Origin of the sequence: Brevibacillus borstelensis (assembly GCF_037834415.1) — a bacterium.
Classification (GTDB): Bacteria; Bacillota; Bacilli; order Brevibacillales; family Brevibacillaceae; genus Brevibacillus; species Brevibacillus borstelensis_A.
Genome location: NZ_JAUMSJ010000034.1, coordinates 1 through 57,170 on the forward strand (window position 1 = coordinate 1; position 57,170 = coordinate 57,170).

At 54.2% G+C, this 57,170-nt stretch carries 49 protein-coding genes and 1 other annotated feature; of the genes, 37 read left to right on the forward strand and 12 right to left on the reverse strand.

Features of this window, described 5'->3' with window-relative positions; translation table 11 throughout:
* The first annotated feature begins 135 nt into the window (after nucleotides 1-135).
* The 6 genes from ytxC (at nucleotide 136) to rplT (ending at nucleotide 6,273) form a co-directional block, all read left to right on the forward strand.
* Nucleotides 136-1,053 carry a sporulation protein YtxC gene (gene ytxC / locus Q3F21_RS21025; RefSeq protein ID WP_340257448.1) on the forward strand — a complete coding sequence of 306 codons (918 nt, stop codon included), beginning with the start codon at nucleotides 136-138 and terminating at the stop codon, nucleotides 1,051-1,053.
* Nucleotides 1,054-1,405: 352 nt separating this feature from the next.
* Nucleotides 1,406-3,325, forward strand: a complete 1,920-nt coding sequence (thrS, locus tag Q3F21_RS21030) for a threonine--tRNA ligase (RefSeq protein WP_340257450.1) — start codon at nucleotides 1,406-1,408, stop codon at nucleotides 3,323-3,325.
* Between the two features lie 400 nt (nucleotides 3,326-3,725).
* Nucleotides 3,726-4,745 (forward strand): GTP 3',8-cyclase MoaA, encoded by a 1,020-nt coding sequence (gene moaA, locus Q3F21_RS21035; RefSeq protein WP_340257451.1) that lies wholly within the window; start codon nucleotides 3,726-3,728, stop codon nucleotides 4,743-4,745.
* Nucleotides 4,746-4,972: 227 nt separating this feature from the next.
* Nucleotides 4,973-5,509, forward strand: a complete 537-nt coding sequence (infC, locus tag Q3F21_RS21040) for a translation initiation factor IF-3 (protein ID WP_340257452.1) — start codon at nucleotides 4,973-4,975, stop codon at nucleotides 5,507-5,509.
* A gap of 54 nt (nucleotides 5,510-5,563) precedes the next feature.
* Nucleotides 5,564-5,761, forward strand: coding sequence for a 50S ribosomal protein L35 (rpmI, locus tag Q3F21_RS21045; protein WP_340257453.1), 198 nt, complete (start codon nucleotides 5,564-5,566; stop codon nucleotides 5,759-5,761).
* A 152-nt stretch (nucleotides 5,762-5,913) separates the two neighbouring features.
* Nucleotides 5,914-6,273 (forward strand): 50S ribosomal protein L20, encoded by a 360-nt coding sequence (gene rplT / locus Q3F21_RS21050; RefSeq protein WP_340257454.1) that lies wholly within the window; start codon nucleotides 5,914-5,916, stop codon nucleotides 6,271-6,273.
* A gap of 182 nt (nucleotides 6,274-6,455) precedes the next feature.
* On the opposite strand, the gene Q3F21_RS21055 is transcribed toward rplT, so the two are convergent.
* A complete protein-coding gene (locus Q3F21_RS21055; RefSeq protein ID WP_340257456.1) occupies nucleotides 6,456-7,502 on the reverse strand; it encodes a hypothetical protein in 1,047 nt (348 codons plus the stop codon).
* A gap of 320 nt (nucleotides 7,503-7,822) precedes the next feature.
* Between Q3F21_RS21055 and Q3F21_RS21060 the strand changes: the two genes are divergently transcribed.
* From Q3F21_RS21060 to Q3F21_RS21100, 9 genes are all read left to right on the forward strand, one after another.
* Nucleotides 7,823-8,074 carry a hypothetical protein gene (locus Q3F21_RS21060; protein WP_340257458.1) on the forward strand — a complete coding sequence of 84 codons (252 nt, stop codon included), beginning with the start codon at nucleotides 7,823-7,825 and terminating at the stop codon, nucleotides 8,072-8,074.
* Between the two features lie 159 nt (nucleotides 8,075-8,233).
* Nucleotides 8,234-8,935: a phosphoadenylyl-sulfate reductase gene (locus tag Q3F21_RS21065; RefSeq protein WP_340257460.1), complete on the forward strand. Its 702-nt coding sequence runs from the start codon at nucleotides 8,234-8,236 to the stop codon at nucleotides 8,933-8,935.
* 19 nt (nucleotides 8,936-8,954) lie between these two features.
* Complete coding sequence (gene sat / locus Q3F21_RS21070) at nucleotides 8,955-10,121, forward strand: sulfate adenylyltransferase (RefSeq protein ID WP_340257462.1); 1,167 nt, start codon at nucleotides 8,955-8,957, stop codon at nucleotides 10,119-10,121.
* Nucleotides 10,122-10,818: 697 nt separating this feature from the next.
* Entirely contained in the window at nucleotides 10,819-12,555 is a 1,737-nt protein-coding gene (ilvB, locus tag Q3F21_RS21075) for a biosynthetic-type acetolactate synthase large subunit (RefSeq protein WP_340257464.1), read from the forward strand.
* On the forward strand, nucleotides 12,556-13,056 hold the full coding sequence (gene ilvN / locus Q3F21_RS21080) for an acetolactate synthase small subunit (protein WP_340257467.1): 501 nt from the start codon (nucleotides 12,556-12,558) through the stop codon (nucleotides 13,054-13,056).
* Nucleotides 13,057-13,111: 55 nt separating this feature from the next.
* Entirely contained in the window at nucleotides 13,112-14,101 is a 990-nt protein-coding gene (ilvC, locus tag Q3F21_RS21085) for a ketol-acid reductoisomerase (protein ID WP_003387810.1), read from the forward strand.
* 38 nt (nucleotides 14,102-14,139) lie between these two features.
* Nucleotides 14,140-15,675: a 2-isopropylmalate synthase gene (locus Q3F21_RS21090; protein ID WP_340257469.1), complete on the forward strand. Its 1,536-nt coding sequence runs from the start codon at nucleotides 14,140-14,142 to the stop codon at nucleotides 15,673-15,675.
* Nucleotides 15,676-15,870: 195 nt separating this feature from the next.
* Complete coding sequence (gene leuB, locus Q3F21_RS21095) at nucleotides 15,871-16,965, forward strand: 3-isopropylmalate dehydrogenase (protein WP_340257471.1); 1,095 nt, start codon at nucleotides 15,871-15,873, stop codon at nucleotides 16,963-16,965.
* Nucleotides 16,966-17,240: 275 nt separating this feature from the next.
* Entirely contained in the window at nucleotides 17,241-18,641 is a 1,401-nt protein-coding gene (locus Q3F21_RS21100) for a sodium:solute symporter family protein (protein WP_340257473.1), read from the forward strand.
* Nucleotides 18,642-18,662: 21 nt separating this feature from the next.
* Here the strand turns inward: Q3F21_RS21100 and Q3F21_RS21105 are convergent, their stop codons facing one another.
* On the reverse strand, nucleotides 18,663-20,009 hold the full coding sequence (locus Q3F21_RS21105) for a TrkH family potassium uptake protein (RefSeq protein WP_340257475.1): 1,347 nt from the start codon (nucleotides 20,007-20,009) through the stop codon (nucleotides 18,663-18,665).
* Nucleotides 20,010-20,122: 113 nt separating this feature from the next.
* Nucleotides 20,123-21,562 (reverse strand): PLP-dependent aminotransferase family protein, encoded by a 1,440-nt coding sequence (locus Q3F21_RS21110; RefSeq protein ID WP_340257477.1) that lies wholly within the window; start codon nucleotides 21,560-21,562, stop codon nucleotides 20,123-20,125.
* 212 nt (nucleotides 21,563-21,774) lie between these two features.
* Between Q3F21_RS21110 and Q3F21_RS21115 the strand changes: the two genes are divergently transcribed.
* The 7 genes from Q3F21_RS21115 to Q3F21_RS21145 all read left to right on the forward strand — a co-directional run bounded on the left by Q3F21_RS21115 (nucleotide 21,775) and on the right by Q3F21_RS21145 (nucleotide 29,339).
* Nucleotides 21,775-22,287: a molybdenum cofactor synthesis domain-containing protein gene (locus Q3F21_RS21115; protein WP_340257479.1), complete on the forward strand. Its 513-nt coding sequence runs from the start codon at nucleotides 21,775-21,777 to the stop codon at nucleotides 22,285-22,287.
* Nucleotides 22,288-22,405: 118 nt separating this feature from the next.
* The gene (locus tag Q3F21_RS21120; RefSeq protein ID WP_340257481.1) at nucleotides 22,406-24,187 is read left to right on the forward strand and encodes a B12-binding domain-containing radical SAM protein; all 1,782 of its coding nucleotides are present in this window, start codon (nucleotides 22,406-22,408) and stop codon (nucleotides 24,185-24,187) included.
* 179 nt (nucleotides 24,188-24,366) lie between these two features.
* Nucleotides 24,367-24,984, forward strand: a complete 618-nt coding sequence (locus Q3F21_RS21125) for a DedA family protein (RefSeq protein WP_340257483.1) — start codon at nucleotides 24,367-24,369, stop codon at nucleotides 24,982-24,984.
* Nucleotides 24,985-24,986: 2 nt separating this feature from the next.
* Entirely contained in the window at nucleotides 24,987-25,346 is a 360-nt protein-coding gene (locus Q3F21_RS21130) for a DUF1294 domain-containing protein (protein WP_340257484.1), read from the forward strand.
* A gap of 141 nt (nucleotides 25,347-25,487) precedes the next feature.
* The gene (locus tag Q3F21_RS21135) at nucleotides 25,488-27,017 is read left to right on the forward strand and encodes a spore germination protein (protein ID WP_340257488.1); all 1,530 of its coding nucleotides are present in this window, start codon (nucleotides 25,488-25,490) and stop codon (nucleotides 27,015-27,017) included.
* Complete coding sequence (locus Q3F21_RS21140; RefSeq protein ID WP_340257490.1) at nucleotides 27,017-28,180, forward strand: endospore germination permease; 1,164 nt, start codon at nucleotides 27,017-27,019, stop codon at nucleotides 28,178-28,180. Before Q3F21_RS21135 ends, Q3F21_RS21140 begins: the two co-directional genes overlap by 1 nt.
* A complete protein-coding gene (locus Q3F21_RS21145) occupies nucleotides 28,173-29,339 on the forward strand; it encodes a Ger(x)C family spore germination protein (protein ID WP_340257492.1) in 1,167 nt (388 codons plus the stop codon). Before Q3F21_RS21140 ends, Q3F21_RS21145 begins: the two co-directional genes overlap by 8 nt.
* Nucleotides 29,340-29,379: 40 nt before the next feature.
* Here the strand turns inward: Q3F21_RS21145 and sspI are convergent, their stop codons facing one another.
* Nucleotides 29,380-29,616, reverse strand: a complete 237-nt coding sequence (sspI, locus tag Q3F21_RS21150; protein ID WP_340257494.1) for a small acid-soluble spore protein SspI — start codon at nucleotides 29,614-29,616, stop codon at nucleotides 29,380-29,382.
* A 195-nt stretch (nucleotides 29,617-29,811) separates the two neighbouring features.
* Here sspI and Q3F21_RS21155 point away from each other — a divergent pair, with 195 nt between their 5' ends.
* Nucleotides 29,812-30,465 (forward strand): potassium channel family protein, encoded by a 654-nt coding sequence (locus Q3F21_RS21155; protein ID WP_003387794.1) that lies wholly within the window; start codon nucleotides 29,812-29,814, stop codon nucleotides 30,463-30,465.
* A complete protein-coding gene (gene rlmB, locus Q3F21_RS21160) occupies nucleotides 30,465-31,289 on the forward strand; it encodes a 23S rRNA (guanosine(2251)-2'-O)-methyltransferase RlmB (protein ID WP_340257497.1) in 825 nt (274 codons plus the stop codon). The genes Q3F21_RS21155 and rlmB overlap by 1 nt, the downstream gene beginning before the upstream one ends.
* Here the strand turns inward: rlmB and Q3F21_RS21165 are convergent.
* Complete coding sequence (locus tag Q3F21_RS21165; RefSeq protein ID WP_340257499.1) at nucleotides 31,282-32,004, reverse strand: DUF2225 domain-containing protein; 723 nt, start codon at nucleotides 32,002-32,004, stop codon at nucleotides 31,282-31,284. The two genes, rlmB and Q3F21_RS21165, sit on opposite strands and share 8 nt — an antisense overlap.
* Nucleotides 32,005-32,124: 120 nt before the next feature.
* Nucleotides 32,125-32,399: a binding site (T-box leader), on the forward strand.
* A 52-nt stretch (nucleotides 32,400-32,451) separates the two neighbouring features.
* Between Q3F21_RS21165 and pheS the strand changes: the two genes are divergently transcribed.
* The 5 genes from pheS (at nucleotide 32,452) to larB (ending at nucleotide 37,982) form a co-directional block, all read left to right on the forward strand.
* A complete protein-coding gene (gene pheS, locus Q3F21_RS21170) occupies nucleotides 32,452-33,486 on the forward strand; it encodes a phenylalanine--tRNA ligase subunit alpha (protein ID WP_340257501.1) in 1,035 nt (344 codons plus the stop codon).
* Nucleotides 33,487-33,506: 20 nt separating this feature from the next.
* Nucleotides 33,507-35,930: a phenylalanine--tRNA ligase subunit beta gene (gene pheT / locus Q3F21_RS21175; protein ID WP_340257503.1), complete on the forward strand. Its 2,424-nt coding sequence runs from the start codon at nucleotides 33,507-33,509 to the stop codon at nucleotides 35,928-35,930.
* 92 nt (nucleotides 35,931-36,022) lie between these two features.
* Nucleotides 36,023-36,292, forward strand: coding sequence for a cell division protein ZapA (zapA, locus tag Q3F21_RS21180; RefSeq protein WP_340257505.1), 270 nt, complete (start codon nucleotides 36,023-36,025; stop codon nucleotides 36,290-36,292).
* An 84-nt stretch (nucleotides 36,293-36,376) separates the two neighbouring features.
* Nucleotides 36,377-37,240, forward strand: coding sequence for an ATP-dependent sacrificial sulfur transferase LarE (gene larE, locus Q3F21_RS21185; RefSeq protein WP_340257508.1), 864 nt, complete (start codon nucleotides 36,377-36,379; stop codon nucleotides 37,238-37,240).
* Nucleotides 37,233-37,982 carry a nickel pincer cofactor biosynthesis protein LarB gene (gene larB, locus Q3F21_RS21190; protein ID WP_340257510.1) on the forward strand — a complete coding sequence of 250 codons (750 nt, stop codon included), beginning with the start codon at nucleotides 37,233-37,235 and terminating at the stop codon, nucleotides 37,980-37,982. Before larE ends, larB begins: the two co-directional genes overlap by 8 nt.
* A 49-nt stretch (nucleotides 37,983-38,031) precedes the next feature.
* On the opposite strand, the gene Q3F21_RS21195 is transcribed toward larB, so the two are convergent.
* Nucleotides 38,032-38,403 (reverse strand): phage holin family protein, encoded by a 372-nt coding sequence (locus Q3F21_RS21195; RefSeq protein WP_340257512.1) that lies wholly within the window; start codon nucleotides 38,401-38,403, stop codon nucleotides 38,032-38,034.
* 157 nt (nucleotides 38,404-38,560) lie between these two features.
* Between Q3F21_RS21195 and Q3F21_RS21200 the strand changes: the two genes are divergently transcribed.
* The 4 genes from Q3F21_RS21200 to Q3F21_RS21215 all read left to right on the forward strand — a co-directional run bounded on the left by Q3F21_RS21200 (nucleotide 38,561) and on the right by Q3F21_RS21215 (nucleotide 43,235).
* Nucleotides 38,561-40,918, forward strand: coding sequence for an endonuclease MutS2 (locus tag Q3F21_RS21200; RefSeq protein ID WP_340257514.1), 2,358 nt, complete (start codon nucleotides 38,561-38,563; stop codon nucleotides 40,916-40,918).
* 73 nt (nucleotides 40,919-40,991) lie between these two features.
* Nucleotides 40,992-41,402 (forward strand): DUF350 domain-containing protein, encoded by a 411-nt coding sequence (locus Q3F21_RS21205; RefSeq protein ID WP_340257517.1) that lies wholly within the window; start codon nucleotides 40,992-40,994, stop codon nucleotides 41,400-41,402.
* 15 nt (nucleotides 41,403-41,417) lie between these two features.
* Nucleotides 41,418-41,738, forward strand: coding sequence for a 2Fe-2S iron-sulfur cluster-binding protein (locus tag Q3F21_RS21210; RefSeq protein ID WP_340257519.1), 321 nt, complete (start codon nucleotides 41,418-41,420; stop codon nucleotides 41,736-41,738).
* Nucleotides 41,739-41,936: 198 nt separating this feature from the next.
* Nucleotides 41,937-43,235 (forward strand): nucleotide sugar dehydrogenase, encoded by a 1,299-nt coding sequence (locus Q3F21_RS21215; RefSeq protein ID WP_340257521.1) that lies wholly within the window; start codon nucleotides 41,937-41,939, stop codon nucleotides 43,233-43,235.
* A gap of 105 nt (nucleotides 43,236-43,340) precedes the next feature.
* Here the strand turns inward: Q3F21_RS21215 and Q3F21_RS21220 are convergent, their stop codons facing one another.
* Complete coding sequence (locus Q3F21_RS21220; RefSeq protein WP_340257523.1) at nucleotides 43,341-44,168, reverse strand: M55 family metallopeptidase; 828 nt, start codon at nucleotides 44,166-44,168, stop codon at nucleotides 43,341-43,343.
* Nucleotides 44,169-44,376: 208 nt separating this feature from the next.
* Entirely contained in the window at nucleotides 44,377-45,516 is a 1,140-nt protein-coding gene (locus Q3F21_RS21225) for a glycosyltransferase (RefSeq protein WP_340257525.1), read from the reverse strand.
* A gap of 196 nt (nucleotides 45,517-45,712) precedes the next feature.
* Between Q3F21_RS21225 and Q3F21_RS21230 the strand changes: the two genes are divergently transcribed.
* A complete protein-coding gene (locus Q3F21_RS21230) occupies nucleotides 45,713-47,086 on the forward strand; it encodes a glycosyltransferase family 4 protein (RefSeq protein ID WP_340257527.1) in 1,374 nt (457 codons plus the stop codon).
* 204 nt (nucleotides 47,087-47,290) lie between these two features.
* Nucleotides 47,291-48,439: an MFS transporter gene (locus tag Q3F21_RS21235; protein ID WP_340257529.1), complete on the forward strand. Its 1,149-nt coding sequence runs from the start codon at nucleotides 47,291-47,293 to the stop codon at nucleotides 48,437-48,439.
* A gap of 148 nt (nucleotides 48,440-48,587) precedes the next feature.
* Here Q3F21_RS21235 and Q3F21_RS21240 read toward each other — a convergent pair whose 3' ends face one another.
* The 3 genes from Q3F21_RS21240 to Q3F21_RS21250 are packed head-to-tail and all read right to left on the reverse strand — an operon-like array spanning nucleotide 48,588 to nucleotide 52,297.
* A complete protein-coding gene (locus tag Q3F21_RS21240) occupies nucleotides 48,588-49,397 on the reverse strand; it encodes a hypothetical protein (protein WP_340257531.1) in 810 nt (269 codons plus the stop codon).
* Nucleotides 49,390-51,021 carry a hypothetical protein gene (locus tag Q3F21_RS21245; protein WP_340257533.1) on the reverse strand — a complete coding sequence of 544 codons (1,632 nt, stop codon included), beginning with the start codon at nucleotides 51,019-51,021 and terminating at the stop codon, nucleotides 49,390-49,392. The genes Q3F21_RS21240 and Q3F21_RS21245 overlap by 8 nt, the downstream gene beginning before the upstream one ends.
* 10 nt (nucleotides 51,022-51,031) lie before the next feature.
* On the reverse strand, nucleotides 51,032-52,297 hold the full coding sequence (locus Q3F21_RS21250) for an O-antigen ligase family protein (RefSeq protein WP_340257535.1): 1,266 nt from the start codon (nucleotides 52,295-52,297) through the stop codon (nucleotides 51,032-51,034).
* A 173-nt stretch (nucleotides 52,298-52,470) separates the two neighbouring features.
* Between Q3F21_RS21250 and murJ the strand changes: the two genes are divergently transcribed.
* Complete coding sequence (gene murJ / locus Q3F21_RS21255; protein ID WP_340257537.1) at nucleotides 52,471-54,000, forward strand: murein biosynthesis integral membrane protein MurJ; 1,530 nt, start codon at nucleotides 52,471-52,473, stop codon at nucleotides 53,998-54,000.
* Here the strand turns inward: murJ and Q3F21_RS21260 are convergent.
* Nucleotides 53,984-55,357, reverse strand: coding sequence for a phenylacetate--CoA ligase family protein (locus Q3F21_RS21260; RefSeq protein WP_340257539.1), 1,374 nt, complete (start codon nucleotides 55,355-55,357; stop codon nucleotides 53,984-53,986). The genes murJ and Q3F21_RS21260 overlap by 17 nt on opposite strands.
* 172 nt (nucleotides 55,358-55,529) lie before the next feature.
* On the opposite strand from Q3F21_RS21260, the gene Q3F21_RS21265 reads away from it, so the two are divergent.
* Nucleotides 55,530-57,161, forward strand: coding sequence for a putative polysaccharide biosynthesis protein (locus Q3F21_RS21265; protein WP_425341291.1), 1,632 nt, complete (start codon nucleotides 55,530-55,532; stop codon nucleotides 57,159-57,161).
* Nucleotides 57,162-57,170: the final 9 nt, after the last annotated feature.

The following is a 57,170-nucleotide window of genomic DNA, read 5'->3' on the forward strand; positions in this document are numbered from 1 at the left end:
TTCTTGCTGTCCTTGCTGTCAGGCTCCAATCTTGCTTGCGATGTGCAACCTTCCCTCTGTTTCCATCCGTTTAAAAGTATATCGCCCCATGCGGGACATATACTGTAACTACATTGCGGATTGGGGAGATGGACAATGCAAACGTACGCCTTATATTTTGAAAACGTCCCGGCGCATTGTGATGCTTTTCGCTCGATCGTCGACGAGATGAAAGAACGGGTCAACACCGATCCGGTGCGCATTACATATGAGGAACGCGACCAGGGCGATTTCAGGATGTTTCGCTTTCAGAGCTGGTGCATGGAAGAATACGATGCGGAGACTATAGAATGGGCACGTGCATTTATCTCGCTGGCCGTAGCGGAGTGGGTGATTCGAGTCAAGGAACCGGAGGTTATGGAAGAAATAGCCGGCGACCTGATCGAATCCGAGCAGCTGGAAGAAGAGTGGCCTTACGTCATTCCGTTCGTCCAGCGGCTTTTTGCAGAATCGGAAGAAGAGGCGGATCTGCTTCAGGCGACGACCCGGAAAGCGAGGATATACCGGAAAGTGCGGGACTATCTTGAGGACGAGCGCGAAATAAATGTACTCGGCTTTGTCCGGTTCCGCCTTCAGGAGCATTGGAATGAGCTGTTTGAGCTGGTTGAGACAGGTCTCGACGACTATCTCGAAGACAGACAGTATCAAGAGTTCGTGGACCTGCTGCGTTATTTCATCGCCGATCAGGAAGCCAAACAGGAAGTGGTTCACGTTGTTCCTAGTGTGGACAAACCCTTTCATCTCTATGACAAACACGGGGATCGAATTTGGCTGGACCAGCTGGACGCGGTCATGTTTGCGGATGGGCAAAAGTGCCGCGATGAAGATTATTTGGTCAGCGCTCTGGTGACGATTGCGCCGGAACGCATCGTGTTTCACATGGCGCAGGACAGGCCGGCACTGACCCAAACGGTTCGCAGCATCTTCGAAAACCGGCTGATCACCTGCCATTCCTGCTCATTATGCTTGTCCGGAAGACGCGTACTTGACGTAAACAAACCAACTCCTTTATAATACGAAAAACAACCATACACGGAAAATACAATGAGAAGGACATGGACGATACCCATGTTGCTCCAGAGAGGCGGGACAAGGCTGGAAGCCCGCTGCGTACACGTATCGATCTACCCCCTTCGAGTAGCCGCCGGGAAAGAGCGCTTCGCTCACAGTATCGGCGAGCCGGTTCAAACCGTTACGTTTTCGAGAGGTCTGTATTCCGACCTGTTTCGGCCAGTCGTTTGGCTGAGCATGTCTTGCAGGCCAGTAGGGTGGTACCGCGGGTTACAAGCACTCGTCCCTTCAGGGATGGGTGTTTTTTTATTTTCCCCAAAAGCAAAAAAACGGATGGAGAAAGGAAGTATGGATCGTGGCACAAATCAACATTACATTCCCTGACGGCGCTGTTCGTCCGTACCCAGCAGGTGTCACTGTCGAAGACATCGCTGGTTCGATCAGCTCCAGCTTGAAGAAAAAGGCGGTTGCCGGCAAAGTGAACGGCAAAGTAGTCGATCTCTATACGCCGATCGAGGAAGACGCGGCAGTCGAAATCGTTACGCTCGATTCTGCAGACGGCGTGGAAGTGTATCGCCACAGTACCGCCCACTTGCTCGCTCAGGCGATTAAACGCCTGTACGGCAAAGATGTAAAGCTGGGCATCGGTCCGGTTATCGAAGACGGTTTTTATTACGATATGGATATTCCGGTCGCGCTCACCCCGGATGACCTGCCCAAAATCGAAGCGGAAATGGAAAAAATCATCAAGGAAGACCTGCCGATCCGCCGCAAAGAGGTCAGCCGCGACGAAGCGGTCGCGATTTTCCAAAAAATCAACGATCATTTGAAGCTGGAGCTGATCCGCGACCTCCCGGAGGACGCTGCGATCACGATCTACGAGCAAGGCGAATTCTTCGACCTGTGCCGAGGGCCGCACTTGCCGTCCACCGGTTTCATCAAAGCGTTCAAGCTGATGAGCGTGGCAGGGGCGTACTGGCGAGGAAATTCGGATAACCAGGTTCTCCAGCGCGTATACGGCACCGCTTGGCCGAAAAAGGCGGAGCTGGATGAGTACCTGCACTTTATCGAAGAGGCGAAAAAACGCGACCACCGCAAGCTGGGCAAGGAATTAGAGCTATTCATGTTCTCCGAGGAAGCGCCGGGCATGCCGTTTTATTTGCCAAACGGCTTCACTGTCCGCAACGAGCTGGAGCAATTCTCCCGCCGTATGCAGCAGCTGGCCCACTACACAGAAGTGCGCTCTCCGTTTATTATGAACCAGCGCCTCTGGCTGCAGTCGGGCCACTGGGATCACTACCATGAGAATATGTACTTCTCCGAGGTGGACAACACGACCTACGCATTGAAGCCGATGAACTGTCCCGGCCACATGCTGATCTATAAAAACAAGATGCACTCCTACCGCGATCTGCCGATTCGCTATTCCGAATTCGGCCAGGTACACCGCCACGAGTATTCCGGCGCCCTGAACGGGATGCTGCGGGTGAGGACCTTCTGTCAGGACGATGCCCACGTGTTTGTGCGGCCGGACCAGATCGAGGGCGAAATCAAGAGCATGATCCGGTTGATCGACTCGATCTACAAAGTGTTTGGCTTTGAGTACAGCGTGGCGCTTTCCACTCGTCCGGAGGACTCGATGGGTTCCGACGAGCTGTGGGAGCTTGCCGAAACATCCTTGAAAAACGTGCTGGAAGAAGCGGGAATGCCATATGAAATCAAGGAAGGAGACGGCGCTTTCTACGGACCGAAGATCGACTTCCAGATTACGGACGCGCTGAAGCGCCGCCATCAGTGCGGTACAATCCAGCTCGACTTCCAGATGCCGGAGAAGTTTGACCTGTCGTACGTAGGCCAAGACAACGAGAAGCATCGCCCCGTTGTTCTGCACCGTGCCATGTACGGATCGATGGAGCGTTTCATCGGCATCCTGATCGAGCACTATGCCGGTGCATTCCCGGTCTGGCTCGCTCCGGTTCAGGTGCGCCTGATGACGATCAACGAAGTGCATGTCGAATACGCGCAAAAGGTCAAGGAAAAAATGGAGCAAGCCGGCATTCGCGTCGAGCTAGATTCGCGCAACGAAAAAATCGGCTACAAGATCCGCGAGGCACAGGTGCAAAAAGTGCCGTACATGCTGGTCATCGGTGAAAACGAAGTGGCCCAGGGGACACTTTCCGTCCGCAAACGCGGCGTAGGCGATGAGGGCGGCATGAGCGTGGATGCCTTCCTTGACAAGATTAAAGAAGAGATTGCCGAGATGAAGCAGGCGTAACGGATCGAGAAGCGACCGGTACAGGTAGGGCACCAAAGAAATACAGCCAAAATCACGATGCAAAAAGGGTGTTGTCCGTGATAACGGGACAGCACCCTTTCTTTTGCAGCAAATGCCGGAGGTCATCTGAGCTGCTTTTTTGGTCAGCGGATTTGGATGATTCACACTTCGCCAATCGGGAATGGTTTGCCCGTTTGCGCATTCGCCAGTATGATGGAATGACAGAGACCAGGCGTCAAAAGAGGAAAAGGGACTCTGGCTGCGTTTTCCTCTGCTATTTTACTGAAGTTGCGCGTTTGGGGGCTACAATTGCCGCACTGGAGGCGGTATCATACATTATATCGTCCCATCTGTCCCCCAAAAAGAAGGGGTAACGATGGCGAAGGGGGAGTGGTCAGCGATGGAACAGCAAGTCTTTGATTCACGTAAACGTCCTCTCCGTGACTTGCGCATATCTGTGACAGACAAATGTAATTTTCGCTGCCAATATTGCATGCCTGCTGAAATTTTTGGCCCGGATTACCCGTTCTTGCCGCAGCACAAGCTGCTTACGTTTGAGGAATTGACACGGTTGACCTCCATTTTCACTTCGCTTGGCGTGGAGAAAATCCGCATTACCGGCGGAGAGCCGCTGATGCGCAGGGACCTGCCGAAGCTGATCAGGATGATTCGCGGAGTAGACGGAGTGAAGGATATTGCGATGACCACCAACGGCTCGCTTTTGGCCAAGCACGCCCAGGAACTGAAGCGGGCTGGACTGGACAGGGTGACGGTGAGTCTGGACAGTCTCGATGATGAGCGTTTTGCAAAGTTAAACGGCCGGGGCTACTGTGTGGAACAGATTCTCGAAGGGATCGAAGCTGCGGCTGAGGCGGGGCTTGGCGTGAAGATCAATATGGTCGTGCAGCGCGGAGTCAACGACCAGGACATTCTGCCGATGGCCCGGTATTTTCGCGAAAAAAACCTCATCCTGCGCTTTATCGAGTTTATGGACGTCGGCAACAGCAACGGCTGGAGATTGGATCAGGTCGTTCCCTCCAGCGAGATTGTCAGCATGATTCACAGAGAAATGCCGCTGGAGGCGGCTGATCCCAACTACTACGGAGAAGTCGCATCGAGATACAGGCATGTGGGCGGGGAAGGGGAGATCGGTTTGATCTCTTCTGTCACCCAGGCGTTTTGCTCGACCTGCACGAGAGCCCGCCTGTCCGCGGAGGGGAAAATGTACAACTGTCTGTTCGCTTCCTCCGGCGAGGATTTGCGCGAGCCGCTGCGAGAAGGGAAGAGCGACGAGGAAATCCGGGAAATGATCAGCTCGATCTGGCTCCGCCGGGACGACCGCTATTCCGAAGAGCGGCTCAAAAATACGCCGGGCATCGCCAAACGGTCAAAGGTAGAGATGTCGCACATCGGCGGATAGCGAAAACGAAGTGCCCCTTGACAAGGGGAGCTTCACCCAGTATGATTATAGGAGTATAAACACTTATACCTTCGAGAAAAAGCAGGGGCGCCCAGCTTCTCACCTGGTTCGACGTCGCCTTGACTGTTGACAGGTCACTCGCAAAGCAATCTGTGAATCTGTTGTATTTGCTAGGTGAGATATGTGCGGGCGCGTTAGCGTTCGCACATTTTTGTTCCTTCTCGAAAATGACGGAGGTGGCAAGTATTAGCAAGGATCAACTGTTAGTGAACGAAGCGATTCGCGCCCGTGAAGTCCGTTTGATTGGATCGGACGGGAGCCAGTTGGGAGTCGTGCCCATCAGAGAAGCGCTGCGTATCGCGCAGGAAGCTGATCTCGATCTGGTGAACGTAGCTCCGACAGCCAAGCCGCCGGTATGCCGTATCATGGACTACGGCAAGTTCAAGTACGAACAGGCAAAGAAGGAAAAGGAAGCCCGTCGCAACCAGAAGATCATCGAGTTGAAAGAAGTGCGTTTCTCTTCCAACATCGAGGAACACGATTTTCAAACGAAGCTTCGCAACGTCCGCAAGTTTTTGGAAGAACAGCACAAGGTTAAGTGCTCGATTCGCTTCCGTGGACGTGAAATCACTCACTCCGAGATCGGACAGCAAGTCCTGGAACGTGTCGCCACCCTTTGTGAAGACCTTGCAGCTCCAGAGCGCAAGCCTAAAATTGAAGGGCGCAGCATGATCATGATTTTGGCGCCGAAAGCGGAAAAGTAAAAGCGGAGGCCACGCCGCCTCGAAACAGCAGTTTAGGACAGGAGGATTACCACCATGCCGAAAATGAAAACTCATAAAGGCGCTTCCAAGCGTTTCAAAAAGACTGGTTCCGGCCAACTGAAGCGCGATCACGCTTACACCAGCCACTTGTTTGCCAACAAATCCACCAAAGCGAAGCGCCACCTGCGCAAAGGCGCTCTGGTGTCCAAAGGCGACCAAAAACGCATCGAACAGCTGATTACTTACCTGTAAGCCGTATTATTGAACAACAAACACTACGATCAGCATGTGCTCCCTAAGCGCCTTGCAGAGGCTGGGTAAAAGCCAGTCAGTTGTCGTGACTGGACCTGCTCCGGCCACTCGTCATTAAGGCCGCCGTGCTGGAAGATCAGGAGGAATTTAGTATGCCAAGAGTAAAAGGTGGCATTGTATCACGCCGTCGTCATAAGAAAATCCTGAAGCTGGCGAAAGGATACTTCGGTTCCAAGCATCGCCTGTTTAAATCCGCGAACGCACAAGTAATGAAATCTCTGATGTACGCGTATCGCGACCGCCGTCAGAAAAAACGTGATTTCCGCAAACTGTGGATCACTCGTATCAACGCGCAAGCTCGCATGAACGGACTGTCCTACAGCCGTCTGATGCATGGCTTGAAAGTGGCTGGCGTTGAAGTAAACCGCAAAATGCTTGCCGACCTGGCTGTGAATGACAAGCTGGCATTCAACGAGTTGGCAACAGTTGCAAAAAGCAAACTGAACGCGTAAGAAACGAGCAAGACGAAAACCGGTCGTCCCTTCGGGGAATGACCGGTTTTTTATTTCGCTCCTGTCAACAAATAAGTCCTCTGCGCATCGATTCCGCTACCGCCTGGGAGCGGTTATGCGCCTTGAGCTTCCGCACGGCGGATTTGATGGAATCCTGGACCGACTGGAGGCCTGCATAACGGCTATTGGGTAATTTTGATTTTCATCTCCAGGATATTGATCGTCTTATCCCCCTTGTCTTTTACCTTGACCAGCTCACCTTTCAGCTCTTCGCCTCTTGTCCCATAGGCTTCTTTCAGAGTCGGCCACATCAACTCTTCAGGCTCATATTGTATCAGAAAATAATACTCTTTCACCTTTTTGGGATGAGGGATCTGCAGAGTAAACGATCCATCGGGCTTGACTTGCGCAGAATCCGTGTAACCGTAATGCGTGTGCCCGGGAATATCGACATTGGCCTTGACTGCTGCGCCTTCCAACAGGTTGCTTTTAACTGAGACATAGAGATATTTTTCGTCTTTGGTCACAGTCGGTTTGAACCAAACTGTCGGGTCGCCGTAATCGGAAGGTTTATCCCACTTCGGAGTCTCAAAAGCGACGGTCGTTTTGAGCGGAGCATCAGGGGCTACATGGGCATAAGCAGCTGCGAAGTATGCGATCTCGGCAGAATTGCTGTACTGATAGACATAGGAGCCAGTCAGTTTCTGACCGTTTTTTCCGTAGACCTCCTGAAGACGTTCGCTTTGATCGTACGGGTCAAATGAAAGCTTCACATCCATCGTATTCTTGACATCCGGCTTTTTTACGGTCAGCTCAAAGCTGCCATCCCCGTTTATCTCTGTCGTAGCCTTGTACCCCCACATGTTATACCCCTTTGAGGTAACCTCCGACTCCAGGATGGCCCCTGGCATCAGATTGCTGGTCCCCTTGATGACGAGATCCTTCTCTTCGACCGTAACATTCCCCTCCAGACGCACTTCCGTCTCGCTCTGATCGGCAGGCGCGTCTTCAGACGGTTGTCCAACCACTTCAAATGGGACGGCTTCCCCGGGAGTTTTATTTGCTTCAGATGAGGGCGTATCGGACGAATTCTGGGCAGACGTATCCGATGGAGCCTCCTCGGTTTTTTGAGCGGCCTTATCGTCAACCGGCTTGGCGCTTTGCGAACAAGCGGCGAGAGCGGCAATCAAGAGAAGGGCCGAGAGCCATAGGCCGATACCTTTTTTCATGAATGATCCTCCTGCATAAAAAGTCAGAACAACAGCATCGTACCATTTTTTTCTTCCTTGTAAACAAAATTGGCAAAAAATGAGAAGTTGGACTGGTGCTATGGTCTTGGAAAGGATTGTCTGCGCGATTCTCCTCTGATCTCGTGTTTCTGCTGTTCGAAACACGGAGCAGAGCGAGGCAAGCCGATCAGTCTCGAAACCTGCCGACGCATCCGTCTCCGGGAGGAAATAAAACCCATCCTCCGTCCGTTTCTTGCCTCCTTGCAGGTGCGTTACGATAAGAGCGTGAAAGAAAATCTTGGATAGGAGTGTTACAACAGATGAAAAAAACGAAATGGATGATGATGGGTCTTCTAGCTGTAGCGAGCTCGGCGATGCTGACGACGGGAGCCTTTGCCAAGGAGAGCGAAAATGACGGAGTCTATGTGGCACCGCCCGCTCCGTTCCTGGGGAAAAGCTCGGCAACTGTCGACAGCCAGCCGGCTTCGCAATGGACAACGCCAGCCGCAACGCCAGCCACAATGCCTGTGTACAGCTTCTTTGCTCCCTATGAAAAGGAAGACTCCAAGTGAAAGAAAAAGCGGCGCCTGGATAAAGAAAATCCGGCGTCGCTTTTTGCTGTCCGGGGGAAATCGCTGACACCGGGCAATTGTTAAGCGGGACGAATATCCACCTGCCGGCTTCCCTCATATGATGGGAGGGTAAGCCTAGCAGGAAGGGAGAGCAACCGCATGACCCATTACCGCAGGTTTTCGGATGAGGAGCTGAATGGGACGGCGTACCGTCTGGAAACCAAGCAACCCCAGGATGTGATCGCATGGGGTATCGAGCATTTTGGGACAAAAATTGCCCTGGCATCTAGCTTCGGTGCTGAAGACGTCGTTTTGATCGACATGCTCAGCAAGCTGGCGCCGCGCACGCCAGTTTTTTACCTCGACACAGGCAAACACTTTCCGGAAACGCTGGCGACGAAAGACCGCTTGCAAGAACGTTACGGCATCACGTTCATTCGAGTGCTTCCGGCACTCACCCTGGAGGAACAAGCGGAAAAATACGGCGACAAACTGTGGGAAGCGGAACCGAATCTCTGCTGCAAGCTGAGAAAGGTAGAGCCGCTCGGCGAAATTCTTTCCACATATAACGCATGGATGACCGGAATTCGACGGGAACAGGCCCCCACACGGGCAAACACGAAAAAAGTGGAGTGGGATGAAAAATTTCAGTTGGTCAAGCTGAACCCGTTGGCAGACTGGACGCAGGAAGACGTCTGGGCGTACATTCGATCCCACGACGTCGTCTACAACCCGCTGCACGATCGCAACTATCCAAGCATTGGATGCAGCGTGTGCACCCGTCCTGTCAAGCCGGGAGAGGACCCCCGTGCGGGAAGGTGGAGCGGATTTTCCAAAACAGAATGCGGTCTGCATAAATAAGCGACAGGAGATGAGGATGATGACACAGGGCAATCTGCCCCACGGTGGTCTCTTGATCAATCGACTCGTATCGCCAGAGGACAGGGTAAAGGAGAGCAGAAGCCGCAAAGTCATAACGGTAGATCGTTGGTCCCTGTCCGATATCGATTGCATGGCCATCGGTGCGTTTTCGCCGCTCACCGGATTTCTTGAAGAAGCCGATTACGAGTCGGTCGTCGAATCGATGCGTCTGCAGAACGGCACGGTCTGGTCGATTCCCATTACGCTTGCCGTGGATGAGTGGGCGGCGGGCGATATCCGGATAGGAGACGAGGTGCTGCTCGCAGGGGAGGACGGTACGGTTTACGCGGTACTTACTGTAAAGAGCAAATACAAGCCCGATAAAAAGCGGGAAGCGCTGCATGTGTTTCGCACCAGCGACCTGGAGCATCCCGGGGTGAAAAAGCTGTTTGAAAAGCCTGATCTGTATATCGGCGGCCCGATCGACGTCCTGAAAAGACCGGTTCCCGTTCTGTTTGCCGATACGTACTACACGCCGGCGGAGACGAGGGAAGCATTCAGGGAAAAGGGCTGGAAGACCGTCGTCGGGTTTCAGACGCGAAATCCGGTACACCGGGCGCATGAATACATCCAAAAGATCGCTTTGGAAATCGTGGATGGCTTGTTTCTGAATCCGCTGATGGGCGAAACGAAGGCTGACGATGTTCCGGCTGTCGTCCGGATGGAAAGCTACAAGGTCCTGCTGCAGCATTACTATCCGCAAGACAGGGTGCTATTGGCCTCTTTTCCGGCGGCGATGAGGTATGCAGGCCCGAGAGAGGCGGTGTTCCATGCGCTGGTCCGAAAAAATTACGGCTGCACCCATTTTATCGTTGGGCGGGACCATGCCGGCGTAGGAGATTATTACGGGACCTACGATGCGCAGCACATTTTCTCGGAGTTTTTGCCGGAAGAGCTGGGGATCCAACTGCTGTTTTTTGAACACAGCTTCTACTGCAAGGCCTGCCAGGGCATGGCGACGGCCAAGACCTGCCCGCACGGCAGTGACCAGCATGTGACGCTGTCCGGCACGAAGGTAAGGGAGCTGCTACGCAACGGGGTGATGCCTCCGTCCGAATTTTCCAGGCCCGAGGTAGCGACTGTGCTCATCAGGGGAATGGCGGAGAAAAACGGATTGAAAGCGTAACCCAAGCGCGTGTTGAAAGTCCGGGAAAAAGCCCGGGCTTTTTTGCATGGTCGCGTTTCTTGTGTGCGATTCTCCATTATTTGTCAGGGAGTGCAACGAAAGAATCGGACTTTTAGGGAGGGAGTTGGGCAATCGGGACCACCTCACGAGCAAAAATTTTTAAACAGCCCGTGAATCCGCTTACATGAAAAAACCGCACGGTGAAGCCATTTTTGACTGAACATTCGTTCGGACAAAAGTCCGGCAAAATGTTTTTTATCTCGTTGACACCCCCTGGGCACGTGGCTATAATCAGACATAACACTTTATTTTCAGACAACAATGAAATATTGAAAATATTGATTGAAACCGGCTATGACAAGGATGGTGCCTGCCACTTCTTTTACAGAGAGCCCAGGATGATGAGAACTGGGCAAAGAACGCAGCGCATTGCTCGCCTTCGAGCCGCCTTACTGAAAGTTGCTTCCGCCAAAGCTGCTAGTAGGTAGGGCCGTTTGACACCCGTTACCGTGTCGCAGTCTTCAATCGACTGGCTGAGATCGGCTGACCGTGAGGCGCCGATGAAGTTGGGTGGTACCGCGAACCCTTTCGCCCCAAACAGACATGGCATGCAAAACCGTGTCGGGGCGAAAGGGTTTTTCTATTAGCCAATAGGTTTTTTCAATACATGAAGAGACCGTGGGAGGAGGAGAGAAACATGAGTGTACAAACCGCCGAATTACAAGGGAAGAACGGCATGCCGCCGGTCAAGTTTGGCGAGGAGGTGACAGGGGCGGAGACGCTTCTGCGCAGCCTGATCCTGGAGCAAGTGGAGTACATTTTCGGCTATCCGGGCGGTGCGGTCTTGCCGATTTACGATTCTTTGTACGGCAGCTATTTCAAGCACATCCTGACCCGCCACGAGCAAGGCGCGATTCACGCAGCCGACGGTTATGCGCGGGCGACCGGGAAGCCGGGCGTGGTGATCGCCACATCCGGGCCTGGGGCTACCAACCTCGTTACCGGAATTGCCACGGCCCAGATGGACTCCGTTCCGCTCGTTTGCATCACAGGCAACGTCGCCCAGCAGCTGATCGGCACGGATGCGTTCCAGGAAGCCAACATTACGGGCATTACCATCCCGATCACCAAGCACAGCTACTTTGTGCGTGACGTCCGCGACATTCCGCGAGTCGTCAAAGAAGCGTTCCATATCGCAACGACAGGGCGCCCGGGGCCAGTCCTGATCGACATTCCGAAAGACGTCAGCAATGCCAAGGCGCCGTTCTTCTATCCGGAAAAGGTAGAAATTCGCGGTTACCAAGCCGAGGTCGTGCCAAGCGACGAGGATGTCGAGGCTTTCGTTCAGGCGGTTTCAAAATCGAAGCGGCCCGTAATCATGGCGGGTGGCGGGATCATTTCCGCCGGAGCCGATCAGGAGCTGCTCGCTTTCGCCGAAGCGGCGCGGATACCGGTCATCAACACCTTTATGGGGTTGGGCGGCTTTCCCGGGGTTCACGAGCTGTCGCTGGGAATGCCGGGTATGCACGGCTCCTACACAGCCAACCAGGCGCTGCTCAACGCTGACTGTGTCATCGGCCTGGGGGCCCGCTTTGACGACCGGATCACGATGGGGCGGACGAAGGAATTTGCTCCGAAAGCCCGCATCGTCCACGTGGACATCGATCCGGCGGAGCTGGGCAAAAACGTCTCCACAGCCGTCAAGGTGACCGGAGATGTGAAGAGCACGCTGCAAAAGGCGCTGCCGCTCATCTCCCGGTGCGACTCCGAAGAGTGGATCGCGCAGCTGCACAAATGGCAGGAAGAAAAGCCGTACAGCTACAAAAAGGATGGGCAGGTCTTGAAGCCGCAAGCGGTGATTGAGCTGTTGTACCGCTCCACGAATGGAGAGGCGATCGTCACGACAGACGTCGGTCAGCACCAGATGTGGACAGCGCAGTACTACAAGTTCAAGCATACACGCTCCTTTATTTCCTCGGGCGGCCTCGGCACGATGGGCTTTGGCTTCCCGGCAGCGGTCGGCGCGCAGATCGCACATCCTGAGCGCACGGTAATCGCAGTAGTAGGGGATGGCGGATTCCAGATGACCAACCAGGAGCTGGCGATTCTCGTTCAGTATCGCGTACCGGTCAAGGTAGCCATCATCAACAACCAGTGCCTCGGCATGGTGCGCCAGTGGCAGGAGCTGTTCTACGACAACCGCTACAGCCAGATCGACCTGACCTGCAGCCCGGACTTTGTCAAATTGGCAGAGGCTTACGGAGTAAAGGGCTTGCGGGCATCGACACCGGAAGAGGCGGAAGCTGTCTGGGCCGAAGCTCTCCAGCATGACGGTCCGGTCGTTGTGGATTTCCGCGTCGCACAGGAAGAAAACGTCTATCCGATGGTTGCCGCCGGAAACACATTAGATCAAATGGTATTGGGGGACGACTAGATGCAGCGACATACGATTGCCGTACTCGTCAACGACCAACCGGGCGTGCTGACGCGTGTCGCCAATCTGTTTGGCCAGCGCGGCTTCAATATCGACAGCATCACTGTCGGTGGAAGCGAAGAGGCGGGGCTGTCCCGGATGATCATCACCACCGGGGGAGACGAACAAAAAATCGATCAATTAATGAAACAGCTCTATAAATTGATTGATGTGATCCATGTTACGAACCTCAGCGAAAACAGTTTTGTATCAAGGGAACTGGCACTGATCAAGGTAAGTGCCAACCCGAGCCAACTGGCCGAATTGAACGGAATTGTCGAGCCGTTCCGGGCCGCAATCGTCGATGTGGGTCCAAATTCGCTGATCGTCCAGGTAACAGGCGATACAGAAAAAATCGACGCCTTGCTCGTTCTTTTGCAAACCTACGGTATCATTGAGCTGACGCGTACCGGTTCCATGGCGATGGCACGCAGTGTTGTGCCTGCACCGGCCAACGTATAAACCAGCATATTCAGAATAATGATAACAACTAAACTTTTTCAGGGAGGCTATACACATGGTAACTATGTATTATGAAGCAGACGTAAACAAAGAGGCACTGAGAGGAAAAACGGTCGCAATCATCGGATACGGCAGCCAAGGCCATGCGCAAGCACAAAACCTGCGCGACAGCGGTTATAAAGTCATTGTCGGTCTTCGTGAAGGAAAATCCTGGGATCAGGCGGCAAAAGACGGCTTTGAGGTCGTATCGGTAGCGGAAGCGGCCAGCCGTGCAGATGTCGTGCAAATTCTCATGCCGGATGAGCGTCAGGCGCAAGTATACCGCGACGAGATCGCAGGCAATCTGAAAGCGGGCGCGACGCTTTGCTTCTCCCACGGGTTTAACATCCACTTTGGACAAATCGTGCCGCCGGCAGACGTTGACGTGATCATGGTTGCTCCAAAGAGCCCGGGCCATCTCGTGCGCCGCGTGTATCAAGAAGGCTTCGGCGTTCCAGGTCTGATCGCGGTATACCAGGATGCTTCCGGCAAAGCGAAGGAAACGGCTCTGGCGTATGCAAGCGGCATCGGCTGCACCCGGGCGGGCGTCATCGAAACGTCCTTCCGAGAAGAGACCGAAACCGACCTGTTCGGTGAGCAGGCTGTTCTGTGCGGTGGCGTGAGCGAGCTGGTAAAAGCGGGCTTCGACACGCTGGTAGAGGCTGGATACGAGCCGGAAATCGCCTACTTCGAATGTCTGCACGAGCTGAAGCTGATCGTTGACCTGATGTACGAAGGCGGTCTCGCCCGCATGCGCTACTCCATCAGTGATACAGCTGAGTATGGTGACTACAGCACGGGCCGTCGCATCATCACGGACGAAACTCGCAAAGAGATGAAAAAAGTGCTTGCTGAAATTCAAGACGGCACATTCGCCCGCAACTGGATCTTGGAAAACCAGGCGAACCGCCCAGGCTTCAACGCTCGCCGCCGTCTGGAAGCAGAACACGGCATCGAGCAAGTGGGAGCGAAGCTGCGCGGCATGATGTCCTGGCTGAACAAATAAGAAAGGCAACAGAACAACTTTGTGGAGGTGGAAAGTTCATGCGGACCATTGAGATTTTTGATACAACACTGCGCGACGGGGAGCAGTCTCCGGGCGTCAACATCAGCACGAACGAGAAGGTGGAGATCGCCCTACAACTGGAGAAGCTGGGCGTTACGAGAATGGAAGCGGGTTTTGCCGCTGCCTCCCCGGGCGACCAAAAGTCCGTGGCCGAAGTGGCAAAGCGCGTGAAAAATTCCACGATCGTCAGCCTGGCCCGCGCGGTCAAGGGCGACATGGATAAGGCATACGAAGCGCTGCGCCATGCGCAAAACGCCTGCCTCCACGTCTTTTTGGCGACATCGCCGATTCACCGCGAGCACAAGCTGCGCATGTCCAAGGAGCAGGTGCTTCAGAAAGCGGTGGAAGCTGTCACATACGCCAAGAATTACTTTACGGAAGTGCAGTTCTCCGCCGAGGATGCTGCCCGCACCGAGATCGATTTTCTGGCCGAAGTGGTAGAAGCCGTGATCAAAGCAGGGGCGACTACAGTCAACATCCCGGATACAGTCGGTTACATGACACCGTACCAGTACGGAAACATATTCCGCGAGTTGCACCAGCGCGTTCCCGGAATCGAGGGAATCCGCCTCAGCTGTCACTGCCATGACGATTTGGGCATGGCGGTGGCAAACAGCCTCGCCGCGGTAGAAGCGGGCGCCACACAGGTGGAAGGAACCATCAACGGAATCGGCGAGCGCGCCGGCAACGCAGCGTTGGAGGAAGTGGCTCTGGCCCTTGAGACACGCAAGGATTTCTACGAGGCGACGACAAGGCTGAATCTGAAGGAGATTGCCCGCACCAGCCAGCTGGTCAGCCGGTTGACAGGCATGATCGTCCCCGGCAACAAGGCGGTCGTGGGAGCGAATGCGTTTGCCCATGAATCGGGTATTCACCAGGACGGCGTGCTGAAAGAGGCGACCACCTACGAGATTATTCGTCCCGAGTCCGTCGGCTTCAAATCCAACAAGCTGGTGCTGGGCAAACACTCCGGCCGCCACGCTTTCAAGGAAAAGCTGGTGGAGCTTGGATACCATCTGGAGCAGGAAGAAATCGACGCGGCTTTTTCCTCCTTCAAGGAATTGTGCGACAAGAAAAAAGAGATCAGCGACGATGACATCCTCGCGCTGGTGGACGCAAAAATGGTTCGGGGAACGGAAATGTACCGCCTCGAGTCCGTTCAGCTCTCCTACGGCAACCTTTCTGTACCGACAGCCAGCGTAAGGCTCGTGCGGGCAGATGGGTCGACAAGCGAGGAAGCTGCGTGCGGCAACGGTTCCGTCGATTCCATTTACAAGGCGATCGACCGGGCGACGGGAGAAGAGGTCAGCCTGGTTGATTACAAAATTCTCTCGGTCACACAAGGTCAGGATGCGCTCGGCGAGGTGTATGTCCGCTTGCAGCAAGGCGATCTCACGGTAACCGGCCGCGGTGTGAGCACCGACGTCCTGGAAGCGAGCGCCATCGCTTACGTGCGGGCAATCAACAAGATTTTGGAGCGTCGCGGAGAGGTCCTGGTGGCGGCAACCAGCTAAACGTATTGATGGATGGGCAAGAAGGATAGAGTGGAAGAAACCGAAGCGTACGGCAAAGTGGCAATCCTTGATGGAGCCGGATCGAGGCCGGAAACCCGATCGGCTCCATGAAACCGTATATAATAGAAGAGAAAAAACGTGGAAGAGATCAACCATACTTGCATGAGACGATACTGAAAGAAAAGCGGGATGAAGATGAAAAAAAACTATCGCATCGCAGTCCTGCCCGGAGATGGAATCGGACCGGAAATCATGGAGGAAGCGGTTAAGGTTCTCTCTTTGGTGGCAGAACGTGAAGGAGTTACCTTTGAATACAAATACGGACGAATCGGCGGTATCGCTATCGACACAGACGGGACGCCGCTGCCTGCAGAAACCATCGCCATCGCGAAAGAAGCGGATGCGGTAATGCTGGGTGCCGTGGGCGGTCCGAAATGGGATCAAAATCCCGGCCATCTTCGTCCGGAAGCGGGGCTTCTCGGCATTCGCAAAGAACTGGGCTTGTTCGCCAACATCCGTCCGGCGACCATGCATTCCTCGATGGTAGAAGCGTCCTCGCTGAAACCGGAGGTCGTATCCGGCGTCGATCTGATCGTCGTGCGAGAGCTGACAGGCGGTATTTACTTCGGAGAGAAAAAGCGCTACGACGGACCGAATGGCGAGGTCGCGGAAGATCAATGCATCTATCACGAGGCAGAGGTCGAGCGGATTGTCCGCGTCGCGTTTGACGTGGCCCGCAAGCGCCAAAAACGACTGGTCTCGGTCGACAAGGCAAATGTTCTCGAAAGCTCCCGCCTCTGGCGGAAGGTGACGGAACGCGTAGCGGCCGATTATCCAGACGTCGAGCTTTCCCATATGCTGGTCGACGCGTGCGCGATGCAGCTGGTTCGCGCTCCCAAACAATTCGATGTCATTGTGACGGAGAACATGTTCGGGGATATTTTGAGCGATCAGGCGGCAATGCTGACTGGCTCAATCGGGATGCTGGCCTCGGCAAGCCTGGCAGAGGGAAGCTTTGGCCTGTACGAACCGGTTCACGGCTCGGCGCCTGACATCGCTGGACAGGGAATCGCCAATCCGCTGGCAACGATCTTGTCTGCTGCGATGATGCTCCGCCTCTCTCTTGGAATGGACGAAGCGGCAGATGCAGTGGAGCGTGCAGTCTGGTCCGTACTGGAAGCGGGACACCGTACTGGTGACATTGCGGCAGACAAAAGCAAGGCGATCGGAACAAAAGAAATGGGCCGACTGGTGTGCGAAGCGCTTTCCGGCACCGCCATATCCCAATAAAAAAACAAATGTGACCCTGTTTGCAAAGGCCCTTGTGCCGATAGCAGACAGGGTCATATTCTTATCCCCGGACTTGAAATTCAAAGTTAATCTTCCCTGTTCCTTGTCTATTTTTCATTGTTCCTTCCTCCTATGCCTGTACCCAGACAATCAAACAACATTGTAACTATACTTATTCTTGTAATATACTAAAGTCATTAACGTAATGTTTCGACAGTTAATCGCCGCTTGTACAAACAGCGAGCAAATAAGCAGCATGGGAAAGGAAGAACATCGTGTCCTCGATCGGTTTTCTGCTCAGTTTTCTTGCAGTATTGATGTGTACAGTCGCAGCAGGTGTCGTGGCGAAGCGGTCTGTACGCCGCAGCAGCGATTTTAGCAATGCGGGGAGCTCATTGTCAGCCGGAATGGTGGCTGGCGCTCTTGTAGGGGGATTCGTGGGCGGCACTTCCATCGTCGGGACGGGAGAGCTTGCCTTCCAGTATGGCCTGGCCTCTGTCTGGTTCACGCTGGGAGGCGGGTTTGCCGTCATGCTGCTGGGGATTTGCGCCAACCGCTTTATCCGGATGAGAGTGGAGACGCTGCCGGAGCTGGTCGGTGGGCTATACGGTTCCCGCTCGCAGCTGGGAGCCAGCTTGTTTTTATCCTTGGGCATGTTTATTCAGGTGATTGCACAATTGCTGGCTGCGCTTCCGTTCGTCTCTGTTTTTTGGCGAGGGCCACTGGCTGTCATGGCGTTGATACCGGCCTTTTTAATCTTCGCTTATGTGCTGGCTGGCGGCTTTATGGGGGCCAGTATTGTCGGAACGTTAAAAACGGCGATGCTGATTGTGCTGCTCGTCGGCACAGGTGTCTGGCTGTGGGGGCACGTGGACCCAGACAGCTACATTCGCTGGTGGGACGAAGGACGCTTTACCCTGACTGTGCCGGAAGCGGGAATCGGCTGGGCGCAGGGGGCAGCCATGATCGTCGGCATCTTTTCAACGCAGGCCTATATTCAGCCGATTTTTGCCAGCCGCAGTGCCGCAGAGGCGCGGACAGGCGCTTTGACAGCCGGAGCTGTCATTATGTTGATCGGTCTGGTGAGCGCCTGGATCGGGATGTATATGCATGACGTCCATCCGCAGCTCGCCCCTCGGGAGGCTGTCCCTCAGTTTTTCCTGATCCACTCCCCTGCATGGCTAGCGGGTACGGCATATGCGGTGATCCTGCTTTCGGTGGTGATGACGGGCGCAGCCTTGACTCTCAGCATTGCGACGATTCTCAATCGCGACGTGATCCAGAAATATTCAGCACGCTTTCGCTCAGACGATAAAAATCTCGCCCTATCGCGAGTATTGATCATCGCCGTCATTTTGGTTGCCTATGCATTTGTCTGTCTGGACGAGCAAGCGCTCATCCTTCACTGGGCCTTCCTGGCGATGACGCTCAGAGGCGTGACTGTATTTTTTCCCGTGCTCTTCTTCTTGCTCCAACTAAAGCCGGTGCATGAGCGCTGGGGAGTGGCCGCGATCTGGGGAGCGCCAATATTCGCTCTGCTCTGGAGCTGGCTGCTGATGCCTGCGACCGGCATCGATCCGCTCTATGTGAGCGGTGCTTGGAGTCTTGCTTTGCTGCTTGCCGGCTATTTTTGGGCTCGAAAAACGACAACCCCGTCCATTCGGCCATTGAGCTGAAAGACGGGGCTGTTCTGTTATTTATCCGATCATGATTTTTCCTTTTGGATAGCGATAGTATTCCTTTTGCTTGCGTTGGGCGAGCGCAAAGGCGATGGTGAGTGGTCCCAACCTGCCCGCAAACATTGTCAAGATGATCAGGAGCTTGCCGATCGGGGTCAGCATCGGGGTGAGTCCCATCGAGAGCCCCGTTGTGGCAAAAGCAGAGGTTACTTCAAACAAGATCATCTGAAATTCGGCTCCCGGCTCGGTAATGGACAGGACCATCGTCACGACCACCACGACAAGCATTCCGATGACGGTTACGGTCAGCGATTTGTAGATGACATGGGGAAGCAGTCTCTGGCGGAAGAAAATGACGTCTTCCTTCCCTTTGATCTGGGCGATGACGGCGCCGATCAGCGTGGCGAAGGTCGTGGTCTTGATTCCGCCCCCGGTGGAGCCGGGAGAAGCCCCGATAAACATCAGCAGGATGATGAGAAGCAGCGAGGACTGCCTCATGTCGCCAATGCTCAGTGTGTTGGAGCCTGCTGTACGAGCGGTGACGGACTGGTACAGGGAGCCGAACACTTTTCCCAATGGAGAAAGCGGCTGAAGCGTCTTCGAATTGGTGTATTCCAGCATAAAAATCAGACCGGTTCCGATCAGGATCAGGGCGGCTGTCGTATACAAAACCACTTTTGTGTGAAGCGACAAGCGCCTCGTCCGGCGGTATTCGAACACTTCACTGACGACGATAAAGCCGATCCCGCCCAGAATGATCAGCGAACAGATGACCAGGTTCACCACTGGGTCTGCCACATAGCGCGTCATGCTGGAAAACTCGCCCATAAGGTCGAAGCCGGCATTGTTAAAATTGGAGATGGCATGAAAAAATCCGTAGTAAAAAGCCTTTCCGACAGGCATCTCAAAAGAAAAGCGCAGGGCGAGCAGCAGTCCGCCGATAACCTCGGCCACTGCCGTAAAGATAATGATCAGCTTTGCCAGCCGGACGATTCCTTCAATCGAGACCTGATTCAAGGATTCTTGCAGCAGCAGGCGTTCCCGCAACGAAATGCGCTTGCGCATGAGCAGAGCAAAAAAAGTGGCGATCGTCATGAAGCCAAGTCCGCCAACCTGGATCAAGGTCAAGATCACGAGCTGCCCAAACAGAGTGAATGTCGTGCCGGTATCCACGACGACCAATCCGGTGACACATGTCGCGGACGTAGCCGTGAACAAGGCATCCAGCCAGGAAAGCCCCAACCCGTCAACCGTTGCGACAGGCAGCGTCAGCAGGAAGGCACCCAGCATGATGATAAGGGCGAAACCCAGGACGAGGGTCTTTGGCGGATCAAGGTGCAGCTTCTCTACAATTTTTCGTATCATTCGCGATCATCCTCGGTTCTCTCCGTTTGATTGGGCAGAAGGCTTTTGCTTAGTATGTCATGAGCCACTGTAAGTATAATGGACGGAAAGCGAATGGTGAAGACTGATTTTTACTAACGAAGGAGCACCGCTCCCAGGCGGTGCAGCCAATAAGACAGCTCCCGCTTGTCCAGAGGAGACAACGGAAAGCGAACGGCTGGACGGCGGATCAGCCCTTCCGGTTCATCGGGCAGGCGAAACGATTGTCCTCCCGTCAGTTCAAGCCCCTCTTCGCGCAGGAGAGTGATCACCCGATTTTCCTGTTCGGCGGCGCGGGTACCGGGGGAGCCCCACTCTATCCATGTATTGAGCCCGCCCTTTATCGGCAGCAGACGGGCATGTGCGGGAAGGGCCTGCTGCTGCTCCTGAAGCAGGCATTGCCATCTGGCGAAAAAAAGCGAGCGTCTTTCAGCCAGATAGACCTCGGAAAACCACGGATCATTCAATAAGGAAACGACTGCTTCCAAAATAAGCAAGGACGGTTCGGCTCCTGTCAGAGAAACGAGCTGACGCAGGCGTTCCCGCTCTTTTTCCGGGAGCTGTTTGGGCAGGAGCAGAGCCCCCAGTTGAAGGTCGCGGCCGAGTGTTTTGGAAAAGGAGTGAAACGTATAGACCGGGACCGCATGCCCTGTTTCCAGCCCAAGCTGGCAAAGGGTGCGGCTTGGCTTGCGAAACCACAGGTCGCCGTGGTGGTCGTTTTCAAGCAGCTTCACGCCGTTTCTTTCCGCCCACTCCAGCACGTACTGTTTTCGCTTGCGAGAATAGCTGATTCCGGTAGGAAAATGGTGATGCGGATTGATCAGCAGCCATCCGGGAGCTCCCAAGCTCGTTGCCGCTTCCAAAGCCTCCGGATCAATCCCTTCACGGTCAAGTGGCATGGCTTTCACAGTGATGCCGCTATGTTTCAGCATGGCAGAAAATACGGGGTAATGGTATTCTTCGACAAAGACGATTTCCGCTTTCTTTATAAGCTGCTGTGCCATAAAGGTGAAAGCGCTGGTGCTGCGGTTAAACAACAGCAGCCGTTCGGGTGAGGCAGGTACCCCCCGTCTGTTCAAATGAGCGCTATAGGCGTCTGCAGCTTCCATTCTGCGGTTTTTCTTCCGGCCCGCCTGCTCAGTCAAGACATGTACACTATCCGCAAAGGCCGAGCGGAGGCGGCGCAACAGGTCGTCACCGGGCGGGGGCGTAGAATCAGCCAGTGAGTAGAGCGGAATGTCGGACAGGGGAAGATAGTCGCTGCGGCGCAGCTGTCTGGCTTTTGCGGTGAGGAAATACCCTTTTCCGTGCCGGGCTTCCACCCATTCGTGCCGGGCCAGCAGATCGTACGCTTTTTTCACGGTTTCCAAGGAACAGCCGGTGATCGCCTTCATCTCGCGAAGCGAAACAAGCTGGTCCCCCTGGAGCAAGGCACCGTGCAAAATGGCTGTTTGCAGCTGTTCAAACAGTTGGACATTGAGCGGCGTTTTCGAATGCTTGTGAAAGTGAAAGGAAAAGAAAGGATGATTCGGCATTTGGGGACCCACCTCGATGCAGGACAAATTCGAACTGCTATCGCTTCATTATAAAACAATCCGGAGTAAGCAGGGGGATGAAACATTTCATCGGATCGGTGGAGCAAGTGACTGGATAGGCTTGCCGTGAAAATGGTATCATGGCTTCATAGAAAAGTCAGGAGAGAAACGGTCCAGGCTGAATGGACTGTTTTCAGAGAGGATGAAAACAGTTGAGCACGAAGGAACACAAGGAACATGCTCCGAAACAGGTTGCATGCATGGTCATCACCGTTTCGGATACGAGGACGGAGGAGACTGACAAGAGCGGCCAACTGATGATGGAACTGTTGCGGGAAGGCGGTCATGTGACCCTGCGCTATCGCATCGTCAAAGACGAGCCTGCAGAGGTGATCGCAGCTATCGAAGAAGGAGTGGCCGATCCCAAGGTACAAGCGCTTTTGCTGAACGGAGGAACGGGCATTTCCCCTCGCGACAATACATTCGAAGCCGTTGCGGGTCTTTTGGACAAGGAGCTTCCGGGATTCGGCGAGCTGTTTCGCATGTTGAGCTACACGGAGGACATCGGTTCGGCAGCCATGCTCAGCAGAGCGGTCGCGGGTGTCAAACAGGGGAAGGCCATTTTTTCCACGCCTGGCTCTACAGGGGCTGTGCGTTTGGCGATGAACCGATTGATCGTGCCGGAGCTTGGACATGTCATACGGGAGTTGACCAAAAAAGGGTGAGACCAGTATCTGCATTTGCTGCCGGGCATGGCTTGTGATACTGTTACAGAAGGCAAAACGTGCCTGTCCCCTGTGTGAAAGACAGGGCGAGATTTGTCCAAGAGGAGTACACGTACAGATGAAAATTTTGTTAAGCACACTAAATGCGAAGTTCATACACTCTTCACTGGCCTTGCGTTATCTTCGCAGCTATACAAAGCCGGTGTTTCCCGATATTGAATTGGCCGAATTCACGATTAACGATGTAACGCTGAATGTCGTCGGAGACATCTACAAGCGGCAGCCGGACATTGCCGCTTTTTCCTGTTACATCTGGAATATACGCGAGACGATCGATGTGATCGCCAACCTGAAAAAAATCCGTCCCGACCTGCCTATTATCGTTGGAGGCCCGGAGGTAAGCTATGATGCGGACCAGTGGCTCAAGCAGCATCCGGAGTTCGACGTGATTGTGCTGGGAGAAGGAGAACAGACCTTTCTTGAATTGATGCAAGCCTATGATGAGTCGTTTCGGACAGGAGAGCCTCCTCGCCTGAAGGAAGTCGCGGGCATCGCCTATCGCGAGGGTGAGCATGTGAGATTCAGCGCGCCGCGGGCACAGATCGAGAACCTGGATACGATTCCGTCTCCCTATGAAGAGGATCTGGACGAGTTGAACAACCGGGTTGTCTATTTCGAGGCGTCGCGCGGCTGCCCGTTCAAGTGCCAGTACTGTCTGTCCTCCATCGAAGACGGCGTGCGTTATTTCGGGCTTGAACGAGTGAAGGCCGATCTGTCGAGACTCATTTCGCACGGAGTCAAGACGATCAAATTCGTTGACCGGACGTTTAACATCAACAAGAAGTACGCGCTGGAAATCTTTCAGTTCCTGATTGACAATCACAACGGGACCGTGTTTCAGTTTGAGATCACGGCAGATATTCTGCGGGCCGACGTTCTTGATTTCCTGATCGAAAATGCGCCACCGGGCATTTTCCGTTTTGAAATCGGCGTACAGTCGACCAACGACGAAACGAACCGTCTGGTACAGCGGATCCAGCGCTTTGATCGCCTTGCCAGCACGGTGACCAAAATCAAGAACTCCAAAAAAATCGACCAGCATCTCGATTTGATTGCAGGTCTGCCCGAAGAGGATTACCATTCGTTCCGGAAGACGTTCAACGATGTGTTCGCGCTCCGGCCCGAAGAACTGCAGCTCGGATTTTTGAAGATGCTCAGGGGGACAGGCGTCAGAGCGCGGGCAGCCAACCACGGCTACATTTACATGGACCAGGCTCCCTACGAAATTCTTGGCAACAATGTGCTTTCCTTTGGCGACATGCAGCGGATCAAGCGCGCAGAGGATATTCTGGAGAAGTACTGGAATGCGCATCGGATGGACAACACGCTGGAATGGCTCGTGACCCGCACCTTTGAAACGCCGTTTGATTTCTTTCAGGAATTCGGAGATTTTTGGGAAGAGCAAGGGTGGAGCCGCATCGGCCATCAGCTGGAGGATCTGTTCCTTCGCTTGCGCCTGTTTCTGGAGAGCCGCGGATCGCAGCAGATGGAGCACATTCTCAGCCTGATGAAATACGATTACCTCCGCAACCAAAAGCATCGTCCGCGCAAGCTCTGGTGGGATGACATTCTCGAAAAATCCGATCTGCAAGCGCTGCATCAGGTCGTCGCGGAGAAGCGTGGGCAGCTGCGCGAGGACTTCGCCCGCCATGCAGCAACGGATAAGGAATATTTCAAGCACACCCTGCCTGCTCTCGTTTCCTTCGACGTGGAGAAGTGGGAGGAGTCGGGAGAGCTTGTGGAAGGCCCGTACGTTATGGTTGTGTATTATCCCTATCAGGAAGGTCAGGATAACTCCTATACGGTGGTCAAACGTGACGAGCTTTTGTCCGTACGGTAAATCATTTTCTGGTCAATCGATGTTTTGCCTTGATAAAAGCCTTGTCCGGATTGCAAAATAGTACAAGTAACTTTTTTGGTTCTGCATCCGTATAGGTAAAAGGGATATGAAATTGGAAAAAGCGCCGGCGGCCCGAATGAAACAGAGCCAAGCGGCGAGGATAGGGGATTTTTTGCGCCATGGAAATCAACCTGTTGATGTCGATAATCGAGCAATACGGCTATATTGCCATCTTCTTTTTGCTCTGGCTGGGGATCGTCGGATTGCCCATACCGGATGAATTGGTGGTGGCCACGGGGGGATTTCTGGCTTCGATTAAACTGCTGGACCCGGTCTACGCTTTTTTGGCTGGGTACATCGGGGTAGCTTCAGGATTGACGATCGGATTTTTGCTCGGAAAGTTCTTTGGCAAACCGATCCTGAGGTGGTTGTCCAAAAGTGAAAAGATGCGGCATACGGTCCAGCGCTCCACTGCCTTGCTGGAGAAGTATGGCACGCTCGCGCTGTGCTTCAGCTATCTGTTTCCAGTTGTTCGGCACATCGTTCCTTACATCGTTGCGATGAGCGGGATGACCTTCCGCCGCTATGCGATTCTGTCCTACCCGATCGGCTTAATCTGGACGGCAGTATTCTATGCCATCGGCTACGTATTTGGAAGCAATGTGGAAGGGATTGTCACACTAATCCGCTCCTACGGGATATACGGGCTTCTGGTGCTGGCGGCTTTGTTCGCGGTAGGTCTCTTCATTCGCCGGTTTGTTCTTGCCAACCGCGCTTTTCGGGCAAAAGGAGAGTAGAAATGAACAACCAGCGTCATTTGAAAACGTATAAAACGATTCGCAATGTCCTGCTTCTCTGTGCCTGGATATTGATCGGGTATGGCTGGTGGAGCGGGCAGCAGCTGTGGCTGTACGCAGGTACCGCTCTTGTGAATATATACGCGCTGATTATGATGGCGAAAGATAAACGGTGGGCAAAGCAGGGAAAGCTTCGCATTCCGGAGTCTGGACTTCTGCTCGTAGCCGCGCTGGGAGGGGCGGCAGGTACTTGGGCGGGAATGATCTTTTTCCGTCACAAGACCAAGCACCTTTCCTTTACTATTCCTGTTCCGATTTTTTTCATCATTCAGATGTATTTGCTTTTCATAGCGATTCGATAGCGAAAGCATCCTGAAATGGTCCGCCTTGATTTGAAGGCGGGCTTTTTTGTATGTCCACTCAGTTCCATAAGCATGAAAAGGAGAGTGTTCCCTCCATTTTTGGGCACACTAACCACATCTGATGGTACAGGGGGGAGAGCGTTGAGCCAGTTTTGGAAAGCATGGGAAAAGCGGAAAGCAAGCTTGCGTGCTGCTGTACTTGACCAACATGCCAACAAAAGCATGGAAAGCGTGCCTGATACGATCCTCTCCTCCAGTCTGGAAGAAAATATCGCTTTGCTAGAAAAACAGCTCGGTAAAAGCGATGACCTGGTAGTACGGAGGTTTACTGTGAAAAACGGAACAGAGGCCGCTATTTTATTCATAGACGGTATGGTGGATCGAAATGTGGTCAGTGAATATATCATTCGTTTTATGACTTCCACGAGTGTCACCTATGAAAAAACCGCTGTGAACGAGCTTGAATCTACAGATAGACTGCGGCAGACGATTCGCAACATCCTCTCTGGAAATGCCGTACTTGTCCTGGAGGGACAGAATAAGGTGTTTTTAAACAACACCAGAGGGTGGGAGCGGCGTGGGGTGGAAGAGCCCAAAACGGAGTCTGTCGTACGGGGGCCGCGCGACGGCTTTGCGGAGACGCTTTGCGTTAATTCTGCGTTAATCCGCTCGCGGCTAAAAGATCCCAACCTGCGGCTCAAGCACTTTGTGGTAGGGCAACGGACACAGACGGATATTTACGTTACATATATCGAGGGGATCGCCCATCCGCCCATCGTTCAGGAAATTTGCCGAAGAATTGAACACATCAACATCGACGCCATTTTGGAGAGCGGGTATATCGAGCAAATGATCCAGGACAGCCGCTGGTCTCCTTTCCCGCAAATCCAGAACACGGAGAGGCCGGACAAGGTGGTCGCCAACCTGCTGGAAGGAAAGGTGGCCATTTTGGTTGACGGCACTCCATTCGCTCTGGTCGCGCCAGCTGTTTTCTCACAGTTCTATCAAAGCCCGGAAGATTACTATGAGCGCTTTTACATCGCAACCTTTATCAGGATGATTCGGGGAGCCAGCATGATTATCGCGTTGCTCCTGCCGTCCCTCTACATTGCCTTCAGCTCGTTTCATCCGGAGATGATCCCTTCGCGGCTTGTGATAGCCATGGCCGCTGGACGATCAACAGTGCCCTTTCCGTCGGTGATGGAAGCATTAATTATGGAGGTAGCGATTGAGATTCTCCGTGAAGCAAGCGTACGTCTGCCCGGCCCAATCGGACCGACCATCGGGATCGTCGGAGCGCTTGTCGTCGGGGAAGCCGCCGTGTCGGCCGGCCTCGTCAGTCCGGTCATGGTCATCATTGTCGCCCTGACCACGATTGGTTCCTTTGCGACGCCAAGCTACAGCGCCGCCATCGCCATTCGGATGCTGAGATTCCCGCTGATGCTTTTGGCGGGGATGTTCGGATTGTACGGGATCATGCTGTTCATCATCATTATTCTGGTCCATCTCTCGTCCTTAAAGTCGTTTGGCGTCCCTTACATGACACCGGTCAGCCCGATTAATTTGGCCGCTATGAGGGATATGGTCATTCGCATGCCGTTCAAGTGGCTGAAAAGACGCCCCACCATGTTTCATCCACAGGATGAAATCCGCAAGGAGGGGAGACAGTAATGGGCCAGCTTGGCAAGGATCCTCAGCATAATACGTTTTCCCTATGGCAAATGACTTCGATCATAACCAGTACGCTAATCGGCGTGGGCATATTGACCTTGCCGAGAACGACCACGGAAAAGATGCTTGAAGCGGGCTGGCTGGCTCCGATTTTGGGTTCGATTTTCGCGTTTTTTGTCATTTGGTTGATCGCGGTGTTAAGCAGGCGTTTCCCTGGATTGACATTTATCCAGTATAGTCCGATTGTGTGGGGAGGACACGAGCATTCCCGTTTGGGGTTTTGGCTCAGCCTTCCCTGGATTCTGATTTTTATAGGCGTTCTCTTCGTGAGCACGGCCATCACGTCCCGTATCTTTGGCGAGGTTGTCGTTACCGCCGTTCTGCAGGATACCCCACTGGAGGTCATCATCGTCTCGATGTTCGTTTTGGCCGTGTTTCTCTGCTTGCACGAGCTCGATACCCTGGCCCGGGTCAATGAAATCCTGTTTCCGCTAATCTTGTTCCCGGTGTTGTTTATTGCGTTTGCTTCCTTTCAAAAGGCGGAGTGGAACAACATTCTTCCACTGATCAGGGTTCCTTTGAAAACCGCGATCATGGGATCGTTTGAGACCAGTTATTCATTCCACGGCTACGAGATCATGCTGATCTTTTTTGCTTTCGCACACGGAGATACAGGGAAAGTGAAAGCAGGGTTCTACGGTATCGGGATCTCTGTTTTTGTTTACACATTGATCGTTTTGGCGGGGATTGTCGTCTTTGGCTATGAGGAATTGCAAAAGGTAACCTGGCCTACTCTGGAGCTGGTCAAGACGACGCAAGTGCCCGGATTGATACTGGAACGGCTGGAATCGGCTTTTCTGGCTGTCTGGGTAGCTGCTGTTTTTACGACTGTAGCCAATGGATACTATGCTTTAATCTACAGCTTGCGCCAGCTGCTGAAGAAAGGGATGCTGTTCCAGCGAATTGCTTCCATCGTTCTGGTCATTCCCCTCTTTTTCGTTGCGATTCGGCCGCAGAACATCGTGGAGATTTTCAATGTGACCACTTTTCTAGGCTACACGACGGTCTGGATCAGCGTCGTCTCCCCTTTGATTCATTGGCTAATTATGCTCTATCGCGACAGGGGAAGAAGAACGGAAAAGAGGAGTGATGCACATGGCTAAAGGCCGGGTTTCCGTCTGCTGTCTGCTTCTCTTTCTGATGATGTCGCTTTTGACCGGCTGCTGGGATCGCCGTGAACTGGAAGAGAGAACATCCGTGATCGCGATTGGCATCGACATGGTCGAGGGCAAGAAGAACATGTATAAATTGACTGTCCAAATTCCGATTCCGATCAAAATTGCCGGCAGCAGCGGGCAAGGCGGGGGAGGAAACAAGGATGCGGTCAAGATCATGAGTGTCACCGGGAAGACCGTCGTTGATGCTTCCAACAACCTCCAGCAACGTCTGAATCAGCGCATTTTTCTCGGGCATACGCGGGTACTGGCGATCAGTGAAGAAGTGGCCAGAAGAGGGATTGATGACATCATTGACGCCTTTCGACGCGACCCTCAAATACGCCGCCTGATGTGGCCCGTCATCGTTCAAGGGAAAGCATCCGATTTGCTGGAGATGAAACCGGGCCTGATTCAGATTCCGGTTGTTTTTTTAATGGATCTCATCGAGAACGGGACCAAAATGGGCATCATCCCTGATCAAACAATGGGAGAATATCTGATTCAAACGTCCAACGAGACCATGCAGCCGATGCTTAACTACGTAAAGGCTTACAAGGATGACGTCAAATGGAAGGGAGTGGCCGTTTTTCGCGGTCAAAAAATGGTCGGATCGCTAAATGATATTCAAACGTGGCCGCTGCTCCAGTTGAGAGATGAGAAAAGGGGGGGAGATGTCGTTGTACCGCTCCCTGGAACGAAAGGAGGGTATGTCGCCTTTCGTCCCCACTTTGTCACAACAAAACTGAAAATGAACGGATCGCATGCTGCGGGACAGAAACACCATAACGGTCACGCCGTGACGTATTTTTGCGAGGTGCAGGGGGACATCGTGGAAATGACGCAAAAGCCGCAAGGATCTCCAGAAGAAGTGATCAGGATGCTGCAAAAGCTTTTCAAAGAAGAAATGGAGAAACGAGCGAGAAAAATGCTGGACATCTTGCAGAATCAATACAACAGCGACATCCTCAAGCTCGGTCTCGCCCTGCGCGGCCATCATTACAATGACTACTGGAGACATCACAATTGGTTCAAAGATTTCAAGGAATTCCCGATCGACGTCAAATACACGGTAAAGCTGCGGCGATTGGGCATGGAAATGCATTAGAGCGAAAAGGGAGAGACCGTGAAGTCTCTCCCTCTCTTCCTTAAACCGGACGCTCAGCCTGTTTCGGCAGATGCTCGGCAATCGTTTGCACCATTTCCTGACGGCTGGCGGCATCGCTGTTTTGCCACAGCACTTCGAACAAAACGCCCAATCCCGGAAGCGTTTTTTCTTGCCCGGTGGAAATGGCGTCGCTGATTGTATCTTCCACGGCATTTGCGTCAGAGCCCTGCATTTTGTACATGATAGCCTGACGAAGGTTCAGGGAAGCGATGTTCATGACGGACGGACACCCCCTTTTTCGATATGGGTTGCTCCCCTAGTATTCGTCTTTGAAAGTAAGCTCATACCTGCTTTGTAGCAGGGTAAATCCTTGTGTTATAATGCTTGGTATTCAACTATCCGAGGATGTTTTCTGCGAATGATGGGCATGGTTACCCCAACAGCAGACAGGAATAAAGAAGGAGTGGAAGGAATGTCCAAGCAGTTCGCTATCATTGGCATGGGCAGGTTTGGGTCCAGCGTGGCCCGAACGTTATATGAAATGGAATACGAAGTAATGGGGATCGACGAGGATGAAGAGCGCATCAATGAAAACATTCAGTATGTGACTCATGCGGTCGCAGCCGATTCTACAGACGAGAGGGCGCTTCGGGAAATCGGGATCCGCAATTTCGATGTCGTCGTCGTCTCGATTGGAGCCGATATTCAGGCCAGCATTTTGACAGTGCTGATTCTCAAGGAAATGGGCGTCAAAAAGATCGTGGCCAAGGCGCAAAATGAACGGCACGGACAGGTGCTCTACAAGGTAGGGGCGGACCGCGTCGTCTTCCCTGAGCGGGATATGGGGGTACGTGTCGCCCACAACCTGATCTCGGCCAACGTACTTGATTTCATCGAGCTTGCAGAAGACTACAGCGTGGCCGAGGTCGTGGTGTCCTCAAAAATGGTGGGGAAAACGTTGCGCCAGCTCGATATTCGGGCCCGCTATGAAGTAAACGTCATCGCGATCAAAAGCGGCGACAAATTCAATATTGCTCCGAGTCCGGATGAGGTGATCCAGTTTGGCGATGTCCTCGTCGTGATCGGCAACAATAAGCACCTAAAAACATTTGAGGAGCAGGACTAATGCGCCATGAAGTGATTGCGTCCGTACAAAATCCGCTCGTCAAGCGGCTGCACCAGCTGTTGAACCGCAAGGGCCGCGAGGAGCAGAAGCGTTTTTTGGTGGAGGGCGCCCACCTCGTGGAAGAAGCGTTAAACAGCAGGGCTCAGGTAGCTACCGTACTCTACGACGAAAGCCGGGAAATCGATCCGGCTTGTTTGCGGGCGATAGACCAGCGGGGGCCGGACGTACAGGTGGTCGCGGTGTCGGCCGCAGTCCTCGGCAAGCTGACGGAGACAAAATCTCCCCAGGGAATTGTCGCAGAGGTAAAAATCGATCTGGCAAACGGGGCACAATGGATGGAACAGGCTTCTTCACGGGATTACCTGCTGCTCGCCCTCGATGTAATCCAGGACCCGGGGAATCTCGGCACGATCCTGCGGACTGCTGAAGCCGCAGGAGTGGACGCGGTTGTTTTGGGAGAGGGAAGCGTCGATCCGTATAACGGAAAGGTCGTGAGGGCAACGATGGGGGCCCTGTTCCGGCTTCCTGTTTTTCACGCTTCCCTTTCCGAGACGATTCAAGCTCTTCAAAAGCAGGGAGCAAGAGTGCTGGTCTCCTCGCTCAAAGAAAACAGCCTCGCGTACGACGAGGCTGATTATCGCGGAAAAACAGTGATCGTGATCGGGAATGAAGGGCGAGGGGTCTCGGAGCAGGTGGCATTGCTGGCTGACAGCTATGTACATATTCCTTTGTACGGCCGAGCCGAATCGCTCAATGCGGCTGTCGCAGCCGGCATACTGGTGTACGAGGCGCAGCGGAAAAGAATCCGGCAGGCGGTCAACTGATCTTCGCCGCCTGCTTTTGCTGCTTTGCCTTGCTGTCTTCGCGAGTTTGCGCCCATTGGTCTTGAGCCATGCTGAGAATACCTGTTTCAATGGTGCGGTTTCTGTATTCCAGCGCTCGCGAGAAATAGCGGATTGCTTCGTCATACTGCTCGACGCGGCGCTTTAATTCTCCGATCAGGTACAGAATGCGAACCTCCGACATTTCCTTGTCGCCCTGGGTGTAATCCGAATGGATGAAAGACTGCTCGTATTCGCTTACGGCGAGGAGGAGGAAACGCTTTTCTTCCGCATGGTTTTCCTTGAATCGATAGAGCCAGGCCAATCGCAAATAAAGGCCGGCTTTGACGGAATGCACCTGGTCGGTCAGCTCTGCGGCGTAAATCGCCAGCTTGTAAGCTGCCAGCGCCGCTTCCAGGCTGCGGATTCCGCCGAACTCCTTGGGGGTCCATTTCGCGGCAATCAGCTCGCCAACCAGTTTCTTTTGCGAAGGCGTCAGACAGCTGAACTGGTCGGTAAAGGCAAGACCGCAGGACGGGCAAACATTGACCGTATAGAGAATCGGGTTCAGCGATTGTTCCGTGAAGTACGTGCAAAAGTCACTGTCCCGCTTCAGCATGGAAAGAGAGCCGCTGCGGACTCGTTTCGATGAAAAGGCGGTTTGGCAATAGAGGCAGGCAACATTCTTGTCGTAGAGAGCGGAAACCTGTTCGATCATGTCTGAAGTCCCCTTCCAAAAGAGGGTATTTCGTAGGATTTGTGTAAACAATCTTGCAACATTTGTAGAATTGAAAGTTATCTCAGGTTGCGCTATAATCTTCCTACAACTGCATTATAACGCAAAGCGATGACAGAGACTAGTACGCAGGACCTATAGTTTGTCAGGGAGGAGATGCCGCCGACTGAAAGCATCCCATGCTATAGCTGCCGAATTCACTCTGGAGCTGGACTCTGAACCGTATTGTTGGTACAAAGTAGGGGTGGCCGGGGCAACCCGTTATCATGAGCGAGTGAAGCAGAAGTCGTACGGATGTCTGGGGAACAGGAGTGTTCTCCGCGTTGGATGGCTCTGTTTAACAAGGGTGGTACCGCGAGTAATGACTCGTCCCTTTTTGGGGCGGGTCTTTCTTTTTTTACCAGTACATGCAAAAAGGAGCGATATGACGTGCAAACGCGATTACAGGAAATGAAGCAGTCTGCCCTGGCCCAGATCAGCCAGGTCGCGGATGCGGCCCAGCTGCAAGAGCTGCGCGTAAAGTATCTTGGCAAAAAGGGGGAGCTGACAGAGCTTCTCAGGGGCATGGGCGGCCTGAGTCCTGAAGAACGTCCGGTTATGGGGCAATTGGTTAATGAGGTACGCAGTGCATTGGAGGAAGCCTTCGCCGGCAAACAGGCAGCGCTGGAGGAGGCACAGCTCGCAGCCAAGCTCGCCTCCCAGTCGGTGGACGTCACGCTGCCAGGACGCCCGATCCCGGCAGGAACCATGCACCCGCTCTCCCGCATCATCGAGGAGATTGAAGACATTTTCATTGGGCTCGGCTTTGACATCGCCGAAGGGCCGGAGGTTGAGCTGGATCACTTCAACTTTGAAATGCTCAATCTGCCCAAGGACCACCCTGCCCGCGACATGCAGGACTCGTTTTACGTGACGGAAGAGATTTTGATGCGGACCCATACGTCTCCCGTACAGGCCCGCACGATGCTGAAAAAAGAAGGCAAAACACCCGTCAAAATCATTTGTCCGGGCACAGTGTACCGCCGCGATGACGATGATGCGACACACTCGCATCAATTTACGCAGATCGAGGGACTCGTGGTCGACAAGGGGATCAGGATGAGCGATCTGAAAGGGACGCTGCTCACCTTTGCCCGCCAGATGTTCGGTCCGAGTCAGCAGGTCCGTCTGCGCCCCAGTTTCTTCCCGTTCACCGAGCCGAGTGCGGAGGTCGACCTGCAGTGCTTCAAGTGCGGCGGAGCAGGCTGCCGGGTTTGCAAACAAACCGGCTGGATCGAAATTCTCGGTTCCGGAATGGTACACCCGCGCGTCCTCGAAATGGCCGGGTACGATCCGAAGGAAGTCAGCGGCTTTGCCTTTGGAATGGGCGTAGAGCGGATTGCCATGCTGAAATACGGCGTCGAAGACATTCGCCATTTCTATACAAATGATGTGCGTTTCTTGAGTCAATTCAACCGATCCTAGAAAGGAGAGTCGAAAGAGACATGAAGGTATCATATCAGTGGTTATCGGAATACGTCGATCTGCACGACATCACGCCTTACGAGCTGGCGGAGAAATTGACGAGCAGCGGAATCGAAGTGGATGCGGTCGAGCCGTGCAATGCGGGAGTTTCCCAGGTCGTGGTCGGCTATGTGAAGGAAAAGAGCAAGCATCCCGATGCTGACCGGTTAAACGTGTGCATCGTAGACGCAGGCCAAGGCGAGGATTTGCAGATCGTTTGCGGAGCGCCGAACGTGGCCCAGGGACAAAAGGTTCCTGTCGCTCTGATCGGGGCGAAATTGCCCGGAGGACTGCATATCAAGCGCTCCAAGCTGCGCGGCGTAGAATCGCAGGGAATGATCTGCTCGGCAAAGGAATTGGGCCTAAATGACAAGCTGCTCGCAAAAGACCAGCAGGAAGGCATCATGGTCCTGCCTGAAGACGCGGAAGTGGGCATGGACGCCGTCTCCTATCTGGGGATGGACGATTACGTGCTCGAGCTCGGCTTGACGCCGAACCGCTCCGACTGTCTGAGCATGCTGGGGGTAGCCTATGAAGTCGCCGCTATTCTCGGACGCGAAGTAATTCTCCCGGAGATTGCTATCGTCGAGAACGGCGAAGACAATCCGGTAACGGTAGAGATCGAGGCGGCGGAAGAGTGCTATCGCTACGCAGGGCGCCATTTTACCAACGCCGTGATCAAAAGCTCTCCGCAATGGATGAAAAACCGCCTGATGGCGGCGGGCGTTCGCCCGATCAACAACGTCGTGGATGTCACCAACTACGTCATGCTGGAATACGGACAGCCGCTGCACGCCTTTGACGCGGCGATGGTGAAAGACCGCTCCATCGTTGTCCGTCTCGCGAACGAGGGAGAAAAGCTGGTGACGCTTGACGATCAGGAACGCGAGCTGGATGGTCAAACGCTGTTGATCGCGGATCGGGAAAAAGGACTGGCTATCGCAGGCGTCATGGGCGGAGCCAACTCCGAAATCACGGCGGAAACAAAGGAAATTATTCTGGAAGCCGCCTGGTTCACGCCGCAGACCGTCCGCCGCACGTCGCGCAAGCTGGGAATGCGGACAGAAGGCTGTGTGCGCTGGGAGAAGGGCGTCGACCAAGCACGCGTGCAGGAGGCAGGAGAGCGCGCGGCGTACCTCATCCAGCAGCTTTCCGGCGCAACGGTTTCCAAGGGCGTGGCGACAGCGACGGTCCGCGAGCCGAAGGCCGCAGTCGTCACGATTACGTTGAGCAAAATCAACCAGCACCTGGGAACCGCTCTTTCTGCAGCGGATGTCACACCGATTTTTGACCGCCTTCAGTTCCTGTATGAACAAAACGGCGACGAATGGGTCGTTACCGTTCCGACCAGACGGGGAGACATCGCGCTGCCGGAGGATCTGGTGGAGGAAGTGGCTCGTTTGTACGGGTATGACAACATCCCGACCAGCCTTCCGGAAGGCGTAACCACGCAAGGCCAGCTGACGCACGAGCAAAAAATTCGCCGGACAATCCGTCGCCACCTGATTGGAGCAGGCTTGAATGAAGCGATCTCGTATGCGCTCGTCCATCCGGATAAGGCAGAAGAGGTCGCCGGACTGCATGCGGTGGCCGCCAAGCCGATCCCGCTGGCGATGCCGATGAGCGAAGAGCACAGTGTGCTTCGCATCAGCCTGATCCCGAGTCTTTTGGAGACCGTCTCCTACAATAAAAACAGACAGAATCACAATGTCTCCATTTTTGAGCTGGGACGCGTGTTTCTGAGCTCGGAGGAAAAGCTGGCACAGCTGCCTGAAGAGCGGCTTTACCTGGCCGGGGCACTCACTGGCCAATGGCTCGCGACAAACTGGATGGGGCAGACGCAAGCGGTTGATTTTTACCTGCTGAAAGGCTTGGTGGAATCGCTGTTCTCCAGTCTGGGAATCACGGGAGTAGAATACCGTGCGCAAGCAAATCTGGCCGGGATGCACCCGGGCCGCACGGCAGAGGCATGGGCAGCTGACCGTCGCCTGGGATACTTTGGGCAGGTCCATCCTGCGACAGAAAAAGCGCATGATCTTGCTGAAACCTACGTATTCCAGTTCGATGTGGAAGAGCTGACGCGAGCGGCTGCACCCGTGGGCCATTACAGCCAGCTTCCGAAATATCCCGCTGTTACCCGCGATTTGGCGCTGGTTGTCGATCGCGATTTGCCTGCCTATGCGCTGGAATCCGTCATTCGCAGAGCGGCTGGTGATTTGCTGGAATCGTTGACGCTGTTTGACGTATACACAGGCGAGCGTATCGCAGCCGATAAGAAAAGCATGGCTTTCTCCCTCGTTTTCCGTCATCCCGACAGAACGTTGCAGGACGAAGAGGTCCAGCAAGTGACACAGGCTGTCATCGAAGCATTGCGGACAGAGGCTGGCGCCGAACTGCGGATGTAAGGATAGCTTGACGAAACCTGACATTTTCAGTAACCTAATCTGAGATACAATGGTACGGAAGTCTCAGAGCTGTTTTGGAGGAGGAAGCCTTCGTGCAAGGTGATGGCAAGAATCGGTTGACGGTAGATATATATGGTCAGCAGTATCGGCTCAGTGGAAAGGCAAGTGTGAACCATATGCGCATGGTGGCTGGATTCGTGAACGATAAAATGAATGAGATCGGAAAAGGCAACCATCGCCTGGACACGGCCAAAATTGCCGTACTTACCGCAGTGAACATCGCTGACGAATACTTCCGGTTGCGAACTGAGTACGAAGCGCTGTTGAAGATGCTTCAGGAAGATGCGAACGATCCATCATAAGGGTGAGAAAAGAGGGGCTTTTTGCCTCTCTTTTCCCTATATGTCGCAGCCATGGCGATCACAGAATGGAAAGGAGCCCGACAAATGAGCAAGGAAGCGTTGATTGAAGCTGCGCAGCAGCTGTCTCTGTCAGAAAAGAACGAAAAGCTGGGTAGGATTCTTCGCGAAATGGGCAGTGTCCTGGTCGCTTTTTCGGGCGGAGTGGACAGTACGTTTTTGCTTGCCCGCGCCGTTGAGGAATTGGGAGATACCGCGATTGCCGTCACAGCAGCTTCGGAGACGTTCCCGACACGCGAATTTGAAGCTGCCAAGCAATTGGCAAAGCAGCTGAAAGCCAGATTTGTAACGACTGAGATCCGGGAAATGGAAAACCCTAACTTTGTGGCGAATCCGGTAAATCGCTGTTTCTACTGCAAGGATGGGCTGTATGAGCATTTGGGTCAGCTGGCTGAAAAAAATGAATGGAAAGCAGCAATCTGCGACGGGGCCAATATGGATGATCTAGGCGATTATCGTCCCGGCAGAGTCGCGGCCGTTCAACGTGGTGTGCGCAGCCCCCTGCAGGAAGCCGGCTTTTACAAGGATGAGATACGGCAGCTGTCAAAGCAGATGGGGCTTTCCACCTGGAACAAACCGTCTTTCGCTTGCTTGTCGTCGCGGGTTCCATACGGTTCGCAGATTACACTGGAAAAAATCGACCAGATCGACCGGGCAGAGGGCTTTTTGATGAGTCTCGGCTTTCATCAGGTGCGGGTTCGCCATCACGAGACGATTGCCAGAATCGAGATCAGCCCGGACGAGTTCGGTCGCTTGCTTGAATACAGAGAAAGCATTGATCGGCAGCTGCGGGAAATCGGCTTTCAGTACGTAACCCTCGACCTTTTCGGATACAAGACAGGCAGCATGAATGCCGTGTTGCAAGCGGAAGTGAAACAGACGCATGGATGACCTGAAAAAAATTCTCCTGGAACTGAAAGCAGGCACAATCGATGTGGACCGTGCGTTGGAGCTCGTGCAAGGAAGCAGTCGACTCGATTATGCAACCCTCGACCTTGATCGAAAAAAGCGGACCGGCTTCCCGGAGGTCGTGTATGCAGCTGGCAAAAGCACCGAACAACTGGTTGGAATATTTGCCCGATTGAGAGAGCATCAGGAATTGGTTCTGGCTACCCGCGTAAGCGCTGAACAAGCAGATGCGGTGCAAAAAAAATGGCCCGACGTTCAGCACGTTAGGGAAGGCAGGCTGCTGATCAGCGCCAAAAGTCCATTGCAGCCTGTCCGTGACGGCTATGTGGCGATTGTAGCGGCGGGTACCTCTGATTGGCCTGTGGCACAGGAGGCAGCCTGGACAGTGCGCTGCTTCGGCAGCGAGGCAAGGGTGATCGCTGATGTCGGGGTGGCCGGGATTCACCGTCTGTTTCAACGGCTGGAAGAGATTCGCGAGGCGGCTGTAATCGTCTGCATCGCTGGCATGGAAGGGGCTTTGGCAAGCGTGTTGGCGGGACTCGTTGACAAACCGGTCATCGCCGTTCCCACCAGCGTCGGCTACGGAGCTAATTTCGGCGGTATGGCAGCCCTTTTGTCCATGCTGAATTCCTGTGCAAACGGCGTAGCTGTCGTCAATATCGACAACGGCTTTGGAGCCGGTTATCTTGCAGGTATGATCCATAGACAAACAGCATCTTCATAAATCGGAAGAAAAGAGCCAACCCGATGGTTGGCTCTTCAACTATACGCACTCAGGTTTGTCGGTTTCCGGCATCGCCGTTGCGCAAATCCATATGCGTCTTGATCGGAATAAACAGGTCAATGATCCCGATCACGAGCGAGGCGAGCAGAGCCCCGAGAACGGTCACGTAAAAGCCGGAAACGACGAACTGGGTCAGATAGATCACAACAGCGCTTACAAGAAAACCAACAATCCCGCGGTTGTATGGAGAGATGCGATCACCAAAGAATGCCTCGACCACCCATCCCAGCAGTGCGATGACCACTGCCGCAATGAGAGCGGTCCAGAAGCTGTTAACAGAAAAACCGGGCACCAGGAACCCGACGAACATCAGTACGACAGCAGCAACCACAAAACGGATAACGTGGCGTAATATCGTCATACGTGTGATCCTCCTTTGCAGATGTTGATTCCTTCTCATTTTGGCTGATTGCGAAGAGAACTATGCCGTGGAAATAGCGTTAATTTATTCTTGCCGCAAGCTCCGTGATATAATACGAATAATTGGTTTTTTCCAAGTGAAAAAGGAGGCACCACTTGTGGAACAGCGGGTTTTAAAAACCTTGGAATACGAAAAGATCGTCGCGCTTCTAAAGGAAAAGGCGACGTCCTTATACGGAAAAGAAAAAGCCGAGGAGCTGTTGCCGTTCCTGCGGATCGAAGAAGTCCAATCGGCTCAGCAGGCGACGAGCGAGGCGGCAACTGCGCTTCGCTTGAAGGGGAGTGTGCCGCTCGGGGGCATTCGCGACATTCGCGGACCGATTCAACGGGCACGCTTGAACGCCATGCTCGCTCCAATGGAATTGTTGGACATCGCGGGGACAGTCGGCGCGGGACGGCGTTTGCGCCACTTCCTGCTCGATCTGTGCGAAAATGAACCGCTTCCCATGCTGCAATTCCAGGCAGAACGGATTGAAGGTCTCCGCGACATGGAGACGGAAATCCGGCGCTGCATAGACGAAGACGGCGCTGTGGTGGACAGTGCAAGCCAGGAGCTTCGCCAGGTTCGGCAGGAAATTCGCCAATTGGAGGCGCGCGTCAGGGAAAAGCTGGACCAGATGACGAGATCAAGCTCCTACCAAAAAATGTTGATGGAAAATATCGTAACGATTCGCGGCGACCGATTCGTCATCCCGGTCAAACAGGAGTATCGCCATGTATTCGGCGGAATTGTGCACGATCAATCCGCTTCGGGTGCCACTTTGTTCATCGAGCCGGAAGCGGTCGTGACGATGAACAACAAGCTTCGAGAGCTGCGCTTGCGCGAAGAGAGAGAGGTAGAGCGAATTCTCTACACGCTCACCGAGCTCGTCGCGCAGTCTGTGGAGGAGCTGAAGGAAAATATAGATGCCTTGGCCGAGCTCGACTTTATGTTTGCCAAAGCACAGCTGGCAAAAGCGATGAAAGCTGTATGTCCAAAGCTCAACGAGCGCGGCTACCTGCGCTTGAAAAAGGCGCGCCATCCTTTGATACCCCAGCACGCCGTCGTACCGGTTGATATGGAGCTGGGAGGCGCGTACAGCGCCATTGTGGTCACCGGGCCGAATACGGGCGGGAAAACCGTGTCGCTCAAGACAGTTGGTCTGTTGTCGATCATGGCGATGGCTGGGCTGCACATTCCCGCGGATGAAGGTAGCGAGGTTACCGTATTCTCCTCTGTGTTTGCCGATATTGGCGACGAACAGTCAATCGAGCAGAGTCTCTCGACCTTCTCCAGCCACATGAAGAATATCATCCACATCCTCGCTTCGATGGATGAGCGGAGCCTTGTCTTGTTTGACGAGCTTGGCGCAGGGACGGACCCGACCGAGGGTGCTGCACTGGCGATGGCGATCATCGATCACGTCATCAAACGCGGAGCCCGGCTGATCGCCACCACCCACTACAGCGAACTGAAGGCGTATGCCTATGACAGAGCGGGCGTGATCAATGCAAGCGTAGAGTTTGATGTGGAGACGCTCAGACCCACCTACAGACTGCTCATCGGCGTCCCCGGACGGTCGAACGCCTTTGCGATTGCGAAGCGGCTCGGCTTGCCGGAGGAGATTATCGAAATTGCCAAAGGCTCCATCAGCGAAGAGGACAATCAGGTCGAGAGCATGATCGCCTCTCTGGAGCGAAACCGCAAAACGGCGGAGGCCGAAAGGGAGACTGCCGAAGAATTGCGGCGCGAAGCAGAACAGCTGCGTCAGCAGCTGGAAGAAGAACGGGCTCGCTTTGCCGAAGAGAAGAACAAGCGTATGGAAGAAGCGGAGGAAGAAGCGCGTATCGCCGTACAGCTGGCAAAAGAGGAGGCCGAAGCGGTCATCCGCGAGCTGCGGAGTATGATGAAAGAAGGCGTGGAGATTAAAGAGCACCGTCTGATCGAGGCGAAAAAACGGCTGGGCAACGCCGTGATGGAGCTGGAGAAGGAAAAGGTGAAAAAGCCGGCAAAAGCCGTGAGGGCCACACAGATCAAAGTCGGCGACGAAGTGATGGTAACGAGCTTTGGGCAAAAGGGAACGGTGCTGGAAAAGGTTGGGGGCGACGAGTTTTTGGTCCAGATCGGCATCATGAAAATGAAAGTCAAGCGGGACGACATGAACGTGCTCAGTTCCATCAAAACCCCTCAGCAAACCGTAGAGTACACCGCTGTAAAACGGAGCAGGGGTACCGCCAAGCTGGATCTGGACCTGCGGGGATACAACGTGGAGGACGGGATTCGGGAAATCGACCAGTTTCTGGACGAAGCGCTTCTGGCCGGTTTCCACTCCGTATCAATCATCCATGGACACGGCACCGGGATGCTGCGCAAAGGCGTACACGAGTATTTGCGCCTGCACCGCAATGTGAAGTCATTTCGCCTTGGCGGCCAGGGCGAGGGGGGCGTCGGGGCAACCATCGTCGAGCTGAGATAAGCGAGCGACGGGTTTACAATCGGCACCCCGCCTTGATTTACCCTGATTTTTCTTTCGCGCAGGGAGGTTCTGGATGGAACAGTTGTTACACAATCAGTATTTCGGGACGTTTGCCTACTTTACAGTTACCGGGCTGGCGATGATCGTATTTCTCTCCGTGTTCGAGCTTGTAACCCGTTATCAGGTTTGGCAGGAACTAAAACGGGGAAATCTGGCTGTCGCCATGGCTACCGGCGGAAAGATGTTCGGGATCGCCAATATTTTCAGCTTTTCGATTCAGCATCATGACTCCATCGGGCAAGGGCTGATCTGGGGAACCTTTGGCTTCTTTCTCTTGCTGGGCAGCTATTTTATCTTTGAATTCATGACCCCCAGCTTCAACGTGGATGAAGAGATCGGCAATGACAACCGGGCAATCGGTTTTATTTCGATGGTATTGTCTGTCGGGTTTTCCTTTGTTATCGGTGCCAGTCTGACGAGATAACGGGAGGCGGGAAGGATGGATCAATCGGGGAGAGTGACGGTTACCGTCGTTCGCGGCGAGGATCACAGCCAGCTGTTAGTGGGGGCAGGGGGAAATTTGCTGTTGGCCATGGTGCGGGCAAAGCTTCCGGTCGATTTTGCCTGTACGACGGGCAAGTGCGCCACCTGCCGACTGCGGATCGAAGCGCCCCCTGGTTCGGCCAACGAACCGTCCGAGACAGAACGGTATCGATTGGGAGCAGATTGGGCAGCCGGGATGAGGCTCAGCTGCCAGGTGTATGTCACGGGCCCGCTGACGGTCTGGTTGCCCACTGGCGGCCAGGGCGTTTCCCGTTGAACCATTCGCCGATGGGGAGTATAATTAGTCATTGGCAGAAGGTAACGAGTTATAGCAAGGGGAGGCGTTGCTTTGGAAACGCTGTACAAGGCCCTCATCGTACTATGTGTAGTGTTTATTGCGGCAGGGGTCTACTATCTGTCGTAGCAAATGCACTGCTTGACCTATAACCAGACAAAGTGAAAGAGGAGATACTCAATGACTCAGCCAGTACGCGTTGCTGTTCTCGGATTAGGGTTTATCGGACTGCCGCTTGCGCTCACGTACGCCCTGAAAGGGGCCCATGTCGTCGGTGTGGATATCATGCCGCATGTCGTGGAAGAAATCAACAAAGGGCAATCTCATCATTTGGAATCCTACCAAGGCAAGACGTTGGCGGAAATTCTGCGGGAGCAAATCGCCGCCGGACGCTTTCGCGCAACCACTTCCTATGATGAGGCAGCGGCCGAGGTATCGAATTATATCGTTACGGTCCCCTTGCCGGTTTTCAATGGCGATCCTGACTTGGGGCCGCTGAAAAGCTGTGCCGAAACGCTTGGGAAAGTGTTGAAAAAGGGCGATATGGTGATGGTCCGCAGCACTGTCGTTCCCGGTACGACAGAAGAAGTGCTCAAACCGATCCTGGAAGAAGTGAGCGGGCTTCGGGCGGGGACGGATTTTTATTTGACGTATTGCTCCGAGCGCATTGCCGAAGGACGAGCTTTCGAGGAGTTCATTCACATGCCGCTCGTGCTCGGCGGAATCGATCAGGAAAGCGCGGAAAAAGGAAAAGAGTTGCTTTCTTTTATCAGCGAAACGGAGATCACGATCTCTGATATTCGCGTGGTTGAAACCGCAAAGGTAATTGAAAATATTCAGCGTGACGTAAATATCGCGATGGTTCAGGAATTTGCCCGCTTTGCCGAATCATTTGGAATTGACACATTTGAGCTGATTCGCATCGCCAATACGCACAAGCGCGTGAACCTGCTGACCCCGGGGCCGGGTGTAGGCGGATTCTGCTTGCCCAATGCGCTGTACTACCTGCAGCCAAAGGCAAGGGAACTGGGTGTTCCGCTGCCGATTTTGCAGTTGGCTCGCACGACAAACGACGGTGTGCCCGGCGTCATGGTGGATATGCTGGAGAAGGCTTTGCAGACGAAAGGCAAGACGCTGGCGGGAAGCCGCGTCACTGTGTTTGGACTTGCGATGAAGGACTTTTCCAACGACGATCGGATAAGTCCCGTCCATGACCTGATCGCTGCATTGCAGGCAAAAGGAGTCGAGGTTCGCTCCTACGACCCGGCTGTACCGAACCGTTACGACCACAAGGCGAATACGGTGGAAGAAGCCGTTCGCGGAGCAGACGCCATCATGCTGACCGCTATCCAGAAGGAATTCGCAGAGCTGGACTGGGAAAAAGTAGTCGGCTTGATGAGCGAATCGCCTGTTCTGTTTGACACGAAAAATCGCATTCCTCGCACACTTGACGAGCAGGTGACTGTCGTTCGGATTTAATGTGAATAAAGGTTCAGATATGCCATACAAGAAAAGGCTCCGTCGGTTTCCAGCCGACAGGAGCCTTTTCTCGTCATATCGAAGGTGATCAAAAACTCGAAGCGATCAGAAAAATTCCGCCCCGGACGCGAGGTTGATCATGGCCCGCATCGTCTTGTAGAGGTCATGCTGATCTTGCGGCGTGTAGGAAACAATCCCTTTTTCCGTATCGTAGCGGGTACCTGGCACAATGGCCGCCATTTCCGCCTGTCCGGCATGCGAAAATTCAATCGCGAGCTCCAGGGGTTGGGCGAATTCCACTGGCTTTACTTGCGGCAAGCGGGAAAGCGCACGCTTGGTCTGGCGTTTTAATTCCGCCGAGGCCTCGTCGCGGGAGAGACAGAGGGCGGAAGTGCGGGAGACTGCCGTTTTCACGATCGCGGTACTGATTTCCGGGATGAGCTGTCTGGCTTCCTCTGCAATCAGGTTGTCGCCGGAAACAAGGCAGACTGGAACGCCATACATACCGGCATAGACGGCGTTGAAGCCAAATTCCCCGACGACTTGTCCGTTGATGTACATGTTGCGAACAACCCCGGACATCGTGTGGCTGAGTACACCCGGGACCCCTTGGCGTGTGTGATAGCCGATGAAAAAGGCGGCGTCAAAGCTCTGGTCCAAGCCTTGCATCATGGAGTAATCGCGCGGGGAGCCGGCCAGCAGCTTCGCTTCGGGATGAAGCGACTCCCAGAGGATGTTATTCATGGTGTTGTGGCTGTCCGCTACAACGATTTCGGTAGCTCCCCATTCCAATGCCGCTTCGATGACCGCATTGGCGTCTTCGGTCATGAACCGACGGCCTCGCGCATAGTTCATGCCGGAGTCCGGATTAATATAAGATGTGTCGACAATGCCAGAGATTCCTTCCATGTCTACGGAAAGAAACAGTTTCATAGCCATTCGCCGTCCTTTCTAGCAATTCTGAATCATTCCTTCTTAATCAAAACAGATTGTTTCGACGCAGGCAACAGAAAAATGGAAAAAACCTAGCAAATACAAACGCAAAAGCACGGGGCCAGCAGAAGCCGACGCCGTGCTTTTTTGATCCTCGTTTAGGCAGGTGCATGGCTCAGACATGATGCCGCTGTTTCAAAGCCAAAGCCTATAAAAGCAGGCGGCGGTACAGTGCCAGTGTTTGCTCAGCCATAATCTGAATGGTAAAGGTCTGCTCCACCAAAGCCAGGGAGTTGCGGACGAGGCGCTCGCGCAGATCCGGCGATTCCAGAATGGCTTTCATCGCCTCGGCTAATCCCGCAACATCCCCGGGCGATACGGCAAGACCGGTTTGATTATGTGTCACGAATTCTTTGACTCCGCCGACATGGCTGGCCACGACGGGAATCTCGGAAGCCATCGCTTCGATAATTGTGTACCCCAATCCTTCGTACAGGGAAGAATGGACAAAGACGTCGCATGCATGCAGACACGCCGGAATATCCTGGCGGAACCCGGCGAAGCGGACCCGATCTTCCAGACCATGCTCCCGCACTTTCGCCTCCAGAACGACGCGCTCCGGACCGTCTCCGACCAGGACCAGATAAGGCATCGGACCTTCCCTTACCTCTTTCGCCAGCTGGGCAAACGCATCGACCAGAAGCGGGAGACCTTTGACCGGCACAAATCTCGCTACCGTTCCAAACAAAAAGGCATCGGGCGGAATCTTCCACTCTGCTCGACGGGAAGTCCGGTCTGACTCGCGAAGCTGCGTCTGCCTGTATGGAGAAAGGTCCGTTCCGTTGTAGATGACGCTGATTTGCTCCCGCGGAACGCCGCCCTTGCGCAAAATCTCCGCGATCGCCTCGCTGATGGCTATGTAGTGCCGGTTCCATCGGCGGGTCCCGCGTTCCATCAAGGATACGAGAGCATAGGCCAGAGGATGGGCGTAGTCGTAGCGAAGCGAGCTGTGTACAGTTGTCAGCAGCGTCGCCCCGCTTCCCCAGGAGGCCAATCTGGAAAAGAAGTTGGCTTTTACGCCATGTGTGTGTATGAGATGTGGCTGAAAAGAGCGAAATACTTCTCGGAGCGCCTGCAGAAGCCGCACGTCAAAACGCCCGAAACGATCCAGGGCGATCACAGGGACACCGGCTTTTCGCAACTTGCTGGCAAACAGGGAATCGTAAAAACAGACGACTGTCGTCTCCACCTCGTCAGCCGGAAGAGAAGACAATAGATTGAGGATATGCTGTTCCGCTCCGCCAAACTCTCCTCCGCCGATAACATGGAGGACTCGCAGTTTATTCATGACAACTCCACCCGAACCTTCGTAAAAAAAAGCTTCCCAATCGAAGCTCTCTCGAATCAACAACAGGAAATTTCTCGATCGTTCAATAAAAACAAAACCATTCTCACTATAGCAGATGACTGGTTTATTCGCAATAACACAGGACTTGTGGTATCTTGATGAAGGGAAAAAAAGACGATACAAGGAAGGTTAGCTGATGAAAACTCACAGCGTGCTGCTCATATGCTACTATTTTCCGCCGATTGGCGGCGGAGGGGTGCCGCGACCTTTAAAGATGGCAAAATACCTCGGGGAATTTGGCTGGAATGTTCATGTACTGACAGTCGATCCCGTCTATCATGCGACATTGGACCCGTCCCTGCTGAGCCAGCTCCCGGATGATGTAAAGGTACATCGAGCCAAGGAATGGCAGATCTTTTCGCGAAGAGGCGGAGCATCTGCGAACCAGCAGGCAAACGCGTCAAAAACGGCTGGGACAAGCTCGGAGCCGGCAGCGATTCGAAGCAGCCTGAAGAGCCGAATCAAGCAGCGGGTTGTCCAAACATTGAAGCATGTAAAACCGTACCTCTTGATACCCGACGACCAGATATTGTGGCTTCCGCAAGCAGTCAAGCTGGGGCGAGAGATTATGCGCCGGGAAAAAATCGATGTGATCTTCTCGACGTCCGGTCCGGTGACCAATCATCTGATCGCGGCGAAGCTGACACAGGAGTTCGGATGCAAGTGGATTGCCGATTTCCGCGACCCGTGGACACAAAATATGCACACGTCGGGAATCGCCTGGAGAGAGCGCCTGGAAGAGCGGATGGAAGAAGAGGTCATGGGCAAGGCAGATGCCGTTACTACGGTGACAGCTACGTTTGCCAAAAACTTCCGCGCGAAGCATGGCGATCGTATACGGCGGATGGAGCTGATCTATAACGGCTTTGACCAGGCCGATTTCGAGGGACTGGTCCCCCGGCATGCCGTACCGGGTAAATTTCACGCCGTTTACGCAGGGATTCTGTACCAAAAGCGAAACCCCCGTCTTTTGCTGAAAGCGATCCATGAGCTGATTGAAGAAGGGCTGGTTGACCGAAAAGACCTATTGCTCAGTTTTGCCGGTGTATTTGATTATCCGGGCTATTCGGAAAACAGCGCTTGCGTGGAAGCCCTGGGTCTCGGCGATATTGTCCGGGTGCTCGGAAATCTGCCGCATAAAGAGGCGCTGGGACTCATGAAAGGCGCGGATGCGCTGTTGCTGATCGGTGACGTCTCGCCTGATGCCGGTGCGTACATCCCGGGCAAGCTGTATGAATACATGGGGATCGGCAAGCCCATCCTGGCTTTGAACAAAGCCGGTGAAGCTACGGGGATCATCGAGTCTTTCCGCTTGGGCCAGGTGGCCGACCCGGAGGACAAGGATGCGATGAAGCAGGCCTACCTCAAGCTGTATCAGGAATGGAAAGAGCAGGGAGAGGCAGATGCGGATGACCGGGGAGAGAAGTTCGCCGAACGGGTCAAGCCGTACGAGAGGCGCGAGCAGGCGCGCCAGCTTGCGCAGCTTATGAGCGAAGTGCTTGCCAAGTGACAGGAAAGGAAACGATCAACAGCCCCGCCTCGACTGAAACGAGGACGGGGCTGTTGTGTCTTCAGTTGCAACGGTTGCAAACACAATGGGCGGCAGTTCCTACCCGGTTTGAGAATTGACCGATCCAGGAAAATCGTGGTATGTATGGTGTGCATCCCTGTCCCTGGCGGGGAGCTTTTACCGGAGAGTGAGTGAAACAAGCATATGATCGCGATTCAAGCTTTGCGGGCCTATAATTTTTTCTACTTTTCGCTGTTGTCCGTATTTATATCGTTTCTGCCGGTATATCTCGCATTCCGCGGGGTAATTCCCTCGCAAATCGGCACGTTGATCGGCATGGGCTCATTTATCGGAATTTTGTCCCAACCATTCTGGGGCATGGTCAGCGACAGGCGCAAGACGATAAAAAAGGTAATTCTCGCAACGCTGGGATTGTCTCTCGTCGTTGGAATCATCTTGCTCCAATCTTCACAGCTGTGGCTGCTGTTTCTATTGGTGGGAGCGATGTATTTCTTCATGCTGCCGACCGACCCGCTGACGGAGAGCTTGAATTACCGCGTAGCAGAACAGCACGGCATCCACTTTGGATCAGTAAGAACCTTCGGTGCGATCGGGTATGCGTCTGCCTCGCTGATCATTGGCTTTACCGTGGACAGGATCGGTATGGAGAACCTTTTTTGGGTATATGCCGCGTATGGAGGGCTTGCCTACCTTTTGTGTCTCGCCGTTCCAGATGCGCCTGTCAGCGGCAAGCGCCTTTCTGTGGGGGATCTGCGCCGGTTTCTCACCTATCCGGCGACACTGCGTTTCTTTCTCCTGGTCCTCTTGGCAGCGATTCCTCACCGTACGAATGACAGCTTTCTCGGCGTGTACGTACAGAGCCTTGGCGGAAATACAGGCATGGTGGGCCTGGCCTGGTTTGTGGCGGCGATCAGCGAGGTCGCTTTCTTTGCGCTGAGTCCGCGCCTGCTGCGAAACGGCAATGAAATCAAGATGATCACTCTGGCGTCGGCCATCTACGCCATCCGGTACTTCCTCTGCGCGGCCGTCTCAGACCCTCTGCTAGTCGTTTATCTCCAGCTTATGCAGGGGGTCACATTTGTGATCTTTTACACCGCTAGCATTCAATACTTGTACCGGATTATTCCGGAGGAGTGGAAGGCGACAGGCCAGACGGTGCTTGCCGTTATTTTCTTCGGCATTTCCGGCATCGTCGGATCGTTTGGCGGCGGCTGGGTCTTTCAGCAATGGGGCGGAGCGGCGCTTTATCAGGTGATGGCGGTTTTTTCGGTGTTGGCGTGCTTGTACAGCGTGATGCTTTGGAAGAAACAACCAAGCGAGGGGAAGCAATAGCCTGGCTGCGGGCAAAAATGATCGACCAAAAGAGCGAGAATAGTCTTTCTCTTTGGGCAGAAGAAAAAACAGAGAGGCCGTGGCCAAGCAAAATATCTGCCTGGCCGCGGCCTCCCCTTTTAGACGAAACGCTGATTTCCTTCTCTCGTTAATAGAGCAAATACTTTTCGACTTCTTCCGGGTCCTTGATCTCGATGCCCGAGTCATTGTACTTGAACATCTGAAAGAAGACTTGCTGGTCCATCGTGCCGCCTTCCGGCATCGGCAGGATGATCCAGGTTTCGTACTGATGGAGCAAGCGGTCCTGCTTCCCGATCCAGAACGTCGTTTTAATGGTCGATTCTTTTAGGATATAGTCCAGATCGGGACGGTCTCCCAGCTGCTTTTTCAACGATTCAAAAAGCGGATTTCTGCTCTTTTCCAGCCACTCGGCTCCGGTTATTTTCAGCTGGAAGGGAACGCATACGGTTCCGTATACCTTCTCGTCATTGAGCTGAACGGCTTGATCCAGGAACGGGAGCCAGTCGTCAAAGCCTTTGAGTACATCAAATTCCAGAGGCGTCTCCCGCGCCGTCATCCAGGCGTCCTTGACGCGGACATAGTGCTTGTCTCCGATGCGGTAGTACTGGTAGTCCTGACGGGCGATCCGGGCGTCGACGTTGTAGCCGTCCGGGTTTCGGACCGCCCCGTTAAACATGCTGGTGGTCGTACGGGCCATGATGTAGTTGATCACGTGTCCCTTGTACCAATATTTCTGTGCTTCCGGATCGGTTTTTCCTTTTTCCAGCGCTGTCTGAAGCCATTCAGCAGCCGATTCCGTCTGTGCGGGAGTGCTGTCCGTAGCGCCGTAATTGGTCAGCGCGAACGACTTTGGACCCGACTCATAGGTGCAGCCTGTCAACAGCGAAGCGGAAACGAGAGCAGACAGAGCAAGCAGCGCGGTGGTCCGTTTACGCATGGCGAACCCTCCTTACGATCCCGTATCCAATCAATCCGATGAACAAGAGACTGACGAGCGGAACGACTGGTACATTGTGGCGTTTGAACACGAGAATGCGGTGCTGGTCATAAACGGAAGCGATGATCTCATTCGATTGGTCACCGTCGATGTCGCCGATCTGAATGTTGAGCAGAGGCATGTAGATGCGCCAGTTTTGTTTCAATCCTTCCGGTGTATAGGTATAACCGGACAGATAGCGCGTTTTGTTCATGCTGACCCAGCTTTTCGCTTGAGCGACCAACTCCGGCTGGGAGTCGCTGCCCACTTGGGCGTAGTTCGTAAAGCTGAAGCTTTCGTCGCCTTCCTGACTGGACCAGAGAACGTCCCATTTCCCGTCCGGCATTGCTTTCAGGATGTAGGACGGCTTGTTGCCGATCAGCAATTCATCGGTACCGTCATTGTCCACATCGGCCGGAATGAATCGGGCAGTCGCCAGAGCAGTCTCCTTGCGCGTCAATGTGTACGCTTCGACAGTCGTGCCGTCCGGCTCTACAGCGAGGACACTCATGTGCTCACCCATGATCATGAGACCCTCGCGCCCGTCCGGCAGCTTCATTGTGTCGAGAATTCTCGTTGCTTTCGTCGTAGCGGCAAAAGGCTTGCCTTCGTACGTGCCGCTCAGAAGACCTTCGCGGATGCTGAGATCCTTGAACTTCGTTCCCAAAGAAAGTCTGCCGTCCATGTTGCCGTTATTTTCGGCCAGCTTGTCTCCGATGTTCTGCAAGTCCAGCAAAAGGGCCCGGTACGGGGCGGTTCCGATCTGCAGAATGCCTTCCGCAAAGGATTGACGCTGAACGTTTGGCACCAGCTGGTCATCCTTCATCGTATAGTACGGGAATCCGGGAAAATCTGACGGCAGTTTTTCTTTTACGGCTGTCAGCGTTTCGGCAGGAATCTGGTCGTTTGGCATGCGGACCAGCTTGCCGTCCTTCCACTTCATCACGTACAGAGAGAGCGGCTCGGCCTGCAGGTGAAGCAGCTTGTCGGCCAGCGCTTTTTTCTCTTCTTCTGTTTCCGGCTTCGTCGCTTCTTCATCCGGGAGAGGAAGCTCCTCGGCATTGCCGTAGGTGATGATTTCCTGCTGACCGTCTCCGTCCACATCGTAAAGCGCGATCGGGAAGTAATCGACCCAGCTGCCGTTGTACAGGCGGTCAGACTCGTACTTCACCGTAAAGTGGCTGAGGGCGTAAAGGTTGTCCCGATAAAACGTCGTGTTTGCAATGACGGCAATCAGCACGAGCGCCCCGACGGCTTTCCAGCTCAGGCGTCCGTACCACTTCGCCAAAGCGGCGACGACGATGATGGCGACAGCGCCGCCGACGATGACAGCGACCATCGATTTGACGTCGAGCTGGGTCAATGCCCGATCCAGGAGCAGAAAGGCCAGCGAAAAGACGACAATTTGCCTGCGCTCGTCCGGATGCGGCAAATAGTAGCAGAGCGCGAGCAGCGGCAACAGGATAACCAGGGCGATCCAGGACAAATCGAGGAACGCCGGCTTGACCAGAATATGGTAGATCAGGAACAGGGCGATGGCGTACAAGGCCCAGTTCACCGTAGACAAAACTCCATTTCGTTTCATGGGCGTAAGCTCACCACCTTTTCTCTTTCGTTTGATCGGCGTACAGCGCTACCAGGAAGCCGCCAAACAGCCAGAAGTAGAGAGACATGAACGGCACTTCGAAAATATTTTCCACGGTATTGTGCAGAACGACAGCGACAAGGCCGCCGAACAGTCCAAGCGCCATGAAAAATTCAGGAGTATTGATCAGGGAGCGGACCACGCGGGCCGCGTAACGGAAGATCATGACGATCAGGCCGATCAGCAGGCCAACCCCGATCAGGCCCAGCTCCGCAATGCTCTTGAACAAATAGCTGTCCGTGTAAATGGTTCCAAAGTGACGCGAGCCGACAGCGCCGCCGTGGTGGCCGAGACCGACGCCAAACAATGGCTCAAGCCTCATCCGGTCATAGGCGGTCACCCAACGTTGCAGGCGTCCTGCCTGCGCGCTTGCATTCAGGTACTCCGGAGTAAACAGGGTGAAAATCCGGTTTTTGATCGTTCCGACGAGAGGAACGGACTCAGGCACGAAAAAATACAGAGCGAGAACTCCGACGATTCCGGCAAGGACCATATAGCCCGCCCAACGCTTTTTCCAAATGTAAAAGCAGGCAAACAGGGCAGCCGCCAGTGCGATCCACGCCCCGCGCGATCCCGTCAGAACCAGCGCCAAAAGCGAGGTCAGGGCGACGGCGATCCAGACCAGTCTTTCCTTTCCATTTTTTACATACAGGGCAAGTCCGACAGAAATCGGCGCGATCAAGGCCATGTAGCTGCCGAGAACGTTCGGGCTGGTGACGAACGAAAAGGCCCGCGTCGTGGTCGACTCGCCCTCCTGCACCCAGCCCATCGGCGTTTCCACGCCCAATATCACTTGGGCGATGCCGTACAAACCGGTGATAAAACCGATCAGTGACAAAACCTTCAGCATATTGGCCATCTGCTCTTTGTCCGCCAGCAGATAAAAGCCGATGAAAAAGGCGGTCATGTACTGATAGACGGCGCGAAAGCCTTCGACACTCGCGTCCCAGTTGGTCATATCGGTCACCATCAGGGCGATGCCAAAGACAATGAACGCGATAAACGGATGCTTGATGGACGGCAGCTTGCGTACGCCTCTGAAATAGGCGACAAACGCAAACAGCAGGAGGACGATCAAAAGCCCTTCATCCCAAAGCGAAGTTACGACAGGAATCGGCAAGTACTTGCGCAAGACGTAATCGATAAGGGGATAGCCCATAAGCAAGGACAACCACGTGATAGGGCGGCTCCCCCACTTCAACACAGTCTCTCTCATTTGTTTTTAAATCCTCCTACATTGGATTAACTCATCTATTATAATGAATTGACGTCCGTTGTCGCAAGGCGGCGGGGAAAGAGATTGGTAGGATTGGGAGAAATACGATATGATAGCAGGTGTATTTGCGTGTTGGAGATGTACTTGGTCGCAGAGATGGGAGAATCGATTTTATGAATTTGCTAAAAACAGCCTCGATGATCATCGTGCTGACGCTGGTCGGCAGGCTTCTGGGCTTCTTTCGCAGCATTTACGTGGGCAACTTGTACGGAACAGATAAAATTACCGACGCCTTCAACACGGCGGCAACGATTCCGCTGACCTTGTTTCTGGTCATACCTGGCGCGATTAACGCCGTACTGATTCCCACCATGCGGGGGATGCTGGAAAAAGACGAGCGGACCGGTGAGCTTTACCATAAAATGCTGACGATTGTGCTCGTGGTGTTTACGCTGATCGCGGCGCTCGGGATTTTGTTTGCAGAGCCGATTGCGATGCTCTTGGGAACAAAAGGCGAAGCCATGGAGCTCACGGCGGAAATGCTCCGCTGGATGTGGCCGTCGGCGATCTTTATCGGGCTGACGGGATTATGGTCCAGCGTAAGCAACGCGCATCAGCATTTTTTTACGCCGACGGTCTCCGCTGTAGCGAACGGAGCCGTGGTGATCGTGGGCATGTATCTGCTGGTGCCGCACTATGGCTCGGTAGGTCTTGCAATCGCGACGACACTCGGTTATTTGGCCGCCATGCTGCCGATGCTCGCCACGCTGAAGCAATTTGACTACAGTCATCGTCTCGTCTTTCACTGGAGGGAAGACCGCGCTTTGCGGGAAATGGGCGAACGCGTTATTCCGATCCTGATCGGGGCTGTCGTCGCGCAGGCGACCACGTTTTTGGAAAGAGGCTTTGCCAACGGTCTGGAAGGGGGCAAGCTGAGCGCGCTGGCCAATGCCAATCAGCTCGTTCAAATGCCGATGGCGATTTTCGTCGGGGCCTTTACGCTGCCGCTGTTTCCGCTGCTTGCAAGCTTTGTGAAGCGGGGAGAGATGGACCAGATGAAAGGCACGCTGCAGAAAGGGCTGGCTTACCTGCTCATCCTGCTTCTGCCCGTCAGCGTCGGCTTTATTGTCTACGCCGAGCCGATTGTCAGGCTGGCCTTCGAGCGAGGCGCATTTGACGAGCGTTCCGTCATGCTGACGGCCTGGGCGCTTCCTTTCTACGGACTGGCTCTGTACGGACTGGCTGCCCGCGACCTGATCACGAGGGCGTTCTATGCGCTGGAAAATACGCGGACACCGGTGATCATCGGTGTGGTCGGGATCGGCGTGTACACGATCGCCAATTACTTGCTGATTCCTGTGCTGGACCACGGAGGAATCGCGCTTGGAACGGCCATCTCCGCATTCAGCCAAGCGCTTTTGCTGTTCGTGCTGCTGTGGAGGAAAATCGGCGTTCTTGTGCAAAAAAGCTTCCTGATAACCGTCTTGAAAACAGTGGCAGGCTGCGCAGTCATGGCGGCAGCCCTGATTGGCGTGGACCCGTGGCTGACGGCCTTGCCGCTCTGGCTCTACATGCTGACAGGCATTGGCGCGGCTGTAGTCGTCTACTTTGCCGTATTGACCATCCTGAGGGAGCCGCTCGTTTCGGAATTGCTGCAGAAGGTGTTGAAAAGGCGGTCTGCTCCGGTCAGGGGGACACAGTAAGCGGACATTCCCGTATGGCGTATCTGGTTTTGCCTGACGCCGTCGGGGAAATGTGTTCCACGTATTCTACCTGTACACGGACATCACCCAGGGCGGAACGAATGCCCTGGAGCACTTTTTCCTCATCATCCGCCCGAAAATGCTCAGGGTCCTTGACAAGGCGGAGAGTCAGTCGCCAAGGCTCGTGCTGGACGAGCTGAAACGTCCGGAAGCTCTCCATATTGCGGATGATGTGATTGATAAAATGGCCGTGGACAAAGGAACCGTTTAGGGAAACGAACATGTCGTCCACCCGGCCGTCGATTTCCTGAAGCACAGGATAGCCCATGCCGCATGTGCAAGTCTTTGGCGAGAGTGCCAGCATATCGCCGAGCTGATAGCGAAGGCGAGGCATGACGCGATTGTACAGGTCGGTGACCAGCAGCACGCCGGTTTTCCCGTCGGGCAGCTGCACTCCGGTAACGGGGTCGACAACTTCCAGATAGCAGTTCTCGCTAAATGCGTGCATGCCGCTAGCCGGGCACTGGTAGGCGATGATGCCGCCGTCTCTGGCGCCGTATTCATTGACGACGGGCGCTTTGAATGCTTCTGCGATTAGTTTGCGCTGGTGATCGTGCAAGGTTTCCGCGGTAGAGACGACCGCCTTGAGCGGTACTCCCAGCTTGCGGCCGGTTTGCAGCATGATTTCGGCAAGCAGCGCGAGCGCGGAAGCGTAGCCGTAAAGGTAGACGGGACGGAAGCGGCGGATCGTCCGCACGTGGTCGTCGATGCGGGACTGGTCCAGATCGTAGGCGGGGATCATCAGCCGGTTTTTCAGCCAGCGTTCCTTTAGCTGGTACCGGCGGGCGTCCTGCCGGTTCAGCTCGATCGGCGAACCCCAGATCATCACGGAAGGGTCGCCGATCCGGATGCCGTACCACGACAGTCCGAGCCAACGGGCTGCCTCGTAGCGTTCCACCGTAGGCCGGTCGAGATAAAAACGCGTCGGCTCTCCGGTCGAGCCTCCGGTCCGGTTGGCGATCAGCTCGGCTGGGTTGGCCCCGATCGTCACATAACGGTCGGCCTCCTGGCGAAAACGGCTTTTCTCGAGCTGGGGAAGTCGCTGAAGAAAGCGGGACGGTTCCTCGCTTCCGCCGGAGGCATGCCATTCCTCGGCAAACTCCGTATAGGCCGGGACGTGATGAACAGCGTGCTCCAAAAGCTGCCCCAGTTTGGCTGATTGGCGAGCCCTCAGTTTTTCGATCGAGAGGTTTTGCGCCTCGCGCAGATCATTTATGTAGACACGTGTGCGATTTTGCTTGAAACGCTCCATTAACGGCCAGTGTACCCTGCGAATCAAGGGACCGGTCAGGGGCATGGGGACTCCTCCTTTTTCGGCAGACAATTCAAAGTTGTGCTTTGGTTTCTTTTCCCTCAGTATTCCTGCCGAATTGGGACACTATACCTGTTTGCCACCAGAGCCGATTGATAGTACGATAGAGAGTGGATTTCAACAACCTTTACCACGTTTGTACAAGGAGCTTCCCATGGTGAAAAATAGCTTTCTCGCCGGCGCTTTTATCCTGGCGCTGGCGGGGATTTTGTCAAAAGTAATCGGCATGTTTTACCGCATCCCCTTGCAGGAGATCGTGGGAGACAACGGCCTCGGACTTTATCAGGAGGTGTATCCGCTCTATCTGACCTTTCTGATTCTGGCGACCGCGGGTGTCCCTGTCGCCCTGTCGCGCGTGATCGCCGAAGCGTTGGCTGAGGGAAAGCAGGGGATGGTCAGCCAGATTCTCGCCCGCAGCATGGTGCTGATGGGAGGAATCGGTCTCGTCCTGTTCGCCATTTTGTACGCGAGCTCTCCGTTGATCGCCAGGATGATGGGAAATCCGCATCTGATCGAACCGATCCGGGCCATTTCCCTCTCCCTTTTGTTCGTACCGTTGATCGCCGTTCTTCGCGGGTTCTTTTACGGGCATCAAAAGATGCTGTATGTGGGCCTGTCGCAGATCGTGGAGCAGTCCTTGCGGGTGGCGTTCATTCTGATCGCGTCCTTGTATCTGGTTTCCCTGGGGGAAGACACGGATACGGTGATTACCGGAGTCAATTTCGGAACGATGCTCAGCACGATGCTCAGCCTTGTTTTCCTCGCATTGCTTTTGTGGATGCACAAGCGCAAGCAGCCGGCTACTGTCGGCAGCGACTGGAAGCGTCTGGACTGGTGGTATGACCGGAAGTTTTTCCTGTCCATGTGGCGGATCGCCTGGCCGATCTGCATCAGCGCCCTGGTGATCCCGATCTTCAGCCTGGTCGACTCTTTTTTGGCGATCAATATTTTCCGCTACGTCTGGCAGGTAGACGGAATGACCGCCGACACCTGGTTCGGCATTTACAGCCGGGGCGGCCCGCTTCTGCAGCTCGCCAGCCTGTTTGGCTCGTCGATCGCGCTCTCGATTGTCCCAGCCATTGCCGAAGCAAAGCGGCAGGGAGACGAGGAGCGCGTGCAGACGTTGACCAAGCTGTCGATGCGGTTTGCCTGGCTAATCGGATTGCCTGCCGGACTCGGGCTGACAGCCGTAGCCGAAGGAGCCAATCTCGCCCTGTACGGCGACGTGGAGGGCACGAAGGCGATGGCGATTCTCGGAGTCAGTGCGATCCCGCTCTCGCTCCTGCTCGCGACCAATGGCATCCTGCAAGGCTTGGGCAAAGAAAAGCTGCCGGCGATGAATCTTGTTTGGGGTGTGTTGATCAAAATCGCGGCGACGCTGTTGTTTACATCGATCATGGGGATAGAAGGCTTGTCCGTCTCCTGGCTGGTGGCGACGGCGATCGTATGCCTGCTGAATATGCGCATCATCGGACGCTACGTTCGGGTGGAGATCAATTGGAAGGTCGATACGTTGTATCCGCTGTTTGTGGCCAACCTGATGCTGCTGCTCGCATGGGGAGCGACAGAGGCTGTCGGGTATGTGCTCCACTGGAAAGCGCGCCTGCTGGGCGCAGCGGAGACGGTGGCGGGTGTAGGCGTAGGACTGATCGTCTACCTGGGGCTTCTCTTGATCATTCCGCTCATTCACGAGAAGGAGCTGGAATGGCTGCCGGGCGGCAATCGGCTACGTACACTGATGAACGCCCTGCGAAAGAAACAGTCCTCTTCTTCTTCAGATGTCCGGTAGTCAAACAAA

Coding starts and splice junctions, on each gene's coding strand:
- ilvN (WP_340257467.1), top strand. CDS start 12,556: ATGCAGCGACATACGATTGCCGTACTCGTCAACGACCAACCGGGCGTG.
- Q3F21_RS21240 (WP_340257531.1), bottom strand. CDS start 49,397: ATGCGTAAACGGACCACCGCGCTGCTTGCTCTGTCTGCTCTCGTTTCC.
- moaA (WP_340257451.1), top strand. CDS start 3,726: ATGGAACAGCAAGTCTTTGATTCACGTAAACGTCCTCTCCGTGACTTG.
- Q3F21_RS21065 (WP_340257460.1), top strand. CDS start 8,234: ATGACCCATTACCGCAGGTTTTCGGATGAGGAGCTGAATGGGACGGCG.
- leuB (WP_340257471.1), top strand. CDS start 15,871: ATGAAAAAAAACTATCGCATCGCAGTCCTGCCCGGAGATGGAATCGGA.
- pheT (WP_340257503.1), top strand. CDS start 33,507: ATGAAGGTATCATATCAGTGGTTATCGGAATACGTCGATCTGCACGAC.
- Q3F21_RS21215 (WP_340257521.1), top strand. CDS start 41,937: ATGACTCAGCCAGTACGCGTTGCTGTTCTCGGATTAGGGTTTATCGGA.
- sspI (WP_340257494.1), bottom strand. CDS start 29,616: ATGAACATCGCTTCCCTGAACCTTCGTCAGGCTATCATGTACAAAATG.
- Q3F21_RS21210 (WP_340257519.1), top strand. CDS start 41,418: ATGGATCAATCGGGGAGAGTGACGGTTACCGTCGTTCGCGGCGAGGAT.
- ilvB (WP_340257464.1), top strand. CDS start 10,819: ATGAGTGTACAAACCGCCGAATTACAAGGGAAGAACGGCATGCCGCCG.
- ytxC (WP_340257448.1), top strand. CDS start 136: ATGCAAACGTACGCCTTATATTTTGAAAACGTCCCGGCGCATTGTGAT.
- Q3F21_RS21060 (WP_340257458.1), top strand. CDS start 7,823: ATGAAAAAAACGAAATGGATGATGATGGGTCTTCTAGCTGTAGCGAGC.
- ilvC (WP_003387810.1), top strand. CDS start 13,112: ATGGTAACTATGTATTATGAAGCAGACGTAAACAAAGAGGCACTGAGA.
- Q3F21_RS21165 (WP_340257499.1), bottom strand. CDS start 32,004: ATGATCGAACAGGTTTCCGCTCTCTACGACAAGAATGTTGCCTGCCTC.
- Q3F21_RS21140 (WP_340257490.1), top strand. CDS start 27,017: ATGGGCCAGCTTGGCAAGGATCCTCAGCATAATACGTTTTCCCTATGG.
- Q3F21_RS21105 (WP_340257475.1), bottom strand. CDS start 20,009: ATGATACGAAAAATTGTAGAGAAGCTGCACCTTGATCCGCCAAAGACC.
- Q3F21_RS21155 (WP_003387794.1), top strand. CDS start 29,812: ATGTCCAAGCAGTTCGCTATCATTGGCATGGGCAGGTTTGGGTCCAGC.
- rplT (WP_340257454.1), top strand. CDS start 5,914: ATGCCAAGAGTAAAAGGTGGCATTGTATCACGCCGTCGTCATAAGAAA.
- Q3F21_RS21090 (WP_340257469.1), top strand. CDS start 14,140: ATGCGGACCATTGAGATTTTTGATACAACACTGCGCGACGGGGAGCAG.
- Q3F21_RS21195 (WP_340257512.1), bottom strand. CDS start 38,403: ATGACGATATTACGCCACGTTATCCGTTTTGTGGTTGCTGCTGTCGTA.
- Q3F21_RS21120 (WP_340257481.1), top strand. CDS start 22,406: ATGAAAATTTTGTTAAGCACACTAAATGCGAAGTTCATACACTCTTCA.
- Q3F21_RS21125 (WP_340257483.1), top strand. CDS start 24,367: ATGGAAATCAACCTGTTGATGTCGATAATCGAGCAATACGGCTATATT.
- Q3F21_RS21130 (WP_340257484.1), top strand. CDS start 24,987: ATGAACAACCAGCGTCATTTGAAAACGTATAAAACGATTCGCAATGTC.
- Q3F21_RS21110 (WP_340257477.1), bottom strand. CDS start 21,562: ATGCCGAATCATCCTTTCTTTTCCTTTCACTTTCACAAGCATTCGAAA.
- larE (WP_340257508.1), top strand. CDS start 36,377: ATGAGCAAGGAAGCGTTGATTGAAGCTGCGCAGCAGCTGTCTCTGTCA.
- rlmB (WP_340257497.1), top strand. CDS start 30,465: ATGCGCCATGAAGTGATTGCGTCCGTACAAAATCCGCTCGTCAAGCGG.
- Q3F21_RS21220 (WP_340257523.1), bottom strand. CDS start 44,168: ATGAAACTGTTTCTTTCCGTAGACATGGAAGGAATCTCTGGCATTGTC.
- rpmI (WP_340257453.1), top strand. CDS start 5,564: ATGCCGAAAATGAAAACTCATAAAGGCGCTTCCAAGCGTTTCAAAAAG.
- Q3F21_RS21235 (WP_340257529.1), top strand. CDS start 47,291: ATGATCGCGATTCAAGCTTTGCGGGCCTATAATTTTTTCTACTTTTCG.
- Q3F21_RS21055 (WP_340257456.1), bottom strand. CDS start 7,502: ATGAAAAAAGGTATCGGCCTATGGCTCTCGGCCCTTCTCTTGATTGCC.
- Q3F21_RS21205 (WP_340257517.1), top strand. CDS start 40,992: ATGGAACAGTTGTTACACAATCAGTATTTCGGGACGTTTGCCTACTTT.
- Q3F21_RS21225 (WP_340257525.1), bottom strand. CDS start 45,516: ATGAATAAACTGCGAGTCCTCCATGTTATCGGCGGAGGAGAGTTTGGC.
- infC (WP_340257452.1), top strand. CDS start 4,973: ATGACGGAGGTGGCAAGTATTAGCAAGGATCAACTGTTAGTGAACGAA.
- sat (WP_340257462.1), top strand. CDS start 8,955: ATGACACAGGGCAATCTGCCCCACGGTGGTCTCTTGATCAATCGACTC.
- Q3F21_RS21245 (WP_340257533.1), bottom strand. CDS start 51,021: ATGAAACGAAATGGAGTTTTGTCTACGGTGAACTGGGCCTTGTACGCC.
- Q3F21_RS21260 (WP_340257539.1), bottom strand. CDS start 55,357: ATGCCCCTGACCGGTCCCTTGATTCGCAGGGTACACTGGCCGTTAATG.
- Q3F21_RS21145 (WP_340257492.1), top strand. CDS start 28,173: ATGGCTAAAGGCCGGGTTTCCGTCTGCTGTCTGCTTCTCTTTCTGATG.
- murJ (WP_340257537.1), top strand. CDS start 52,471: ATGAATTTGCTAAAAACAGCCTCGATGATCATCGTGCTGACGCTGGTC.
- larB (WP_340257510.1), top strand. CDS start 37,233: ATGGATGACCTGAAAAAAATTCTCCTGGAACTGAAAGCAGGCACAATC.
- Q3F21_RS21230 (WP_340257527.1), top strand. CDS start 45,713: ATGAAAACTCACAGCGTGCTGCTCATATGCTACTATTTTCCGCCGATT.
- Q3F21_RS21250 (WP_340257535.1), bottom strand. CDS start 52,297: ATGAGAGAGACTGTGTTGAAGTGGGGGAGCCGCCCTATCACGTGGTTG.